This window comes from candidate division KSB1 bacterium (assembly GCA_024655945.1).
Lineage (GTDB): Bacteria > Zhuqueibacterota > Zhuqueibacteria > JANLFK01 > Oleimicrobiaceae > Oleimicrobium.
In genome coordinates this window covers 1-57,671 of the sequence record JANLFK010000013.1, presented here as the reverse complement: position 1 = coordinate 57,671, position 57,671 = coordinate 1, and the positions used below count along the sequence as shown (strand labels likewise).

Genomic DNA, 57,671 nt, shown 5'->3' with positions numbered 1-57,671 from the left:
GGCGCGCTGGTTGAACGAGATGGGCCTGGGCGAATCCGAGAAGATCGATGAATGCAACTGGGCTCCCCGCATGGATGTGGTTGAGACGGAAAGTGAGTGGATTGTCTCGCTGGACCTGCCGGGCGTGAAGAAGGAAGACGTCAAGGTCAACTACCACGACGGTCTGATCGTCATCAGCGGCGAGAAGAAAAAGGAGACGGTGCAGACGCCGTACCTGAGCGAGCGCGTCTACGGCCGTTTCTGCCGCAGCCTGCACGTGCCGTCCACCATCGACCCGGCGCGCATCGAGGCACAGCTGCGTGATGGCGTGCTCAAGGTCATCCTGCACAAGAGCGAGGCGGCCAAGCCGAAGTCCATCGAAGTGGTTGCCGACTGAGCAGAAGAGTTGCGCACAGAGGGGTCCCGCTGGGCCGCACGGTGGGCAGGGGCCCCTCACTGTTTTCTGGAAAAAGGAACTCGAAGCACGAAGCGACAGTCAAATGAGCACCAGTGGCCAAGAAATCCCAAACCTTGCTGACCCTAACCGAGAGGAGGTAACGCGGCGATGTTCTATTCACCCTACGATTGGCTCCTGCTACCTGCGATGGCGCTGGCCTTGTACGCCCAGTACAAGGTGCGCTCTACCTACCAACGTTTCAGCCAAATCCGCGCCGCCGCCGGCCTTACGGGCGCACAGGTGGCAAACCGACTGCTTCGAGCGAGCAATATTAACGATGTGACGGTGGAAGAGACGAGCGGCACCCTTTCGGACCACTACGATCCGGTGAGAAAGGTTCTCCGGCTCTCTTCGGGTGTCTACGCCTCTGATTCGATAGCGGCTTTGGGGGTGGCAGCCCATGAGACAGGACACGCTGAGCAGCACGCCACCGGGTACCTACCCTTGCGTCTCCGCCACAGCATCGTGGCCTTGGCGAACTTTGGCTCCTCGCTGGCGATTCCGCTCTTCTTGGTGGGTCTGCTGCTGAGCATCCCCAGTTTGATGACTCTGGGAATCCTGTTCTTTGCCGGGGCGGTGCTTTTCCAGGTGGTGACCCTGCCGGTAGAGTTCGATGCCAGCAGGCGGGCCTTAGCGCGTCTGCAGTCGGCTGGCTTCCTGAGCGAAAGCGAGGTGGGAGGGGCGCGGAAGGTGTTGAGCGCCGCAGCGCTCACCTACATCGCTGCCACCGCGGTGGCCCTGGTGCAGCTGCTCCGCTTGATCATGCTGCGCAGCTCGCGGGACTGAGCTTGGGGTTGTGCGGGCTGCACCATGGGGTGCAGCCACGTCTCCTTCAGCCTCTCCGCTGGCCTTAGTCGGTTGCGATCGGTCCAGAGGGCGCAGGCGTAGCGTTTTTCCTTCGAGTCTGCCTTCAAGTCTGTCACCTGTCTGTCAGGCGAAGGCGGCGACCTGCCACTTCTGTCATGCTCCCCTTGCAGGACAGAGAAATCCGCATGGTGACCTAAGGCTTTGAAAGTGCCAAGCTTGCCGCGGCGATCTGCTTGTTGGCACGCTTGTTGCAGCTACGTGGGGCGAACATGTGCGGGGGTTCAAGATAGAGGGAATCAAGCAAAAGCAGGAGGTGAGAGGTCATGGCAATCGTCAGATGGCGTCCGTGGCGTGACCTGTATCGGCTCCAGGAGGACATGGATCGCTTCATCGATGACTTCTTCCATGGGTTCCCGGGCCGTGAGGTCGAGACCGGCATGTGGAGTCCCAGCGTGGACATTTGCGAGACCGAGGATGCGGTGATTGTGACCGCCGAAGTTCCCGGCATGAAGAAGGATGACATCAAGATCTCCATCCAGGACAACGTGCTGATGCTCAAGGGGGAGAAGCATCAGGAGAAGGAGGCGAAGCAGGAGAACTACCATCGGCTGGAGCGTGTGTACGGGAGCTTCCGTCGGTCCTTCAGCCTGCCGGCCTCGGTGGACGCTTCGAAGGTGAAGGCCTCCTACAAGGACGGTGTGCTCAGGATCGAGCTGCCGAAGAAGGAGGAGGCGCGGCCCAAGGAAATCCCGATCAGCGTCCAGTGATCCTGAGTGCGACAACAGCGGCTGTCCTTCTGGACCGATGCGGCGTTCCCGCCGCGTGAATGAGGGCTTCGTGAGTACCCCACCTCAAATGGGGTACTCACGTTTTGTATAGATGGCGAAATGCGAAAGACTGGTTATGCGAGAAAATGACGAACAGATGGTGCCGAGCGCAGAAGAGGCCCGCATCTCCGTAGACGCCGGGGCCCAGGGCAGCGGCGAGGAGGCGCGTGAGGAGATCATCCCTGTGCAGATTGTCGGCGGCGAAAGCGAGCACCCTGCGGAACAGAAGCTGGCGGAGAGCGCTGCCACTTACCTTGATCAACTGCGTCGTACCCAGGCGGACTTTGTCAACTACAAACGGCGTGTGGAACGTGAGCGCGCCGATTTCGCCGCTGCGGGCCGGCGCGAGGTGCTCAGGGCCCTATTGCCGGTGTTGGACGATTTCGACAATCTGCTCGCTTACCACGGACAGGAGCAAGGCGGTGCAGCAACTGGCCTGCGTCAGGTTGCCGAGAAGCTGCGGCGCGTTCTTACCGACAGCGGCCTGCAGCGTTTCGGCGAGGTCGGAGAGCGTTTCGATCCCGAGCTGCATGAGGCCGTGGCGACCGAGCCATGTTCGCCAGAGTTGGATGGGCTGCTTCTGGAAGTGTGGCAGCCTGGCTACAGGGTAGATGGCCAGGTGCTGCGGGCCGCCAAGGTCAAGGTCGGGCGAGCGGGGCGCGAAGGTGAGCTGTGACTATGCCCAAGCGGGATTACTACGAAATACTCGGAGTGAGCGAGAACGCTACCGCCGATGAGATCAAGAAGGCCTATCGGCGGCTGGCCAAGCAGTATCATCCCGATGCGAATCCCGGCAACAAGGCGGCCGAAGAAAAGTTCAAGGAGATTTCTGAGGCGCACGCCGTGCTGAGCGATCCGAAGAAGCGTGCGCAATATGACCAGATGCGGCGTTTGGGGGCGTTCGATGCTGATGGTGCGCGCAGGTTTCAGGGCGCAGGCTTTGACTTTTCCGACCTGGCCAGCATTTTTGGCGGTGGCCGCCGCACCGGGGCGCGTCGCTTCTCCTTCGAGGATTTTGGGGGATTCGGTGGCCTGGGCGATCTGCTCAGCCAATTCTTCGACCACAGTGACCTGTTCAGAGGGCGCGAGAGAGAGGAGGCCGCCGGCGACATCCAGGTGGAACTGGAAGTGGCGCCAGAGGTGGCACAGCAGGGTGGCAAGCAGAGTTTCACCGTAGACAAAGACGAGAGGTGTTCCCATTGTGAAGGCCGCGGCGGGGAGGATCCCACAACTTGCCCCAACTGCGGCGGGACCGGACACGTCATTTCCAGTCAAGGGTTCTTTTCCGTAAGCCGGCCGTGCCCCAGATGCTTGGGGCGTGGAGTGGTGTTCAAGAAGGTGTGTCGCGCATGTGCTGGTCGCGGGGTGCAGAGGGTTCGCAAGACCTATGCGGTGCGCATTCCGCCTGGCGCCCATGATGGCCTGAAGCTCCGCCTGCGCGGCCAAGGCGAACCGAGCGGACCCCGGGCTGCGCCAGGTGACCTCTTGGTGGTACTCCGCGTGCGGGGCAAGGGCTTCTTTGATGTGCGTGGTGCCGACGTCTACTGCGACGTGTACATCGACCGGAGGCATGCCGAGCAGGGCACGCGCCTGCGCGTGCGCACCATCGATGGCCGCAAGGTGGAACTGAGAATCCCCCCTGGCACGCAGGACGGAGCAGTGTTCCGCCTGACCGGTCTTGGGCTGAAGACCGATGGACGCCAAGGGAACCAATACGTGAGGGTGAAGGTCAAAGACTAAGCGTGCCCGACCAAACAGGCCTGGGGCGCACCAGAGCGTGCATTGCGAAACAACCGAGGAAAAGGCTATGACGCGGAAGACCAGGGGAGTGCTGATTGGCGGCATCGTGCTTGGCGTCGTTGTGGGACTGCTGGTGGCGGCCAACTTCGATTGGACCAAGCATGGTCTGGCCGAGGAGAAGGCCCTGCAGCCAGCCACAACCGCCATTGGCCAGGCACAGCCGCTCAATTTGGACAGGCGCGCGCTGGCCGAGGCCATCAACGACCTGTACGTGGATATTGTCGACAGGGTAAGCCCGGCGGTGGTCACCATCATCAGCGAGAGCAAGGTGAGGCGCCGCAGCCCGTTTGCCGAGTTCTTCGGGGATGAGTTCTTCCGGCGCTTCTTCGACTTCCCCGAGCAGCAGGAGGAGTTAGCGCAGGTTTTGGGCTCGGGCGTGGTAGTGCGGCCGGAAGGGTACGTGCTCACCAACCACCACGTAGTGGCTGAGGCCGTCCAGGTGAAGGTTTTGCTGGGCAAGGACGAGTACAAGGCGAAAGTCGTCGGCAGCGACGCGAAGACCGACGTGGCGGTGCTGCAGATTCAGGACGGGAAAAAGTTCGCCACAGCGCCGTTTGGCGACTCTGACAAGCTGCGCATCGGTGAGGAAGTGCTGGCCTTTGGCACACCGTTCAGCCCACAGCTGGAATGCTCCGTCAGCAAGGGCATTGTCAGCGCCAAGGGGCGAGCGAACCTCCCCATCCAGGGGAGCGAGATCAGGTACTTCAACTTTATTCAAACCGATGCGGCCATCAACCCCGGCAATAGCGGTGGGCCGCTGGTGAACCTCTATGGCGAGTTGGTGGGCATCAACACCGCCATCGTCGGGCAGGCCAATGTGGGTATCGGCTTCGCCATCCCCATCAACACCGCGAAATGGGTCATGGAACAGCTCATCGAGAAAGGCGAGGTGACCCGTGGCTGGTTGGGCGTGATCATTCAGCCGGTGGATGCTGCCATGGCCAAGGCGCTGAAGATGGACTCCCCGCGCGGCGTGGTGGTGTCCGAGGTGAGCCAGGGGAGCCCCGCGGAGAAAGCGGGCATCAAAGAGGGCGACATCATCCTTGCGGTCGATGGCACACCAGTGGACAACCCGGACCAGCTCTCCACGCGCATTGCATCTACTGCCCCGGGCACGCGGGTTACTCTGACCATCAACCGCAAGGGGAATACTCGCCAAGTGTCGGTCAAGTTGGGCACGCTGCCCGAAGAAGGCAGCGTCAAGGTGGGCGGGGCGAGGAAATCTTCCACCAGGCTGGGGTTCAGCGTCCAGGACCTGACTGACGAGCTGGCGGCGCGCTATGGGCTCAAGGGCCAAGAGGGCGTGCTGGTCACCGCGGTGGAGCGCGGCAGCATCGCAGCGCGCAGTGGGCTGCGCCCTGGCCAGCTGATCAAAGAGGCCAACCAGGTGCCCGTGCGCAACGTGCGCGAGCTTCAGGAGGAGCTGGACAAGTTGAGCCCAGGCGACGTCCTCCTGCTGCGCATCTACTACCAGAACCGGCACCTGTTCATTTCCATACCGGTGCCAGAAGAGTGAACGATTGACACCCATCCGGGCAGAGGAAGGGCCGAGGAAACGGAGGGAGCGAGCAGATGCCGACCTACGAGTATCGCTGCGCACAGTGTGAGTATCAGTTTGAGGTCTTTCAGTCCATCAAGGACGAGCCTGTGAAGACGTGCCCACGGTGCGGTGGCAGGGTCCGCCGCCTGATAGGCGGGGGAAATGGCCTGATCTTCAAAGGCAGTGGTTTTTACATCACCGACTACCGCAACAAAGGGCAGAAGTCCGGCGGCAAGAACGATTCAGGCAAGGGCGGGGGTTCGAGCACTGACAGCTCCGACTGCCCCCTGCCCTGAGAACTCTGCCAGGGTAGACTGTCATCGTGACAGATTGGCAAGGAATAGGGGGCGCATCGCGGCGCACGAGCTGGTGGCTAACTCTTGCAATTTCAAGGAGCGGCAGAGACGCCAGGGGCTATCACTAGCTGTGGCACAACATTTGAATGTTCCTCCCTCGATGGCGCAAGCCTCGTGGTGAGGGAACATCACAAAATGGGCAAAAGGAGGTTTGACTCATGGGAAAGATAATCGGCATTGATTTGGGGACGACCAACTCCTGCGTGGCGGTGATGGAAGGCGGCGAGCCGGTGGTTATTCCCAACCAGGAAGGGTCGCGCACCACGCCGTCGGAGGTCGCCTTCACCAAGACCGGCGAACGATTGGTGGGGCAGGTCGCCAAGCGTCAGGCGATAACCAACCCGGAAAACACCGTCTATTCCATCAAGCGCTTCATGGGCCGGCGCTATGACGAGGTCCTGGATGAAAGCCAGCAGGTGCCGTACAAGGTCGTCCGTGGCAAGAACGACGTCGCCCGTGTCAAGATCGGCGACAAGGAGTACTCGCCGCAAGAGATCTCCGCTATGATTCTGCAGAAGATGAAGCAGACTGCTGAGGACTATTTAGGCGAGAAGGTCACCGAGGCGGTGATCACGGTGCCCGCCTACTTCAACGACAGCCAGCGCAACGCCACCAAAGAGGCGGGCGAGATTGCGGGCCTCAAGGTGCGGCGCATCATCAACGAGCCCACTGCGGCCTCGTTAGCGTACGGCCTGGACAAGAAGAAGGACGAGAAGATCGCCGTGTTCGACCTGGGCGGCGGCACCTTCGACATTTCCATTCTGGAGATCGGCGACGGCGTCTTCGAAGTCAAGGCGACCAATGGCGACACCCATTTGGGCGGCGATGACTTTGATCAGCGCATCATCGATTGGATTGTGAGCGAGTTCAAGAAGCAGGAAGGGGTGGATCTGTCCAAGGACCCCATGGCCTTGCAGCGCCTCAAGGAAGCGGCAGAAAAGGCCAAGTGTGAGCTCTCCACAGTGACGCAGACCGACATCAACTTGCCGTTCATTACGGCGACGGACACAGGGCCCAAGCATCTGAACATGACCCTGACACGGGCCAAGTTCGAGCAGCTGTGTGAGGACCTTTTCCAGAGGACCATTGAGCCGTGCCGCATTGCCTTGAAGGATGCAGGTCTGACGCCCGCCGACATCGACGAGGTGGTGCTGGTGGGTGGCGCCACGCGCATGCCTAAGGTACAGCAGATTGTGCGCGAGCTCTTTGGCAAGGAGCCCCACAAGGGCGTGAACCCGGACGAGGTCGTCGCCGTAGGCGCGGCCATTCAGGGCGGGGTGTTGGCCGGTGAGGTCTCCGACGTGCTGCTCCTGGACGTGACGCCGCTGTCCCTTGGTATCGAGACGCTGGGTGGGGTGTTCACCAAGCTCATCGAGAAGAACACCACCATCCCCACGCGGAAGACGGAGATCTTCTCGACGGCTGCCGACGGGCAGACCTCGGTGGAGATTCACGTGCTGCAGGGCGAGCGGCCCATGGCGATCGACAATCGTACGCTCGGCCGCTTCCACCTAGATGGTATTCCCCCTGCGCCGCGCGGCGTGCCCCAAATCGAGGTCACCTTCGACATCGACGCCAATGGCATCCTCAATGTCAGCGCGCGCGACAAGGCAACCGGCAAGGAGCAGTCCATCCGCATCGAGGCTTCTACCGGTCTGACCAAGGAAGAGGTGGAGAAGATGGTGCGCGACGCGCAGCAGCATGCAGCAGAGGATAGGAAGCGTCGCGAATTAGTGGACGCCCGCAACATGGCCGATAACGTCGTCTACCAGACGGAAAAGAACCTCAAGGAGCTGGGCGACAAGATCGACAGCGACAGCAAGAGCCGTCTGGAGGGCGCCATGTCGCGGGTCAAAGACGCCATAAGGGGCGACAACGTGCAAGAAATCAAGTCGGCGGTTGACGGCCTGAACCAAGTCTGGGCCGACGTCTCCTCCAAGCTCTACGAGCGGACCACCGCTCAGCAACGGGCTTCTGCCCAGGGCGGGGAGCAGGCGCAAGAGGCCGACTATGAAGTTGTGGATGATGACAAGAAGAGCAAGTGATGATGGCGATGTGCATGTGAGCTTGCGTGATTGTGGGATGGATGCGAGGGCGAGGAGGTTGACTTCTCGCCTTTTTCGCAACTGCATTCTGAGGAGGGTGAAGATAGATGATTTTGTTTGACAAGTTGACCATCAAGACGCAGGAGGCGATTCAGCGGGCGCAGCGCTTGGCAAGCGAGCGCGGCCACCAGCAGATTGAGCCCGAACATCTGCTCTACGCGCTTGTGGAGCCGGCGGATGGCATTGTGCCGGCCATTCTCAAGAAGCTTGGTACCAGTCCGAGCGCCGTCTTGGACAAGCTGACCAGCGAGCTCGACCGCCTCCCGCGCGTCAGCGGCGGCGTGGGGCAAATCTACATCTCGCCGCGTGCCAACGAGTTGCTGGAAAAGTCGCTGAAAGAGGCTACTCAGCTCCGCGATGAATACGTCAGCGTGGAGCACCTGCTGCTGGCCGCCAGCGAGGACAAGGGTCCGGCCGGCCGCATCCTGCGCGAGGAGGGCGTCGGCAGAGACGCAATCCTGCAGGCGCTGCGTACGGTGCGTGGCAGCCAGCGCGTCACCGACCAGACCCCGGAGGACAAGTACCAGGCGTTGCAACGCTATGGCCGCGACCTCAATGACCTGGCGCGGCGCGGCAAGCTCGACCCGGTGATCGGCCGCGACGAGGAGATAAGGCGAGTGCTCCAGGTCCTGTCGCGCCGCACAAAGAACAACCCGGTGCTTATCGGCGAGCCCGGCGTGGGCAAGACGGCCATCGTCGAGGGGCTGGCGCAGCGCATCGTGGAGGGCGATGTGCCGGAAAACCTAAAGTCCAAACGGATCATCGCCCTTGACCTCGGTGCTCTGGTGGCTGGCACCAAATTCCGTGGCGAGTTCGAGGAGCGCCTCAAGGCGGTGCTGCGCGAAATCCAGGAGGCCGAAGGGGAAATCATCCTGTTTATCGACGAGCTGCACACCCTCGTCGGCGCAGGGGGCGCCGAGGGCGCTGTGGACGCCTCCAACATGCTGAAGCCAGCCCTGGCGCGTGGTGAACTGCGCTGTGTCGGGGCTACTACGCTTGACGAGTACCAGAAGTACATCGAGAAAGACGCTGCTCTGGAACGTCGCTTCCAGCCGGTGTATGTGGATGAGCCCAGCGTGGAGGACACCATCTCCATCCTGAGGGGCCTCAAGGAAAAATACGAGGTGCACCACGGCGTGCGCATCCAGGATGCGGCGCTCATCGCGGCGGCCACGCTCTCGGACCGCTACATCAGCGACCGCTTCCTGCCGGACAAGGCCATTGACCTCATCGATGAGGCTGCCTCCAAGCTGCGCATCGAAATTGACAGCATGCCCGAAGAGCTGGATGAAGTGGAGCGCAAGATCAAACAACTGGAAATCGAACGGGAAGCGCTGAAGAAGGAGAGCGATGAGGCCTCGCGCAAGCGGCTGGAGGCGGTGAACAGCGAGTTGGCCAATTTGGACGAGCAGCGCAAGGAGCTCCGTGCCCATTGGGAGCTGGAAAAGGGCACGATAAGCCGCATCCGCGAAATAAAGGAGGCCATTGACCAGGCAAAGACCGACATGGCCAAGGCCGAGCGCGAGGGCAATTTGGCCAGGGCCGCCGAACTGAAATATGGTCGGCTCACCGAACTGCAGAAGCAGCTCAATGAGCAAAACGCGCGCCTTGCTGAGTTGCAGCGCGAGCGCAAGATGCTCAAAGAAGAGGTGGACGAAGAGGACGTCGCGGAGGTGGTGTCCAAGTGGACCGGCATTCCGGTCAGCCGCATGCTGGAGAGCGAGCGTCAGAAGCTGCTGAAGATGGAGGAGCGCATTCACGAGCGCCTGGTAGACCAGCACGAAGCGGTGGAGGCGGTCGCCAATGCCATTCGCCGCGCCCGCGCCGGCCTGCAGGACGAGCATCGCCCGATAGGCTCTTTCATCTTCCTCGGCTCCACGGGTGTGGGCAAGACAGAACTGGCGCGCGCTCTGGCTGAGTTCCTCTTCGACGACGAACGGGCCATGGTGCGCATCGACATGTCCGAGTACATGGAGCGCCATTCCGTGTCGCGACTGATCGGTGCGCCGCCTGGCTACGTGGGATACGAGGAAGGAGGCCAGCTCACCGAGGCGGTCCGTCGCCGTCCGTACTCGGTTGTTCTTCTGGACGAGGTGGAAAAGGCCCATCCGGAGGTCTTCAACATCCTGCTGCAGGTGGTGGACGACGGGCGTCTGACCGACAACAAAGGGCGCACGGTGAATTTCCGGAATACCATTCTGATTATGACCTCCAACATCGGCGCTTCGCTCATCATGGAGTGCACGCGTCAGATCACCGACGAGAATCGCGCGGCTATCCACGCCGAGCTGAAGGAGGAAATCATGAAGCTGCTGCGGCAGACGCTACGCCCGGAGTTCCTCAACCGCATCGACGAGATCATCCTCTTCCAGTCGCTGTCGCGTGCCGACATCAGGAAGATTGTGCAGCTCCAGTTCCGGCATGTGCAGAAGCTGCTGGCTGTGCATGGCATCAACGCCGCGCTCACCCCGGCGGCTGCCGAGTACCTTGCCGAGCGGGGTTATGACCCTGCCTTCGGTGCACGACCACTGAAGAGGGTGATACAGCGCGAGCTGGTCAATCCCCTGTCGGCCAAAATTCTGGAGGGTGCCTTTGCGCAAGGCGACACGGTGGTCATCGACTGCAACGAGAAAGTGCTTGATTTTCGGGTGCAGAATCGATAAATTTTGCGCGGGTTTTGCCCGGTTCTTGGCAAGCCCGCGCTATTGTTTTCACCGCTTTGGGGCGTTCTCATCGGTAGGTTTGCGAATACGAGACAGGGAGGGCAGACATGAGGCGTTCGTGGCTGTTGGCGATTTCTCTTCTGGTGGTCGTCCTGCTGTTCGGCTGCGGCCCGCGGCAGACCGCCGAGCAGCTTTACTCACAAGGCGAAAACTTTGAGCTCAAGGGGAGCCAGCTTGACGAGCAGGGCAAGGCGGCCGAGAGCCTCAACATGTATAAAGAGGCGGCGAAGAGTTATGAGAAGCTCATTGCCAGGTACCCCAAGGCGGAAAAGAGCCCAGAGGCCCTGTACCGGCTGGGCACCCTGTACTTCAATAACCTGAAGGACGCCGAAAAGTCCATCGATGCCTACCGTCGGCTCATCGAGAAGTACCCCACCTGCCAGTGGGTGCCCCAGTCGCTCTTCATGATAGGCTATCGTTACGCCAACGACGTCAAGGACCTCGACAAGGCGTGCGAGGCGTACAATCGCTTCCTCGAGCAGTACCCCGATCATGAGCTCGCCCTTTCGGTCAAATGGGAGTTGGAGAACTTGGGCAAGGACCTGAGTGAGATCAAGTTCTTGGAGGACGTCGGCCAGGAGTCGACGCCGGCGGTGAGCAAGTAGCTTCTGCGCCGTTTCCTTTCTGGGCGGTGCATTGTCAGCCGATGTGCCTTTTCCCCTAACAGGGGAAGGATCGCGTCGGCTTTTTATTGCCTGTGCGGCAGCGGAACTTTTGCTCCCGCGCGGCGGTATATACCATCGAGTTTTGCGCGCAGCACAACAGTGGAGAGGTATGCGAAGAATCGGTGTTGGCCTGTTCGCCCTGACCTTAGGCGCAACCTTGGCAGCTGCTCAGCCCGTCGACCTGGGCGGTGTCAAGGCCAGTGCTAAGCTGAGCGACACGCGGGTGCCTCTGAATCGCACGGTGACCGTCACGGTCAGCGTGGAGTGGTCGGGTAACTTGGATGAGTACCACATCGAGGACGTCTCGCCGGTGGTGTCCAATTTGGAGCTGGTGGGCACTGCCAGCGCCAATCGGGTGGGGGAGGTGGATGGCCGGCCCTACGCCGTGCGCCAATACGAGTTTACCTATCGCCCGCAGAGCCTGGGCATGGCCTACGTGGAGGCGATGGTGGTCAACTACCAGGAGGCGAGCAGCGGCGAGCGGAGGAGCGTGGTGACGCCTCGCCTGGAGGTGCGGGTGGTGGATCCGGTGCCGGAATCTGGCCGGCGGCGGCTCCCGGTGCTGTGGGTGGTTGTGGGAGTAGTGCTCGGAGCTGTCGCTGGCCTTTCTTTTTGGGCTGTCAAAGAGCGACAGGCCCAGCGACACCGCCAAGAACAGGCCCAGCAGGTGGTGCCGCTGGAAGAACAGTACCTGCAAGAGCTGCCGCAGGCCGTCGACCTCAGGGCCCCTGCGCTGGATGCCAAGGAGAGTTCGGCACGCCTGTCCCGCTTGCTCCGCCGCTACCTGAGCGAGAAGTACAGTGTGCGCGCCCTGGAAGCCACCACCGACGAGGTGATCGCCAGCCTCAAGGCGGCAGGTGCGGAAGAACGCCTGGTGGAGGAGACTTCTGAAATTCTCCGCCAGTGCGATGTCCTCAAGTTTGCCGGCCCCAGTGCGGGGGATCCCGCGACGGTGCAACGCCTTTACACGCTTGTCGAGGACATTTTGCAACGAAATCTGCGCGCCCCTTCGCCCGCCCAGGGCAGCGCATGAACCTATCCCCCAAGCCGATGCGGACTGACATGGAAAGACACCCGGAGGAAAGCTGATGCACGTCGACATCGAAGCGATACATCGCAAGATCCAGCAGGAGAGCAAGTTTGTTGAAGACATTACGGCCGAGATCGGCAAGGTCATCGTCGGCCAGAAATACATGATCGAGAGGCTCCTCATTGGGCTGCTGTCCAACGGCCATGTGCTTCTGGAGGGCGTGCCGGGCTTGGCCAAGACCATGGCGGTGAAGACCCTTTCGGCCAGCATCAACACCAAATTCCAGCGCATCCAATTCACACCTGACCTGTTGCCTGCCGACCTGATTGGCACGTTGATCTACGATCAGCGGACCGGCAAGTTCAACACCAAGAAGGGCCCCATCTTCGCCAACTTGCTGCTTGCCGACGAAATCAACCGCTCGCCTGCCAAGGTGCAGTCGGCTCTCTTGGAGGCGATGCAGGAGCGACAGGTCACGATCGGCGAACAGACCTTCAAGCTGGACGACCCGTTTTTAGTGCTGGCCACGCAGAACCCCATCGAGCAGGAGGGTACCTACCCGCTGCCTGAGGCGCAGGTGGATCGCTTCATGCTGAAGCTCTCCATCGGCTACCCTGACAAGAACGAAGAGCTGGAGATCATGCGCCGCATGACCAAGGACGAAGTGCCACAGGCAAGCGCGGTCGTCTCGCCAGAGGATATCATCAAGGCGCGTGCCGTAGTGCGGGAAGTGTACATCGACGAGAAAGTGGAGCGCTACATCATCGACATCGTCTTTGCCAGCCGCACCCCCAAAGAGTACGGCTTGGACGAGCTGGAGGACCTCATTGCCTACGGCGCTTCGCCGCGTGCTTCCATCTACCTGTCGCTTGCGGCGAAAGCCCATGCTTTCCTGCGCCATCGCGGCTACGTGACGCCGGAGGACGTGCGCAGCATCGGCATGGATGTTTTGCGTCATCGCATCATCCTCACCTACGAGGCCGAAGCCGAGGAGGTCACCACCGAAGATGTGGTGCGCAAGATCCTCAACAAGATCGAAGTGCCGTGATGCGCAGGAGCGCGGAGATGGGCTGCGAAGAGAGCGATGATCCCCAAGGAGATTTTGAAAAAAGTCAAGGCCATCGAGATACAGACCCGTGGCCTTGTCAACGACGTCTTCTCCGGCGAGTACCACTCGGTATTTAAGGGCCGGGGCATGGACTTTTCAGAGGTGCGGGACTACCAGATCGGTGACGATATTCGCACCATCGATTGGAACGTCACTGCCCGCATGGGCCACCCGTATGTCAAGGTCTTCGAAGAAGAGCGCGAGCTCACGGTGGTGCTGCTGGTGGACGCCAGCTCCTCCGGCAACTTTGGCAGTGTGGAGCGCATGAAGGGCGAGATCGCCACCGAAATCTGCGCTCTCCTGGCGTTTTCCGCGATTCGCAACAACGACAAAGTCGGGCTCATCATCTTCACCGACCGCATCGAAAAGTTCGTGCCGCCGAAGAAGGGCAAGACGCACGTACTGCGTGTGGTGCGCGAATTGCTCTACCACCGCCCACAGGGGACGGGCACGGATATCGCCGGCGCGCTGGAGTACCTCAGCCGCGTGATTACTCGGCGCAGCGTGGTGTTTCTCGTGTCGGATTTCATCAGCAGCGGCTATGAGAAGGCCCTGCGCGTGGCCAACAAGAAACACGACCTGGTGGCGTTGACCATCACCGACCCGCGCGAGGTGTCGTTGCCCGACGTCGGTTTCATCGAGCTGGAGGACGCCGAAAGTGGTGAGGTCGTGCTGGTGGATACCTCCAGCGCCGAGGTGCGCGAGATGTTCCGGCAGCGGGCATTCACCGATGCGGAGGAGCGGGCGCGCATGTTGCGCACCATGAACGTCGACCACGTCGACATTCGCACTGACCAGTCATACGTCGAGCCTCTTATTCGCTTTTTCCGCATGCGCGCCAAGCGTTTCCGTTGACCAGGAATGCACTTCGACGAGGTTTGTGCATGAAGCGTACGCTTTTTCTTGCCACAGGCTTGGTTGTTGCGTTGTTGACTGGGCTGGTCGTGGGGTGCGGCAAGAAGTCCGCCCCCAGTGCCAACGCGGAGCTGGTCAGGGAATTTGCCAATGTGCTCTACAACCAGCAACTCTTCAAGCAGGCAGTGCAGGAGTATGAGCGCTACCTTGCCGAGTTCGCCAAGAATGACCGGGAGAGGGCCAACATCACCTACATCATTGGCGACATCTACTTCGACCGCCTCAAGGACTATGAGAATGCGCTGGCCTGCTATCTCCGCGTCAAGCACCTGTATCCGAATTCTCCCTTAGTGAGCGAGGCCAACAAGAAGATCGTCGCCTGCCTGGAGCGCATGCAGCGCTCGGTCGATGCGCAGCGCGCACTGGAGGAAAGCAGCGCCCTGGACAAGAGCCAGGTGCGCACCAGTCGCCCCGGCGAGGTTCTGGCAAGGATCGGCTCCCGTACCATTACCCAAGGGGATTTGGACTTTGAGATCAGCCAGCTGCCGCCGTACATGCAGGCGGAATTCAACACCCCGGAGAAGAAGATGGAGTTCCTCAAGAATTTAGTCGCTACTGAGCTCTTGTACGACACGGCGAAGCGACAAGGCTTGGAGAATGACAAAGAAGTGATTGAGGGCGCTTTCCAGGCCAAGCGCTCGCTCATGGTCAACAAACTGTTGCAGCAGGAGATCGCCCAAAAGATCGAGATAGACGAGTCCGCCTTGAAGCTCTACTTCCAGGCCTACAAGGACCGCTATGCGGTGAAGGACAAGGACGGCAAGGTCATCGAGGAGAAGCTCTTTACAGACGTTCGGGACCAGGTGGCGCGGGATTACTACCGGGAGAAGTTTCAGGAGAAGTACGAGGAGTTGCTTAGCAGGGTGATGGCTGCCGAGCAGGCGCAGATCTACGACAGCAAGGTGCGCTGAGTCAGGCGCAGCGAAGGTCACGGTGATGATTTCTCTCGGGCATAAAGTGCGGAAGCTATTGGCCGCCGGCGTGGTGGCTGGTGCGGCTCTTCTGGCGCCGGCGCAGGCGGCCATCACGGTGGAGTCGAAGGTCGACCGCGCCACCATCTACATCGGCGACCGCATCGTGTACACGGTGGCTGTGAAGCGGACTGCCGACGTGGTGGTGGAAATGCCGAGCCTGGGTGCAAACTTGGGCATGTTCGAAATCCGCGACTATGCCGTGCAAGAGCCCAGCAAGCAAGGGGACCTCATCACCGAGCAGACGGAGTATGTGATTTCCACGTTTGAGACTGGCGACTTCGAGATACCGCCGCTCACCATTCGCTACTACACGAGCGCGGACACCACCAGGCGGGAACTGTGCACCGAGCCGATAAAGATTACCGTGCTGAGCCTGAATCCTGACCAAGCCGGGGACATACGCGACATCAAACCGCCGCTGGAGATACCGCGAGACTGGCGCAGGCTCCTCCGCCATGTGGGGATCGGGGCGCTGGCTCTGCTTCTGCTGGCGGCGGCAGTGTTGGCCTTCATTCGCTACCGGAAAGGCAAAGGACTGCTCCCCAGGAGAGAAAAGCCCCCGCGACCTGCCCACGAGGTTGCTCTGGAGGAGCTTGATGCGCTTGTCGGGTCTGGCCTGTTGGAAAGAGGTGAGACGAAGCAGTTCTACAGCGCCCTTTCCGAGATCGTGCGACGCTACATCGAGGGGCGGTTCTATGTTGCAGCTCTGGAGATGACCACCGGCGAGGTGCTGCAGGCGATGGCGGAAGCCGCCGTGGGCAGCGCGGAGCGCGAGCTCCTGCGCGAATTGCTCGAGTTGAGCGACCTGGTGAAATTTGCCAAGTATCTCCCCAGTGTTCAGGAGAACGAGCGCGCCGTGCAGTTGGCTTACGACTTTGTGCAGCGCACGAAGTTAGTCGTGGCCGAGGTGGCCGCAGAGGCCGAAGCCATGGCCAACCAGGAAGTGGAGTTAGTTGGCGCGGCGGCAGGCCCGGAAGCAGAGGCGCAGCGGGACCAGGAGGGCGGGTAGATGGTGCGCTTTGCCAACCCGGAATTTCTCGCCCTACTGGCCGTCGTGCCGCTGCTGGTTCTGTGGTACCTCAAGCGGCAGCGCCGTGCCTCGGGCACCATAAAGTATTCCCAGGTGGGGACCCTCAAGCAAGTGGGGGCGGCACGCACCTCCCCGTGGCGGCACTCGCTGTTCGTGGCGCGCCTGTTGGCCATCGTCATGGCCATCGTCGCGTTTGCCCGGCCGCAGTCAGGGCGCACGGCGCAGGAGGTGACCACCGAGGGCGTAGACATCGTCATGGCCCTGGACATCTCCACCAGCATGCTGGCTGAGGACTTTAAGCCGAAGAATCGCGTCGAGGCCGCCAAGGAAGTGGCCGCGCAGTTCATTCGTGGTCGCAAGAGCGACCGCATCGGCCTGGTGGTGTTCGCCGGCAAGAGCTTCACGCAGTGCCCGCTGACTATGGATTACGGTGTGCTGCTGACCTTCATGAGCCAGATCGAGCCGGGCATGATCGAAGATGGCACCGCCATTGGCATGGGGCTGGCGAATGCCGTTAACAGGCTCCGGCAAAGTACCGCCAAGAGCAAGGTCATCATCCTGCTCACGGATGGAAGAAACAATCGCGGCGAGGTCGACCCCATCACCGCGGCACGCATTGCCCGGGCTTTCAAGGTACGCGTCTACACCATCGGCGTCGGTACACGGGGGGAGGCGCTGTACCCGGTACAAGACCCATTTTTCGGCAAGAGATATGTGCGCATGCCGGTGGAAATTGACGAGGACTTGCTCAAGGAGATCGCGAGGATCACCGGCGGCCGATATTTTCGGGCGACCGACACAGCCACCTTGGCCCGCATCTATCAGGAGATCGATGAGTTAGAGAAGACGAAGATCGAAGTCAAGGAGTATACGACCTACAAGGAGCTCTTCGTGCGCTTCTTGGGGGTAGCTTTCGCCGCGCTGATGGTTGAAGTAGTACTGGCGCACACGCGGTTCCGCAAGATCCCATAGGGACCTGAGCCATATGCTGCGGTTTGCCAACGAACACTTGCTGTACCTGTTGCTGCTGGTCCCCCTGCTGGTGGCTTTCTACGCGCTGGCCTTTCGCTGGAAGCGCCGAGCGATGGAGCGGTTTGGGCATCTGCCCTTGCTGCAGAAGCTTGCGGCCAACACCAGCAGGCGGCGCCAGGTATTGAAAGCGGCGTTGCTCGTGCTTGCCGTCAGCCTGATGATTTTGGCGCTGGCCCGCCCGCAGATCGGCACCAAGCTTGAGGAAGTCAAACGCAGCGGCGTCGACATCGTTGTCGCGCTCGACGTGTCGCTCTCCATGCAGGCCGAGGATGTAAAGCCTAACCGGCTCGCCAAGGCAAAGAGGGAGATCCAGCAGTTTATTGATCGCTTGCAAGGTGATAGGATCGGCTTGGTCGCCTTTGCCGGTGAGGCATTCCTGCAGTGCCCGCTGACCCTGGATTACGCGGGGGCAGAGATGTTTCTGGACATCATGGATCCCAGCCTCATCCCGACGCCGGGCACCGCCATCGGCGAGGCCATCGCCGTGGCGATGCGAGCCTTCGAGCAGAAAGAACGCAAGCACAAGGTGCTGGTGCTGGTCACCGATGGCGAGGACCACGGCTCCAACCCTGTGGAAGTGGCCAAGCAGGCCGCCCGCGAGGGAATTGTCATTTACACCATTGGCATCGGCTCGGTGGAAGGGGTGCCCATCCCCGTGTATGACCAGCGCGGCCAGCTGGTGGACTACAAGAAGGACAGAAGTGGGCAACGCGTCACTAGCAAACTGGATGAGATCACCCTACAGAAGATCGCCCAGGAGACAGGTGGTGCCTACTACCGCGCCACGGGTGGCGCCATGGAGCTCGACAAAATCTACGAGCGGATTGCCGGCATGGAGAAGAAAGAACTGGCCTCCTTGCGCTTTTCCCAGTTCGAAGACCGCTTTCAGTACATCCTCTTCGTCGTGTTGCTGCTGCTGATTGTGGAACCGCTCATCCCGGAACGACGTACACTTAGGCGAGAATGGCACGGGCGCTTTGAATAGTGGCGAGAACGGCTTATGCTGAATCGGTTGACGACAATTGTGCTTGTCCTCATGCTCCCTGCCATCGCGTGTGCCCAGGCGGGGCGCAAACGGGTGTTGGAAGGCAATCGCCTCTATGCCCAGGAGAAGTATGAGGCAGCTGCCGACAAGTATCGGGATGCCCTCAACCAGGACCCGCTTTCGCCCGTGATTCACTTCAACCTTGGCAACACTAGCTACAAGCGCCAGAACTACGAGGAGGCGCTCAAAGAGTACGACCAGTCCTTGAACAGTCCGGAAGTCGCCACGCAGGCAAAGGCCTACTACAACGTGGGCAACACCCTATTTCAAATGGGGAAGCTGCCGGAAAGCATCCTTGCCTACCAGAAGGCCCTGCAACTGGACCCTGACGATGTGGACGCCAAGTATAACCTCGAGTATGTGCGCGCCCTCCTGAAGAACAACGCCCAGAAGCAGCCAGCCGGTCAGCAGCAACAGCAACAGCAGCAACCAGAACAGCAGCAACAGGCGCAGCAGCAGGCGGGCGACCAAGGTGAGCAAGAGCAGCAGCGCCAGGAACAGGAGCAATCCGGCCAGGAAAAAGAACAGGAGCAGGCCAGGCAGCAGAAGGACCAGCAGGAGATGTCCAAGGAGGATGCGGCGCGCATCCTCGATGCGCTCAATCAGAGCGAAAAGGACGCCCAGGAGAGCCGCAAGGTAGCATCCCAGGGCAGTAGGCGTGTGCTGAAGGACTGGTAGCATGAGCAAGACTCTTTCCACAACCGTCACTGCGTGGAAGCGCTGCAATTACAGCAGCGTGGCCGCTGTGCTCCTGCTCCTTTGCGGCCTTGGCCCGCTATGGGGTGCCGACCTGACGGTCACCATGAGCGTGGACGCCAAGGTGGTGGCGGTCAATCAGCCCTTTACTCTGATCGTTGAGTACCAGGGGGCAAATGCCAACGATGCTGCTCCCCCTGAGCTGCCTGACTTGAGCGCCTTTGCCACTTATCTCGGCTCCAGTGGCACCTCGTCGAGCTTTCAGTTCATTAACGGCCGCATGTCGGTCAGCAAGAGCTTTTCCTTCCGCTACCTTGCGGTCAAGGAGGGGCAGTTCGAGATCCCTGCGGTGCAGGTCAATTACAAGGGGGAGGTTTTCAAGGCACAGCCGGTGACGTTGCAAGTGGTGGCGGGCCCTGCCCCTGCGCAACAGCCGGCCCCCGCAGGCCGCCCGCCGGAACAGTTGGGCAGCGACTCCGACATCGAGGGCAATCTCTTCCTCAAGGCCATTGTCGATCGGCGGCGCGTGTACCAGAACCAACCTGTGGTGGTCACCTTTCGTATCTACACGCGGGTGGAGGTGACCAACTACGCCATCACCAAGTTGCCCGCGACTTCTGGGTTTTGGGCCGAGGAGCTCCCTTTGCCGCAGCGACCGGTGCAGGGTCAGGAGGTGGTGGGTGGTCGCCAGTTCGTGATCGCCGACCTGAGGAAGATGATCCTTTTCCCCACATCTCCTGGCAAGGTGACCATCGATCCTATGGGCATCGAATGCGAGGTGCGGGAGCCGCGCTCGCGCCGGCCCCGGGACTTTTTCGATAGCTTTTTCGATGACCCTTTTTTCGCGCGCGTGGTACGCAAGGCCGTCTACTCGCAGCCGGTGACGGTGGAGGTGCTGCCTCTTCCGGAGGCGGGCAAGCCCGCTGACTTTTCTGGTGCCGTGGGGAGTTTCCACATCTCTGCAGGGCTGGACAAAGCCGAAGTGGAGACCAACGAGGCGGTGACGCTCACGGTGAGGATCAGCGGCACAGGTAACATCATGATGGTCAAGGAACCCGTGGTTGCCATCTCCTCTGACCTGGAGCAGTACAAGCCAAAGGTAAGCGAGGAGATCAACCGCGGCAGCGAGGCGATTTCCGGGGCGAAGACTTTCGAGTACGTGCTGGTGCCCCGTTTCCCCGGCGAGCATCACATCAAGCCGGTACGTTTCTCCTTCTTCGATCCGGCCGCTGGCTCCTACCGCACGCTGACCACGCCGGAGCTGGTGCTGCGGGTGCGCAAGGGGGCCCGCGAAGTGGCGGCCATGGCCGGCCCGATGACCAAGGAGGAAGTGCGCCTGGTGGGCCAGGACATTCGCTTTATCAAGTCGGACATTCGACTCTACCCATGTGGAGGCAGACCTTTCGGCGCGGGCCTCTTCTGGGGTGTGACCATTTTCCCCTTGGTACTGCTGGCAGGTGCCGTGGTCTACCGACGCCACCTTGACCGGTTGGCTGGCGACGTGGCCTACGCGCGCAACAGGCGCGCCAATCGCCTGGCAATGCGCCGTCTGCACAAGGCCAAGGGGTTGATCAGCACCAAGACCGAGAAGGAATTCTACGCCGAGGTTGCACGCAGCCTGCTCGGCTATGTTGCCGACAAGCTCAACACCTCTGCCGCCGGCCTGATCAGCGAGAAAGCCGAACGCCAGCTCCTCCAACGCAATGTGCCACACGAGCAGGTAGAGGCTCTGATGAGCTGCCTGCGGGAGTGCGACTACCGCCGTTTTGCACCCACCACTGCCACTGTGGAGGACATGAGACAGTTCTACAAACGGGCTCGGGCGGCAATCGTCGGTCTGGAAGAGGCCTTGTGAACTATGCGTAAGTACTGGTTGATAGCCTTTCTTGTCGTGTGCTTGCCTGTCGCGCTCGTGCTTGCCCAAGGGCGTAGTGCAGCCGAGAGCGTGGTTCGCGAAGGAAATTCGCTGTACGAACGGGGAGACTACCAGGGCGCGGTGGCCAAGTACCAGCAGGCGTTAGCTTCAGGTTTCGAAAGCGGGGCCCTTTACTTCAACCTGGGGAACGCCTACTACCGCCTGGGCGATATCGGCAGGGCGATTCTCAACTACGAAAGGGCCAGGCGGCTCCTGCCTGAGGACGAGGAGGTGCGATTCAACCTGGAGTTGGCTAACCTCAAGACGGTTGACCACATCGTGGTGCCTCCCAAGTTCATACTCTTCCGCTTCGTGGAAAGCTTCAAGGACTGGCTGGCTTTTGGTACGCTTTTTCGAGTGGTGATGGGACTCTATCTCATTGTGGTCGCCTTGGTCATAGGCCTGGTCTTGGACAGGCCGGGCAGGGTCCATCGCCCGCTCAGGGCCGGACTTTGGCTCTTTGGCTTCCTGCTTGTCCTCTTTGCCGTCACATTGGCCGCACGCCTTCACGAAGCGACCCGCTTGGCAGAGGCCGTCGTCTTGGAGGAGAAGGTCGCGGCCCTCAGTGGACCCGGCGAGGAGGCTGCAGAACAGTTTTTCCTCCATGCCGGCGCCAAGGTGCGCATCGAGGAAGTGAGCGGCTCCTGGTGCCGGATTCGCCTGCCTGATGGCAAGGTGGGCTGGCTCCCTGCAGCTGCCATGGAGCGCATCTGAAACAGAGCCCCGGCGCGGGGCTTTGTCGTTTTGGGCAAGGTGGGAAGGACGGGCTCCCCTTGCTCCGCGAGGATCGACAAGATGGCAACTTCCACCGCACATGAGGTCTTCAAAGCCGGGTACCGGGTGCGGCTGGAGCGCGCTGCGGTGATTGCTCTGCTCCTCCTCATCTTTTTTTTTCAGCTCTCGCCGCGGTTCGAAGTCGGAAGAAGGCCAGTTGCTCTGCTGCCCGTCCAGGTGCAGGTGGAAGAGGTGCCGGTGACGCGCCAAGTTGGGGCGCTCGCTCCACCTCCGCGTCCGGCGGTACCGGTGCCTGTGGACGACCCGGCTCTGCCCCTGGACGAAACCATTGACCTAACGGAGATTTCTTTCCAGGCTGCCTCGTCCTCGCTGCTGGGCGGGGCGCCCGAAAGTAGCGCCTCGTCAGTCACACCGCCGCGGCCGATCGCCGAGGTCTTTCCGGAGTACCCGAAGGCTGCCCGGCAGAAAGGGGCCCAGGGGGTGGTCAAAGTCAGCCTCCTGGTGAAGCCTGACGGTTCGGTCGCCGAGGCGGTGGTTGTCCTGAACACGACGGGGAGCGAGGAGTGCGCCCTGGCTGCCCTAAGGGCGGCGCGCGCCACCCGCTTCGTCCCCGGCGAGGAACGTGGCGTGCCGGTGGCAACCTGGACGACCAGGGAGTATGGCTTCCATTTCTGAGGCCCTCGCCTCTGCTAACAAGCTGGCCAGGCCTGCTAAGAAAGTTGGCATCTCGGCATGAATATGCAAAGCCGTGGGGAGTTGGTTGTGCATGGCGACAGGGCATCTCACAAATCCTCAAGGAGTTGGCGCCCCGCTGGCGCCAGCCAGTGCTGGCACAGCCTTTGCAAATTACAGGTTGACAACCGCCGTTGGTTTTCGTATATTTGAAAGCGGGCAAGAAAGGGTAGCCGCGAGCTCGTATGGAGAGCAAGAGAGGAGCGAGCGCTGCCCAAGGCCGCGACGGAAGATTGTGCTTGTGGGAGCAGGGCTGCGGAGGCGTGACGAGCTGACTTAAGGTTCGGATGCAGAAAGGGTGCGGAAAGATGCCCTGCGCTCTGAGCAATTGAGGAGGCGATACTGATGGCAACGACAAGAAGCCGTGCGCTGGTTGCCACGTTAGCAGTCATGGGGCTGTTCCTCGTGGCAGGGTGCTACACCCAGATTGCCAAAGTGAGGGTGGAGAGCGAGGCCACCTCCTACGACGAATACGAGGAGCGCTATGTCGAGCAAGACACCTCAGCTGCGACTACTGCCGACTCGACTGTCTACCATCGGGTGGACGTCTATCACCACGGGCTGTACGGGCGCCCTTACATCGTCTATGATCCCTGGTGGTACTGGTGGGACCCCTACTACAACTACCCGTGGCGCTTCTACTTTGGCTGGCGGGTGCACTCCTACTGGGACCCGTGGTACAGTTGGTATCCTTACTGGGGAGATCCGTGGTATTGGACGCCGTTCTCGTACTACGGCGGGTGGGCCTACTATGGGCCTGGTTGGGGATGGTACTACTACCCGCGCTATCCGCGCTATTGGTATTGGGAGGAGACCTATGCCCGGCGACCGTTCCAACGCAGGACGATGGTGGCGGGTGGAGGTGTGGGAGCGCAGCCGACTGCCCCGCCAATGACGGCTGTGTCCGGAACGCGGACCCGTTCGCCCCACGAAGGGGTGGGCGCCGGGCAGGAGTTGGCGCGGCCGGCGAGCGACACGCGTCGCACCGTAGAGCGGCGCGGCGACGCGGTCCCCACCAGGAGGGTGGTGCGCGACGAGCGGAACCCCAATGCGACTGACCAGGGTCGGCGGATTGCGCGGGACGATGCCACACCGGCGCGACAGGCGAAACGCGACTCGGACATCGCCCGGCGCGTGCCCAGGAGTGCACCTCCGGCAAGCGCCCCTGCTAAGCCTGAGGAGACCAAGTCGGCGCCGCGTGAACACCAGCGGACCGCCACCAGTCCGCCACCGGCAGGGTCGACGCCGCAGCCAAGCTACAGTCCGCCAGCAAGCTATTCACCACCGCCCTCTTCGCACTCTGGGTCGTCGGCGGGCAGCAGCAGTGGTGGAAGCAGGCAGTCTTCGGGGAGCAGCCGCACCCGCTCCCGGAGTTAGTGCATGCCTCCGTGTGCGAACGGACAGCGCATGGTGAAAAATCGGAGCAGGAGATGATGAAGATAGACGCGCGCAGCAGGATGTTGCTCCTCATCTGCTTCTTAGGCGGCGTTGCCGGGAGCGCAGGCGGGCAGACCTTCGAGAACACCGTGTTCCAAATTGGCGAGCCCTTGTGCGTGAGTGCGCGAGCTGCAGGGATGGGCGGTGCCTACCAGGCGGTGGCGGAAGACCACTCTGCGACCTACTGGAACCCGGCCGGCCTGGCCCAGATCAGACGCATGGAGTTTTTCGGCACCCTCTCCCACATGGTGGCCAAGGACCAGGCCAGCGCCTATGGGTACCAGACGACGTCGGAAGCCAGCTTCACTAAGCTGGGCGCCATAGGCCTGGTTATCCCGGTGCCGACCTACAGGGGCAGCCTGGTGTTTGCCGGCGGCTACAATCGGGTGCAGAGCTTTGACGGCCAGTTCGACTTTGCCTGGCAGCTGGCCACGCCGGAAGGGGCAGTGCGGCAGAGCTGGAACGAGCTCGAGGGTGGCGGCTTGAACAACTGGGTCTTGAGCGGCGCGGTGGACATGTCTCCGAACCTATCGCTCGGCGCCTCACTCAACTTCTGGACCGGGCGGGACGATTACCAGCTCAGTTTCCGCGAGGACGACCACCTGAACCTCTATACGTTCGATGTGTTTGAGAAGAACGACAACATCGACACCCGCTTCAGCGGCACCAATTTCCGGCTTGGCGGCCTGTACCGCGTGGGCAACATCCTGCGGGTGGCTGCCACGATGAGCACTCCGCTCACCCTTACCGGCAAGGAAGACTGGGGCTACGTGGATACCGAGACCTTTGACAACGGCTCGCGCGATGTGTCCCAGCGCTCAGGCACCTTCGAGTACAAGGTTTCCTCGCCGTTTGCCTTCGGTTTTGGGGCAGCTGCCACCGTGGCCTGGCTGGCCGTAGCAGGCGAGGTGACGTATCAGGACTGGTCGCAGGTGCGCTTCAAGACTGACCCGCCAGTGGCGGGCTGGACGAAGGGCGAGGCGAACTTGGCCATCCAGCGGACCTATCGGGCCACCACCCAAGTGCGGCTCGGGGGAGAGCTGACCATCCCCGGGGTTGGCACCCAGGTGCGTGCCGGCTATGCCATCCTGCCCTCCCCCTTCAAGGGGGCCCCTGCTACCCATGACCGAGAGTACCTGACGCTTGGCGTGGGTTTTCTCCTGGACAAGCAGGTCAAGTTTGACCTGGCGTGGGTGCGAGGCAAGTGGGAGCAGACCACCGGTTCGCTCTCTGAAGACCTGGCGCGCGTCGATGAGCAAGTGACCACGACCACAGTGTTTGCGTCCGTCGGGGTTCGGTTCTGAGGTTGTTTCGCGCGCGGCTTCGGTGGAGTCAACTGAGGCCGCGCCTTTTTGTACCCGAGGTGGGGTAGATAGACAAGTGCTTCCGCGGCACGGGTCGGCGCCGCGGCAAAGCACCATCCGTGAGCGTCTGGCAAGACGCGGGCCCATGCTCGCGCCTTCTGCTTTCTGGCCCCATGTTGCGGCGGGCAAGAGGGATGTGGCCGGCTCCTTAGAGATGGACCAATGACCCAGCAGCGCTACGACTTTGACTACAAATACTCCGGCTACCTGCAGCAGTTCATCGATGCGCTGTCCAAGACGCAGGACCCGCGCGAGATGCTGGAGCAGGGATTCGACGTGCTGGCCTCCATCACGCGGTACAAGTTCATCCTCTTTCTGGAACGGCGCGGCTCCGCTTTGGAGTGCGCCGACGGGAGTCCTCGGCCGCGCGGGTTCCGGGCCCCCGGCTCCACCGAGGTGGGCCGCGAGCTGGTGGCGCTGGTCACGTCCGAGTTGGCTGCCCACCCGGACGAGCGCTTTGTCCGTCTCAACGCCATCCACGCAACTCCCTACAAGAATCTCGCAGAGCACCCAGGACTCGGCTCAGGATTGGCCGTGCGGCTGCAGAGAGCCGAGGGGGGAGGCGACTACGGCGTGCTTTTCTTTGGCTGCGCCGACGACCGCATCCTCAACACTTTTGAGCTCGATCTCATCGAGAGTTTAGCCAATCTCGTGGAGGAGCTCTTTTCCCGCACCAAAGTGGAGCGGGAGATTGTCTGGGGACGTTCGGCAGCCATGGCCGCAGTGCGCGACATGGTGGAGAAAGTGGCGCAGTCGGAGGCCAACGTGTTGATCCGAGGCGAGTCGGGCACCGGCAAGGAGCTCATTGCCTGGCTCATCCACGAGCGCAGTCGCCGCCGGGGCAAGGTCTTTGTGGATGTCAACTGTGCCGCGCTGCCAGAGACCCTCTTGGAGAGCGAGCTCTTCGGCCACGAGAAGGGTTCCTTCACCGGGGCCATCAGCCAGAAGATCGGCAAGTTCGAGCTGGCCAATGGGGGCACGCTCTTCCTTGACGAAATCGGCGACACCTCGTTGGCCATGCAGGTGAAGATGCTGCGCGTACTGCAGGAAGGGGAATTCACGCGCGTCGGCGGCAATGAGAAGGTCAAGGCCGATATCCGCGTGATCAGCGCCACCAACCAGAGCCTGGAAGAGCTCATCGAGAAGGGGCAGTTCCGGCGGGACCTGTTCTATCGGCTGAATGTGATTCCCATCTACATTCCACCGCTACGGGAGAGGCCAGAGGACATCCCGGACCTCTTGGAGCACATCCTCAATCGTTTCAGCGCGCGCCTCGGAATCCGCTACAGTTTCACCCCGAAGGCGATTGCCCGCCTGCAGAGCTACCCCTGGGTGGGCAACGTGCGCGAGTTGGAGAACCTGTTGGAGCGCACCATCACCCTCGCCTCCAGCACGGTGATCGATGAGAAGGACCTGCGCTTGGAGCCGGTGCGGGGCAAAGGGCTGGGCGCGCTTGATTTTCGTGGCGAAACGCGGCCGTTGCGCGAGGTGGTGGCCGAGGTGCGGCAGGCCTATTGCAGAGCCGCGCTGGAACTCTTCGCCGGCAACAAGTCCAAGGCAGCCGCAGCCTTGGGCATCAGCAGGATGATCTTCAACAAGTACCTGCAGGGGGTGGATATCGATGCCTGAGGACATTTTCACCGCGCGCCTCAAGGAGCGCGACATGATCGACAAGCTCAACGACATCTGCGAAGAGGACACCGCTACCACGCGCTGTTCCACGGCAGTATGGGACAACGAGGCGCATCAGATCACGGAGCGGCATTTTTGCCACCGCATCTGCAAGTACTACCTTTTCAACAATGCGGAGATCCGCCACCGCTTCTGCGACGTGGACGACCTGAAGTACGCGCGCAAGGTCATCGAGACCTCCAAACCGCAGCGCTACGTCTGCTGGTCTGGGTTTACCTGCTTCATGGTGCCAATCGTGGTCTACGAGCGCGTGGTGGGACTCATCTCCATTGGCGAATTCCTCACCGTCGACCGTCCCAGGTTGTCGGATCGCTTTTTCGAGGTTGTCGAGCAATACGGTCTGCCGCGAGAGGAGATTGACGAGGACATCCGCAAGAACGTCCCGATCTTCACCGAAGAGAACATCAAGGGTCTGATCGCCTCCACGGAGTTTTTGGCGCGGGTGATTGCCGACATCCTGATGGGCGAAATCAGCTTGAGCTTTGACCTGCTGGTGCGGAAATACACCAGGCTCGCAGAACAGGATTGGTTGCGCTTCTCGGCGGACGAGTTGAGCAGCTTTCTCATTCTCAAGAACATCATCAAGCTGCAGAACCTCTTTCTGCGGTATGCCTTGCGCAAAATCGCCGAGGAGAAGAAAATCGGCCTGCACAAGACGCTGATGCCGTACCAGGTCATCGTCACCGCCGCCGAGAACCTGCGGGCGAACCGCGATCGGGAAAAATCCTATCGGCAGATTATCTCGGCCATCAGGCAGGTGGAGGAGTACACACTGCAGTCCATGCGGGGCCTGGCACTGAGCGACACGCAGTGGCTGGCTCTCACCGAAAAGCGCGAGGTGGATCTGCGCAAGTTGTTGCGGAACGTTGTGCAGGCCAAGAAGCCGCTTATCGACCACAAGAGGATCGCCGTGGACGTACGGGTGCGCACCGGAGGCGCCTCGTTGTGGGGGCGTCCGGACGATCTGGATTTTCTGTTCAGCACCTTGTTGGAGAACGCCATCTATGCGGTGGAAGACGGCGCCGGCCGCATCCGTCTAAGCGCGACGCAGGCCAATGGCGGCATCGTGGTGACCTGCGCCGACAACGGCTGTGGCATCAGGCCCGAGGAACTGCCGAGGATTTTCGAGCAGGGATATCGTGGCAAGCGCTTCACCAAGGTGCACCCGGCCGGCGCCGGCCTGGGCTTGTCGTTGGCGCAGCACATCGTGCATGCCCACGGCGGCCACATGAACGTGGAGAGCGCGCCCGGGAAAGGAACCACCTTCACGGTGGTCTTCCCTTCCTACGCGCTGGGAGGAGCATCGAGCAATGACTAAGGTACTGTACGCTGAGGACGTGGAATTCCTGCGTCAGGGCATCTGCGCGGACCTGCGCGAGGCAGGCTTCGAGGTGGCCTCCTGTCCGCTGGACCGACAAGAGGCGCTGCGGAACGTAGAGGCGCAGCAGCCCGACGTGCTCTTGTTGGACGTCATGAGCGAGATGAACATCCACGAGGGGCTCTCCATCGCCGCGCACCTGCGCGAGCATCCACTGCGCAAACAGGGACGCATGAAGGTGCTGCTGCTCACCATCTTTCGCCAGGATGACGAGGCCATCCGCGCAGCATTGGCACAGGGCCTGGCCGACGGCATCGTGACCAAGCCCACCACCAGCGAGCGGATCGTGCGCGAGATCACCCGGGTGATGAGGAACTGAGACCGCCGCAATGCTCAAACCGCCTCCGCAACTGGCAAACATCAGCTGGCTTTCCGACCGTTCCAAGATCTATGCCAACTGGGCAGGAGCAGAACGGATCCGGACGGACGTGCTGGGCATCGAGAACCGCTATCGCAAGTGGCAGCACCTCTACGAGGATGACCCCAAAGCCAGCATGCGCGCGCTGCGCCTGGCGGTCAACAACTCCCGCGCCCGGCTCGCGGAGTTCGTGGGCTGCCCCGACCCTGCGCATCTTCTCTTTTCCACGGGCTCAGAGGCCGCCCTGAAAGAAGTGCTCTTTGCTCACCAGATCATCCCATGGGGTTCGCGCATTCTGGTGACCGACTGCGAGTTTTACGGGATCTACAGCAAGATCGCGCCGCCCCGCTATCATGCAGACGTGGCGCCCGTTGCCGCCAAGACCAAGGCCCAGGAGATTGTCGATGAACTGCTGACCCGACTTCGCCCGGATACCAAATTGGTGCTGGTCAGCCATGTGTGTTACAACACAGGCGTGGCGCTACCCGTCGCCGAGATTTGTCGCCAACTGAAGGCGGCCCAGCCCGAGGTGTTCGTCCTTGTCGACGGCGCCCAGGCCGTGGGGCACATTGCGGTGGGCGTTGCCGCGCTGGGGTGCGACTTTTACGCTGGGGACGCGCACAAGTGGCTTGTCGGCCCCGACCAGACCGGCTTCCTCTATGTGCGCTCGGCGGCGCACCTGGCAATCATCGCGCGCGACGCCTCTTCCCCCTTTGCCGTTCACCCGCGCCTCAACCACGACAAGGGCTCGCGCAGCGGGGCGGTGGCCACCTCTCTGGCGGCCCTGGGCGACAGCCTCGAGCCGTTCATGGACAAAGAGGCACTTTCGCGTGCCCAAGCGTATGCCTTTGCCTTGGCAGAGCAGTTTCGCTCACGGTGTGTGCACGAGCTCGGAGACTTCCTCCGCGTCTACCCGGACTCCCAATGTGACGGGCGCACGGCGATTGTCTCCCTGGTTCTCCCAGGCGCCGGTGCTGGCCGCCAAACGCTGGAACGGCTGCACGACGACCTCCTGGCAGAGGGGATCCACTGTGCCCTGATCGGGCATTCCCCGGCCGCCTATGCCGATCAGATCAAGACTCCGGCCATGTTGCGCTTCTCATTCTCGGTGGGGAACACCGAAGCCGAGGTGGAGGCGATCGTGCAGAAGTTGGGGCTGCTTGCCCGACGATCGTTGATGGCGTCGTCGGTGCGGGCCTAAGATGTGCGAACAGAAAAGAACTGCAGCAAGGATGGATATGCAAAGGACACATCTCTTGGCGCTGACGGTCTGTACGCTCTGTGCAATGCTGGTGTTGGCTTCTTGTGGCAAGAATTCCACCTCCCCGAAGGAAGAGCAGCAGAGCAGCCCCAATGTGGTGGGCACGCTCTCCTTGCCGGCAGAGGCTAATGGCAAATCCTTCGCGGTGGTCGTGGATAGCGATACCAGCAACGCCAACGGCTTCGTGAAGGTGGCAACCGGTACCTGCGGTCCAGGCACCAAAGTCTCCTACGAGATGAAAGATGTGCCAGCAGGGACATTCTTTGTCTATGCCGTTGTTTGGGTGGTCAGTACCCCGCTGACGCCGCCGAAGAGCGGCGACTACGTCGGCTTCTACGGCACGCAGGGCACCATCCCAGCGGCGCCCAATGCCACGGTACCCGCCACCGGCCAGATGACCTTTGACATCACCTTAGTTGTCCTGCCCTGAACGCCTCGTTGGGCAAGGCTGCACTGGGCCTCCTTTTCCTTGCCCCAGGGTTCTGCAAGTTGAGGTAGAAAACCACTTGCATCTTTCTCGTGGCGGTGCTATATTGGGCCACGCCTCTGTGCGTTGCGCAATTCGCCCGGCAAAGGGGCATTCGCGTGGGATGTGGCATGGCGAGCGCGGCCTGTCTTTAGGGTTAGCCCGTCGACTGACGGAGCATTCCCGAGAACTGCTGGGGAGAAAGCGAGGTGACGAATGGGCCTGTCGAAGGCATTGGTCTTGAAGTTGGTCGTGGGAATCGGGGTCTGCCTCCTGGCGGTGGTGTTAGGAAGCGTATTCACCAGCAGTGGGGTCCGCACCTGGTATCCCACCCTCAACAAGCCGCCCTTCACGCCTCCGGGCTGGCTGTTCGGTCCGGTGTGGACGGTGCTGTACATTCTCATGGGTGTCGCAGTGGCGCTGGTGTGGCAGAGGAGCTCTGGCGTCAACGCTGCCCTGACAGTGTTCAGCGTGCAGCTCGTCCTCAATGTGCTGTGGTCACTGTTCTTTTTCGGCCTGCGCTTGCCAGCCCTCGCGTTGGTCGACATTGCTCTCCTTTGGGGGGCTATTGTCGCCACGCTCGTCCTGTTTTGGCGGACGCAACCGGCTGCCGGAGCGCTCCTCGTCCCGTACCTGCTTTGGGTGAGCTTTGCCACCATGCTGAACGCCTCCATCGTGTGGCTGAATAGGTGATGACCTGCCGCGCCGAGCAATGAGCACGGAGGTAAAGCCAGTTGTGGTGGTCAGCAAGTGCCTCGGCTTCGAGGCCTGTCGCTACAATGGCGTGACCATCACCAGCGAGGTGGTGGCCAAACTGGCGCCTTTTGTGCGCTTTGTGCCGGTCTGCCCGGAGGTGGAGATCGGCCTCGGAGTGCCCCGCGAGCCGATACGCGTGGTGCAAAGCAGGAAGGGGCGTCGCCTGCTGCAGCCGGCTACCGGTGCGGACGTGACCGAGAAGATGGTTGCCTTTGCTGCGGCCTTTCTTGCCTCGCACCTCGACGCGCACGGTTTCATTCTGAAAGGCCGCTCGCCATCCTGTGGCATCAAGGACGTCAAAATCTTCGCCGCGGCCGAAGACCCCATCCCGGTCGCGAAGAGGAGTGGTTTCTTCGGGGCCGCGGTGCTTGAGCAGTTTGGCCACCTCCCGATTGAGGATGAGGGCCGTTTGAGCAACTTCCGCCTTCGCGAGCATTTTCTCACGCACCTATTCGTCACGGCTCGTTTTGACCAGGTCAAGGCGAGCGGCACAATGGGCGCGTTGGTGGAGTTTCACAGCCGGCACAAGCTCTTGCTCATGGGTTACAGCCAGAAGCACCTCAAGGAGATGGGCAGAATTGTGGCCAACCCGGAACTGAAGCCGGTAGCCCAACTGCTCGATGAGTATGAGCGACACCTACACGCCGCATTTGCCCGTCCTGCGCGCTCTTCAGCAGTGATCAATGTGCTCATGCACGCCCTGGGCTACTTTTCGCCGCAGCTTGGGGCCAAAGAGAAAGCCTTCTTTCTCGAGACGCTGCTCAAGTTTCGGGAGGGGCGGGTTCCGCTCAGCGTCCCGGTGGCGGTGGTGAAGTCCTGGATCGCGCGCTTTGGGCAGCCATATCTGGAAGCGCAACTGTTTTTCGACCCTTATCCTGAGGCGCTGGTGGAGATTTCTGACTCCGGCAAAGGGCGTGAGCTTTGAGGATGTTCGTTGGCCATCGTGGCATTTTGGGACCCAGCGCTGGCGCGTGGTGGGCATGTTTCTCCGCGGGAGGCAGCCATGTGCTCTGCTGAGCCGCGCCAGCCCCAGCAAGGCGCATCTCGCAAGCCGTGCTCCAAGGTCATCCTCGAAGATACGTGGCTTACCTTCAAGACGGAGATTGCCTTTCCCCTCAACGAACATCCCCGCATCGTCGGCCCGCGCAGGTACCGCTACCACTCGCCACTCATCTCCGCTGAGTGGTGTGCCTTCAGCAACTACCCCTGGGGCAGAGGGCTCATCAACTTTGCGCCGGCTGAGGAGGCCCTTGCCACGGAGACCTACCGCACCTGGGCCCGCCTCTTCGAGCTTCTGCGTTTCTACTCGTGCATCGTGGACCGATTCCACATCTCCGCACAGGTCTATCAGTGGCGGGTGCTGGGAAGGCAACTCGACGTTGGCTGGCTTGAGGAGCGGTTGCTGCCTCTGGGCTTTCGTCTGGTGCTGTGCACCCGAGCGCCGGACTCGTTTGGCGCAGCCCGGGAGAAGCGGTTGGCAGTGTCAGGCAACCCCGCGCAGTACGACGATCTTGGCCTTTTCGCTGCGGAACAGGCGCTTTTCCGCGAGTTCACGCGGCGGTCGCACCTGCCCAGCATGGAAGTGGAGGTGAGCCATGACGGTGTGAACAGGGCAGTTGAGCAGATCGCACATTGGTTTGAAACGACAGGAGGGCTCTACATTTGAAGACTCCGATGCTGGGGACTCTTGCCGGCCGATGGTGCCAGGTTACCGGCACCGTGGTCGCTCTTGTGGTGCTCGCCACCTCCGCTGGGCACGCCGGGGGCCGTTACGCACGCGAGTTGAGCGTAGGCCCGGTGTGGGCCAGCCACTGGAGCCCGCGAGAAAAACCGCCCGGCACCGAAGTGATCGTGGATTGGCGTTCCGGACTCTGTCTCTCGCTCAGCGGCACCGCACGCTTGGCGCGATTCGCGACGGCAGAGCTCGGGCTGACCTACGCCGAAAAGGGCGCGCAGCACACCGTGCGCACGCGCTCCTTCCCTTTTGGCGACATGCTGCTCACCTACGACTTTCGCTACATTGAGTTGCCCGCTACCGTCCGCACCTACTGGCTGACACTTGGAGCCGTGCGTTTTTACACCTACGGCGGGGGCTATGTGGGCCTCGCTCTTGGCAAGAAGTACAAATTCTACAATGCAGCGAAAGGCTCGGCAAGCCGCAAACTGAATGCAGTGGAACAGGGCGACGTGGGTTTCGTCTCGGGCTTCGGTTGGGAGGTGAACTTGGGAAGGCTCTCGTTGCTGGCCAAGTACCGCTACAGCATGGGCCTTGTGGACCTGACGCTGGACACCGACCCTGTGTACATTCCGGAGTTCCGGGGAGTTGATTTCCCGATCATCGAGCTGCGCAATTTCACCCACGCCTTTCTGGTTGGCATGCGTTGGAGTGTGAGGTAAGGGCGGTGATTCACCCGGAGCGCATCAGGGCACTGAATGGCAAGCCGGTGAGGAAGGGCAAATACGTCCTCTACTGGATGCAGGCTAGCCAGCGGGCCGAATACAACCACGCCCTCGAGTACGCCATACAACGCGCCAATGAGCTCGGCCTGCCGATAGTGACCTTCTTCGGGCTTACGGGGTCTTTCCCCGAGGCAAACGCGCGCCACTACGCCTTCATGCTCCAAGGCCTTGCCGAGGTGGAGAGCGCGCTTCGCGAGAGAGGCATTTCCTTCCTCGTGCGGCACGGTCCCCCGGAAAAAGAGGTGGTGCGGGTTGCAAATGAGGCGGCGCTGGTGGTGGTCGACTGCGGTTACCTCCGCCTCCAGCGTCAGTGGCGACAGCTGGCGGCGGCGCGCCTGCCGTGTCTGCTCGGGCAGGTGGAAACGGACGTGGTCGTGCCGATTGAGGTGGCTTCTGATAAGGAGGAGTACTCGGCGGCGACCTTGCGGCGCAAGCTCGCCCAACACCTGGAGTACTTCCTCAAGCCTCTGGCTGCGCGCGAGCCGCGTGTTCCGTCCTCAGGCATCGATTTGGAAGGTCTGTCGCTGGCCGATATAGGGGCCCTGTGGACATTGTTGGCCGTGGATCGCTCGGTCCCACCGAGTCCTCTGTTCCGGGGCGGCACCGGAGAGGCGAAACGTCGCCTGCGGGCGTTCATCGCGCAGAAGCTGGATCGCTTTGCCGAGCTCCGCAACGACCCCAGCGTGGACTACCTTTCCCACATGAGCCCGTACCTGCACTTTGGGCAGATTTCGCCACTCTACATTGCCTTGCAGGTGCAGGCCACGGGGAGCCCGGGCGTACCCGCCTACCTGGAGGAGCTCATCGTGCGGCGTGAGCTGAGCATGAACTTTGTCTATTTCAATCCTCACTATGACTCCTTCGCCGGGCTGCCTGCCTGGGCCCAGAAGACGCTGCAAAAGCACCTTGCGGACGCCAGGCCCTATTCGTACTCCTTGGCGGAGCTGGAGCAGGCACAGACGCACGATCCCTGCTGGAATGCCGCCCAGCAGGAGATGGTGCTTACCGGCAAGATGCACGGCTACATGCGCATGTACTGGGGGAAAAAGATTCTGGAATGGAGCCCTACGCCGGCTGAAGCGTTCTCTCGTTGTCTTCACCTGAACAACAAATACGAAATAGACGGTCGTGACCCCAATGGCTTTGCCGGGGTCGCCTGGTGCTTCGGCAAGCACGACCGTCCCTGGGGCGAACGGCCAGTCTTTGGCAACGTGCGCTCCATGACTGAGGCGGGCTTGCGGCGCAAGTTCGATGTGGAACGATATGTGCGCGCCGTCCAACGCCACCAGCAGGCGAAGCCAGACGAGCCCGTCTGAGGAAAGGGGAAGCGGCGAGAGCCAAGAGGGGGAGCATGGCAAAGCGAGCGGCAATGAGGACGGTGCGTGGGGACAATGGCCTCGCCCCGAGAACAGGCTGGAGGTCAGCAGATGAAGTACGTGCGTCTTGGCGCGCGGGGTCCTGTGGTCTCGACCATAGGCTTCGGCGCGTGGGCAATTGGGGGCACAAACTGGGGGCCAACAGACGACCAGGTCTCCAAGCGCGCCCTGCATGAGGCGATCGAGCGCGGCGTCACGCTCATCGACACTGCCGACGTCTACGGCTTTGGCCACTCGGAGGAATTGATCGCCGACGTGCTGGCCGAAAGGGGAAAAGGCGAGGTAGTGGTGGCCACAAAGGTCGGCAACGATTTCTACCACGCCACCGCCGCGGACGATCAGGGCTATGGCCCGATTCGCCAGACCTACTCGCGGGACTACCTGGTCTGGGCTGCCGAGCAGTCGCTGCGCCGTTTGCGATTGGAGGCCATCGACATCCTGCAGCTCCACAGCCCCGACCTTGACAAGCTGACCCGTGATGAGCCGTGGCTGGCCCTCGAACAGCTGAAGCGTGAAGGCAAGATCCGCTACGCCGGGTTCAGTGTGCAGTCGTTCAAAGAGACCGAGCAGGCCTTTCTGCTGGACGAGCACCACGACGTTCTGGATTGCATCCAGGTGCGTTACAACCTCCTTGAGCGGGAAGCGGAGAGAGTACTGCTGCCCAAAGCGGCGCGCTACGGTCTTGGGGTGATCGTCCGCATACCCCTGCTATTTGGCTTTCTCACCGGCAAGTTCACCCGCCAGACCCGGTTTGGTCCTGACGACCACAGACGCATGAACCTTTCGCCCGAGAGGCTTGAGGAGTATTTCCGGCGTTTGGACAGATGCCGGTTCCTATTTGAGCGCTACGTGGAGTACACGCCGGCACAGGTGAGCTTGGCTTTCTGCCTTTCTCATCCGGCATGTCACGTGGCCATACCCGGGGCCAAGACGCCGGAGCAGGTGGCGGAAAACTGCGCCGCCTCCGACCTGGCGCCGCTGGCGCTGGAGGGCCTGCCGCCGCTCGAGGCGCTCTGAGCTGGGACGCGCTCTGCCTTCCCAGGGTGGGCTGGCCGCATGGCGCAGCTTTTCCCTTGACTTTTCGGAAGGTATTTGGTACATTTACACCGGTTAATGGCGACTTCCACCAGGAGTCGACGGGATCCTGGCGCGGCAAGTGGGTATAGGAGGAGGGTCCTGAGCCATGCGAAAGTTAGCGGTGCTCGTGAGTGGGGTGGTGTTGGTGGGGAGCTTCGGGGCATCGTACGCGCAGCAGAAGCCTGCCATCCCTCGGGTGGGTTCTAACCGCCTGTTGAGCCCCATACTCATCGACCAACCCACGGCGCAGATCCTTGACCGGGGGAGTTTCATGGTTGGCGTACGCGCGTACCCGGAAGGTGGTCTGCTGGGGAGTGTCTCCGTAGGTCTCACCCATCGCTTCAATTTTGGCGCTACCTTTGGCGGCACCAATATCATAGGTGCTGGCAAGGTGAACTGGAACCCAAACCCTGGCGTCCATTTCGCCTATCGCATTTTCGAAGAGAGCTATGCGATGCCGGATATCGTCATTGGCTACGACTCGCAAGGCTACGGGCCCTATCACGAAGACTTGGAGCGCTATACGGTCAAGTCCCGGGGCTTCTACGCCGTCGCCAGCAAGAACTATGGCCTCCCCCTGGTTCTCGGTGGGCACGTTGGTGTCTGTTATAGCCTCGAGAACAAGGATGGTGACAAGGATTTCGACGCGTTCATGGGGGTCGATCTTAAGCTCAACGAAGAGCTGACGCTGGTGGCGGACTATGACATGGGCATGAATGACAACAACAGCCTGGCCATCGGGAGCGGGAAGGGGTACCTCAACTTGGGCCTGCGCTGGATTTTCGCCCAACGCTTGTATGTCGAGTTCGCGTTCAAAAACATCCTCGACAATCGCGAGGACATGAAGTACGCCAATCGCGAGCTGAAGATTATGTACCTGGAGTACTTTTAGGCGTGATGAGCCCGCTGCGGCGGGAAGAGAGGATGAGAGTGTCAGCACGTTGGCGCGCAATTGCATTTGCTACCCTGGTGTCTGCCGTCGCCGGAAGTGGCTGCTACACAAAGCTGGCGCATCGCCCTGTTGAAGTGGGCGGCGAGGGGATGACCACCTACCGGGTTGATTATCGCGACGACTGCTCCAGTTGCCACGGGGGGAATCCTTACCAGCAGACGGCCTTTGGACCCGCCTTCTACCACGACCCAGACCTCTACGCCTGGCAGTGGTACTACGCGGTCCCCTGGTGGGCAGATGCGCCGTATGCAGGCGGTGGGGAGAATGCCGTTGCGCCGCAGTCGGAGGCGCGCGACTTTTCGCGGCGGCAGGTGGCACCCCCCGAGGCCACCTACGCTCCAGCCACCGTGGGTGGACAATCCGGCATGGCGCCGCCCATAGGGAAGACAAGCGCCGACAGTGGTCAGACCCCAGCTGCAGCCCCTGTCCCTGACCCGCGCAGGGATTTTACCCGGCGGGAGGGCGAGCAGGCGGGTGAGCGTCAACGGCAGCCCAACAGTGCTGGCCAGCAACAGACGGACCCGACAAAGACAAAGAAGCAAGAGTAGAACCACCGCCCGTTGCAGGGAGGAGGCAACGGGAGGCCTAAGGGGGGCAACGGCGGCTCAGGCGTAGCGGGTCGCCTGTTGTTTGTGAGAAGAGAGCGTACCCGAACAAGGGCAAAACAGGGACGGTCTGGCATGGGAAGGCTGAAACGTGTGTTGCTCGGTTTGCTCATCGTGCTTGTGGTAGGGGTGTTCAGCGCACTCCTCTTCGGCTATCTTACCCTGCGGCGAGCGCTCCCTCAGACAAGCGGCACATTAGAGTTAGCGGGCCTGCACGCGCCAGTGGACGTCCTGCGCGACGCTCAGGGCGTGCCGCACATTTTTGCGCGCGATGAACACGACCTGCTCATGGCCCAGGGCTTTGTGACGGCCCAGGACAGGCTGTGGCAAATGGACCTCATGCGGCGCGCTGCACGCGGGCAATTGGCCGAGCTCTTTGGCACCCAGGTGCTGGAGCACGACCGTCTGATGCGCACCATAGGCATCGGACGCACCGCTGCGGCACTGTACCAGCGCTTGCCAGAAGAATCCAGAGCCGCGTTGGATGCTTACGCCGAAGGGGTGAACGCCTTTCTCGGGTCAGGAAGACACCGGCTGCCGGTGGAATGCCTGGTCTTGCGATACGCCCCCTCCCGCTGGCGAGGCGAGGACTGCGTTGCCATCATTCGCTTTGTCTCGTGGGCGCTCTGCATGTCCTGGGCAGTGGACCTAACCTACGGCGCCCTGGCAGGCAAGGTAGACCCGCAGCGGCTGAGCGAGATTCTCCCAGTGGGCCCCTACGGTGGACCACGCGTCACCGACATTGGCGACCGGGAAGATTACCGGCTATGCCTTGACGCGCTGCACGCATTGACGAAGGCGCGCGCCCAAGTGGGCTTGGCCGAGGGGGCGCTGGGCAGCAACAATTGGGCGCTCTCAGGGAGCAAGACCACCACCGGCAAGCCCGTCCTGTGCAACGACCCTCACCTCATGCTCAGCGTACCCGCCTTTTGGTACGAGGTCCACCTTTGCGGCGGCGGCATCGATGCCTGCGGAATGTCCATCCCCGGCCTGCCAGGCATGTCCATCGGCCGCAACCGTCGCATCGCCTGGGGCATTACCAACGGCATGATTGACGACGCCGACTTTTTCGTGGAACGCGTGGATACTGCCGATGCATACCGCTACCTGCGCGACGGGCAGTGGCTGACGATGAGCACAGTGGCCGAGACGATCGCGGTCAAGGGTGCTGCGCCGGTGGTCCACGAAGTACACCTGACTGTGCATGGGCCGGTAATCAACGACGTCCACGCGTTGGCAGGAAAGGTGGGAAAGGCAATCGCCCTTCGCTGGGTGGGGCACGACTACAGCGACGAGATCGCTGCCTTGCGCATGGTTATCCGGGCGAACAGTTGGTCGGAGGTGCTGGCAGGCTTGCAGTCCTCCGGCACGCCCGCGCAGAACTTTGTCTACGCCGATGCAGACGGCAACATTGGTTACCTCCTGGGCGGCACTGTCCCTTCCCGTGGCGGCGCCGACGGCGTCCTTCCGCGCCCGGGTTGGGAAGCCAAGAACGACTGGCAGGGGCGCTTGCCCTTCGAGCGTCATCCGCGCCTCTTCAATCCAGCCAAGGGCTTCGTGGCCACAGCCAACAACGAGATCTGGGACCAGGCGAGTCTTGGTTACCTCTCGGCCTACTGGGAACCGCCAGACCGCATCACGCGCATCACCCAAACGATCGAGGGGAAGCCGCAACTGTCACGCGAGGACTGCGAGCGCCTGCAGATGGACCGTCTGTCGCTCCGCGCAAAGGCGGTGGTTCCTCTGTTTCTGCGCGCGTATGAGAGGGCAGCGCTCCCGGACACAGGTTTGCTGCACCAGGCCTACCTCATGCTCCGTGGCTGGGACTGCGTCGAGGAGCCCCAGAGTCTGGCCTGCACGGTTTTTCACGCTGCCCACCGCCACCTGTTGCACAATATCTTTGCCGACGAAATGGGGGAGGAGCTCTTCACCGCGTTTGTTGCCTTTCCAGGAGTGGCTTTCCGCGTGACCGACCAGGTCATTGCGCGTGGAAACTCCCCATGGTTCGACGACATCTCCACCCCGGAAAAGAGCGAATCGCTAGACGACCTCCTTGTCCGGAGCCTGGTCGATGGCGTTGCCGAGCTGCGGGGCGAAAGAGGCCCGGAGCTGAGCCGCTGGCAGTGGGGCGAGGTGCATGCCATTACCATCCACCATGCCTTCTCGCAAGCGCCAGTTCTGGGGAAGTACTTCGACATCGGCCCCTTCCCGATAGGCGGCTCGACGACCACGGTGTGCAACATCGGCTATCCCTTGGGCGAACCGTACCATCCGCACTGGGGCGTGTCCATGCGCATGGTGGTGGACTTTGCGGAGGGGGGTGTCGTCCGCTTTGTGCTTCCCACTGGGCAGTCAGGGCACCGCATGAGCAAGCACTACGCCGACCAGACGCGCGCCTGGTTGCAGGGGAGGTACCACGTGACCACGATGGACCGGCAAGCCCTGCACCGGGCGCCGCACAAGCTGCTTGTGCTACGCCCCAGGCAGGAAAGGAGGTCATGATGGCCCATGCGTTGATCAAGGACCTGCGCCCCGGCGACCAGGTTCTTGATTTTTTCGTCGTCCGTAAGAAAGAGCTCCGCTTGAAGCGGGGGACGAACGAATCGTACCTCGCCCTGCAGTTAGGAGGCCAGTCGGGGCGCATTTCGGCCACGGTGTGGGACGATGCCGAGGCCACCTACGCCAAAATTGCCATTGGGCAGGTCATCAAGGCCAAAGGAACAGTGGTGGACTACTGCGGCAAGCCCCATGTGAACGTGGAAAAGATCCGGCCGGCGCGCGAGGAGGAAGTGGAGGCCGCCGAGGCCTTTGTCCCAGTCTGTCCCAAGGACGTCGCGCAGCTCTGGGAACGTCTGGATCGATTGGTGGCAAGCGTGGGCAACGAGCACCTGGGCAGGCTGTTGCGGGCGCTGTTTGGCGACCAGGACTTTCGACGCGCCTTTGGCCAGGCGCCTGCCGGCAAGCTCTGGCACCACAACTATCGCGGCGGCCTGTTGGAACACACTGTGGCCGTGGCTGAGACGTGCGATGCCGTGCACCAGCGCTACGCGCGCGTGGATCGCGACCTCCTGGTGACCGGAGCGCTCTTGCACGATGTGGGCAAGGTGCGCGAACTGAAAGTGACCGGCTTCATCGACTACTCCGACGAGGGGCGGCTTGTCGGGCACATCGTCCTGGGTGCGCAGATGGTGAGGGAGAAGATTCAGACCCTCCCCGATTTCCCCGAGGAGTTGGCCATGCGCCTGGTCCATCTGGTTCTTGCGCATCAGGGCAAAGGCGAGTACGGGTCGCCGGTGGTGCCTATGACCATAGAGGCCATCATCCTCTACTACGCCGACGAGTTGGACTCCAAGGCCAACGCCTTCGAGCGCATCATGGGTCGCGACAGAGAGGCGGGCAAGAGGTGGAGCCGATACGTGGAACTCATGGATCGCTTTCTCTATCTGGGTGACGAAGGGGAGTCTGCAGGCGAGCAAAAGTCTTGATTTCTTCGGGGGAGTTTCATATATTTGCGCAGCAAATGTGAGGATCCGGTGTAGCTCAATTGGCAGAGCGGGTGGCTGTTAACCACTAGGTTGTAGGTTCGAGTCCTACCACCGGAGCGAAGGAAGAGGCCTCAGTGCGCGCACTTGAGGCCGTTGCTCTTTTGGCCCCTCTATGAGCGACCTCCTCGGGGCTCCTTCCCCTGCTGGACACGTCAGCGGCCGGGGCGGCGTGGGTATGTCGGGTAGCCTTGCTCGACCCCTGAACTGCGATGGGGAGCTGGCAGCAGGCCAGCTGATGCGGCCAACAATGCGTCAAGACGAGCGTTTGCCGTGGCTGCTCCGCGAAGGGCGAGCGATGTACACCGCCGAATCCCGGGCCGGGCACAGAGGTGGCGAGAGGAGGTGGCACCCCAGGGCGTCACATCATTGTCCCCGCCTGATTGCTTTTCTCAGGGCAGTCCCACAACAGGGGCGCGGCACCGCTTCTGCGAAGGATCAACGCCCGCAGGTTTTCTCCTCTCCAAGGATAGACTTTCCGGCGTGAGGTGTGACAGTGGCGGCCCCAGGTGGCGGGTGCGGCCGTGCTTGATGGTGAGCGCTTCGGGCGACGCGTCCTGAAGTGGCGGTCGGCACAGACCATGACGCGGGAGGATCCCCCCCGTGAAGAGCAAAGGGGGACGGGCAGTCAGTGCTCGACAAGTGCCGGGGCGTGCTAACCACGAGCAGCCGGGGAGGCCAGAGACCTCTCCCCCCGGGGGGAACTTTCGTCGTGACGACATTGCGCCGGCCGAAGTGCCTGTCCTGGCTGCTTTGGCCCCGCGACTGCTTCACCGTGTTTGTCGAAGGTCCAGGGCATTGGCGAGCCACGGACAGCAGCAAGCAATGATGCATCAACCCAGGAAGTAGCGGGTAGCATCTCCTTGGGCGAGAGGCGCAGTTTTGGCCCAGGCCGCCTCCTTTACGGTAAGTGGGTAGGCGACGGGCCGCGCGAGTGCAGTAACGCCTGACCAGCTAAGGAGGTGTACGATGACATGCAAGGGAGAACAAGTGGCGCTCATTGCCCTGCTGTGCCTGACCATCGGGCATGGCGGGCTGGCTTTAGCCTCTGCTGCCAGCGATGGCTGGGTCTGCCTGGGCCCTGAATTGGCGACCGTCTACGCCTTGGCGATCGACCCCCAGAGGCCGACTACCCTCTACGCCGGGACCTGGAAGTACGGCGTATACAAGAGCACAGACGCTGGCGCGCATTGGAGCCAGATCAACGGCGACCTGGTCTATCTCTATTCCAACAAAGTGCGCGCGCCGGCCGTTGACCCGCAGACGCCGGCCACGGTGTTTCTGGGGACCTATGGTGTCGGGGTATTCAAGAGCACAAACGGGGGCGCGTACCGGAACCAGGCCAACAACGGCCTCACCAATAGCAAAATCCTTTGTCTCACCATTGCCCCGCAGACGCCCACCACTGTCTACGCCGGCACAAATGGCGGGGGATATTCAAGACCACCGACGGGAGCGCGTACTGGAACGCGGCCAACACCGGTGTGACCAACCTCTACGTATCCGCGCCGGCGATAGAGGCTCCGACTCTGTGTGCGGAGACCGAGGGTGGCGGCGTCTGGAAGCGACCCCTGTCGGAGATGATCCGGGTGCCAGGCGCAGATCCCTCTGGAGCAGTGGTGGGCCTCTTTACTCTTGAGCAGAACCATCCAAACCCGTTCAATTCAGCGACGGTTATCTCCTTTAGTCTTCCCGCCAAGTCGTTTGTATCGCTGAAAGTATTTGATGCTTTGGGAAGAGAAACAGCAACATTGGCTTCAGAAGGGTTGTCTGCAGGAACGTACAGGCGGCAATGGCATGCTGTAAACCTTCCAAGCGGCGTTTACCTTTGTCGCTTGGAAGCTGGTACATTCGCTGCAACAAAGAAACTCATTTTGCCGAGATAACGGGCCTGCACGAAGGGCGCCGTTTCGGCCCGCAGGCGGGCAACTGCAGCCAACAGGCGTGGTTAGGACGCTCACATGTGTTGAGGGGAAATGCGGGTTCGCCCCGGGCCGTTTGCCGCGGAAAGAATTGATTTATTGATAGGCGGCAAAGCGCACGGCGTCAACGCGCAGCACGTTGTACGCCGCGCGTGGGGATGGTGGGATAAATTAACAGGCTCCTCACGCGCATTTGCGCAGGAAGGTGGGCATTTTCAGGCCCGCGGGACAGTGGAGGAACAGGGCAGAAAGGAGCGATGGGCAGCGCTACTCGCTTGCCGTGATGGTTATGGCTCTGCCACTGGCATTCATGGAGCTTCCAGGTGCATGAAGAGGTAATCTCCGCAAGGTGTTCGCGGCCGAGCGAATGCGGTTGGTTAACCGCCCGGAGGTCTGAGCTGATCTCTGCATGGTCCCGCAAGAACGGTGTCGACACGTGTGCATTTCTTTCGATCGCAAGTCCGTGCACCCCCCGGCGAACCGCGCGGCGCCAAGGGCAAGGTGCAGGTGCCGCTGTCCTGAGTCTCCTTGTGTAGTGGCGGCTCCATTGGCGTTCCGCGACTGGAGTCCATAACTTGAAGACATTGGGAAGCCGAGGACCCCCAGCAGAGCTAACGGCGTGTGCCGTAGGATAGCCGGCACCAACGGGAGGATCGTCACTAAGCCCCCTAAGGGACGGTCTCTACCCCTCAAGGGGAGTGCTACCGATTGCTACTACATGACCAAAAACCTAACAAAAACGTGCGTTCATGGGAGGAACAGATGAAAAACATTTTCCGACCTGCCCGCTGCGGGGAATTCCTCTTGGCGGCCTCTTGCCTGTGCGCCGCCGGCGTTTCCTTGCACGCCCAATGGGTCCAGACCAGCGGTCCCTACGGCGGCGTTGTTTCTGCTCTTGCGGTCTCCCCCAAGGGGGCAGGCGGCACGAATCTCTTTGCCGGGACTCCGGGTGGCGGCGTCTGGAGACGACCGTTGTCGGAGATGATTACGTCAGTGCCCGCCGAAGACAGGTCCACCGACTTGCCGACGCAGTTCAGTCTTGCGCAGAACTATCCGAACCCGTTCAACCCGGCGACGACCATCGAATTCTCTCTGCCGCACGCAGGTCTTGTCAGGCTGGTGGTGTGCGATGTGTTGGGCAGGGAGGTTGCGGTGCTGGTCTCTGCGCGCCTCTCTGCGGGGCGGCACAAGGTGGAATGGGATGCAGGGGCGGTGCCGGCTGGGGTGTATTTGTGCCGGCTGACCACCGAGGGACTGGCAGCGGTGAAAAAGATGACCGTGCTCGAGTAGGGCTGCCGAGCAGCAATTGGGTGACGAGGCGCGGGAGGGGGCCAGAGCCGCTCCGGAAGAGCCGAGCCGGCCCTTCGCGCTGGGGGCAGCCACGGCGGGGAACTGCGGCAGGCCCTTGCTCTCTGGAGCCCCTGCGGGTTCTCAGGCTTCCTCCCAGAGGCCGCAGTGCACCCCTACGTGGTCTATCCCCTCCCCTTTTTCCGCTGTGTGCCCCCGCGTTCCCAGATGATTATGATTACCTCCAAAAAGCACCGTGCAGGAGACCGCCAAGCAGAAACGCACGCAGCAGACAGGAGCAGGCGACCATGGCAACCTGTACACACCGCTGGCAGATGGCCCACGTCCGCTTCGGGCTGATCGCTTTCGAGAAGTGCTTCCATTGTGGCATGATCAGAACCTACTTCTCCGCAGAGGACGCCCTGCCTCTGGGCGAGGAGTATCGGGAAGAGGATCACTTCTGGAGTCGGGTGGAGACGGCGCAGTCGTTTCGCTTCGACCTGCAGTGCTCCCTCTGCGGGCAGGTGGAAGGGTTTTCCGAATTGATGGGGTTGATGCACTGCACCGCCTGCATGGAAGACTGTCCGGTGGAGCAGCAGCGGAGGGCTCTGGAGCAAGAGCGGACGTGGCTGGTGGTGGCCTTCGGCTTCCTGCCGCAAGCATTGCACAGGCCGCCTGCCGAGCAGAAACTGTCCATCCTCACCGATTACTTCAACCAGCGGCGTGACGTGACACGCTCGCGCAAAGTCGTGCCGTTTACCCTCATCCCCGACCTTTCTCGTTGTGGCGGTGAGTTCCTCCACGACGTGGGCATGCTTTCCCAGGAACCACCTGGGGAACGCAAGCCACTTTTTTCTTAGGCGAAGCGACGGGACGGCCAGCTACAAGGAGAACCTGCATGACTACCAAGGACTTGATGGAGAAGCTCGATTTGCGTGCCATGAGCACCTTTGCCCACCGCGAGGTCAAGGGGGTGATCATCTCCGACATGGTGAGTGATGTCATGGCCTCGGCACGTCAGGGCGACCTCTGGCTCACGGTGCAGACGCACAAGAGCATCGTTCCGGCCGCCAATCTGGTCGACGTAGCTGCAGTAGTGGTGACCAGCGGCAAAGAGGTGCCACAAGAGACCATTGACTTAGCCAGCAAGTTCGGCATTCCCATCCTGTGGACGTCGATGTCGACTTTCGCCCTGGCGGGCAGGCTCCATGACCTTGGCCTGCGGAGCCTGTAGCACCTCCAGCGGCGGTTGGCCCTGGGTGGTTTCGCGCACGAGAGGCCCATGCTGCAGCTCAAGCAGGTCAAGGAGGCTCTGGGGGCGACGGTGCTGGTCGGGGCTGAGCGACTGGATGTGCCAGTGCAGCACGTGTACGCATCCGACCTGATGAGCGACGTGCTGGCCTTTGGGCAGCCGGACTCCCTCCTCCTGACCGGCCTGGCCACGCAACAGGCCGTCGTCTCGGCGCTGATGGCAGAGCTCGTAGGGGTGGTGTTCCTGCGGGGCAAGAAGCCCAAAGGCGGGTGCGAGCAATTTGCAGGGGCGCACGGCCTGGTCTTGCTGGGCACGGATTTGGACATGTACGAGGCCTGCGTGCGCATCGACTCGCTGCGGCGAGAGAAAGCGCCGGCGCACAGGCTGCCAGCTGCCGAAAGAGCGCCTCAGACCCCCTATCTGACGCACTCCTTCACCGTGCAGGGGGGCGATTTCGTCAACGCTGGACTGGTGTCCACCGAGGTCAAGTCGCTGCTCAAGACGATCGGGTTTGATCCCATGCTCGTGCGCCGAGTGGCCATCGCCACCTACGAGGGCGAAATGAACGTGGTGATGCACGCAGAGCGGGGAACGGTCGAGCTGATGGTTGACCCCCGCGTGGTTGTCATCACCATCACGGACCAGGGCAAGGGTATTGAGGATATCGAGTTAGCAATGCAGGAGGGCTTTTCCACTGCCACCGAGGAGATGCGCGCCATGGGGTTCGGTTCTGGCATGGGGTTGCCCAACATGAAGCGCAACGCCGATGACTTGGCCATCGAGAGCCAGGTGGGCAAGGGCACTACCGTGCGCATGAAGTTCTTGGTGTAACTGCGGAATGGCGATGCAGTACTACCACGCACACAGAGTGGCGCAGGAGAAGTGCCGGGGACACATGGCCTGCATGAGGCGTTGTCCCATTCAGGCCATCAGGGTGAGACGCGGGCAAGCGGTCATCTCGGAGGAATTGTGTGTGGACTGCGGGCTGTGCCTGTCGGTGTGTCCCGAAGGCGCGGTGGTGCCCATTGCCGAATCAGGTCACTGAGATATCCCGCTTTGCCTACTCAGTGGTCGTGCCATCGCCGGTACTGTACGCCCAGTTCGGCCCGGACATTCACCCCTACCTGGTGCACCTGGCGCTGCGCGAGTTGGGTTTCGACGAGGTGGTGGATGTCAGCGCTTCCACCGCCGCCTTGGCTGCTACTTTGGCGCGCTACCTGGAAACCTACCAGGGGCGGCGCCCCCTGATTTCCTCCCATTGCCCGTCGACACTGCGCCTGATTCAGGTGAAGTACCCCGACCTGGTGGAACTGATCGTGCCGTTGGATGTGCCGCGTGAGGTGACGGCCCGGGAACTGCGCAAAACCCTACCGGCGCGACTGGGCCTCCCGCCAGAGAAGGTGGGCATCATCTACATTGCGCCCTGTCCGGCAAAGATCGTCTCCATCAAGCAACCAGCGGAAAAGGAAAAGTCCTACTTTGACGGTGCAGTCGCCATCCGCGATGTCTACCCCGTGCTCTTGCCGCACGTGGTGGCCGCCAAGAAGCGCTTTGCGGCACAGGACGTGCCCGAGGGGTTCACTTTCGACCCGGGATGGGCCACTGCAGGGGCGTTAACCTGCTTTGCTACCTCGGGCAATTGGTTGGCGGTCTCGGGTATCGATCAGGTCATGCGCATCTTTGATGACATCGAGAATTCAAAGCTGCGCAACGTGGATTTTGTGGAAGCCTTAGCCTGCATGATGGGGTGCATCGGCGGCCCCTTTGTGGTGGAAAACCCTTACGTTGCGCGGGCCAATATCGAGCGGCAGCGGCAGCGCCACGCCCAGCAGTGCGCGGTGGATATGGCAGAAATCGAGCAGAAACTCAAGGAGCGATACCATTTCTTCGAGCACCCCATTCTGCCGAGGCCGACGCGCTACTTCGACACCGATCTGGAAACATCCATCAAGCGGCTCAAGGAGAGGGAGCGGGTGTATCAGAAGCTGCGGCAAATTGACTGCGGCTGTTGCGGCGCCCCCACATGCCTGGCCTTTGCCGAGGACTTTGTCCGTGGGGAAGTGGAGTTGACCGACCGCATCTTCCTAAGCCAACGCGACGTGCGACTGCCCAGCTGAGGAGGGAATGTGCGAACAGAGGATGACATCTTTGTCGGGTGCACAGGGGAGGAAGGCGAGCTGATCCCCATCTTGCAGCGCGTGCAGCAGAGGGATGGCTATATTTCCGAGGAGAGCGTGCGCAAGATTGCGCGCTTCTTGAAGGTGTCCGAGAATCAAGTCTACGGTGTCGCTTCGTTCTACTCCCAATTCCGCTTTGTGCCCCCTGGTCGTCATTCAATTCGCGTCTGCTTAGGGACGGCCTGCCATGTGCGTGGCGGGCAGATCCTCTTAGAAGCGGTGCAAAGGGAGGTGGGCATCGCCCCGGGACAGACATCGGCCGACGGGCGGTTTGACTTGCAACGTGTGGCGTGCCTGGGGTGCTGTGCCCTGGCCCCGGTGGTGGAGGTGAATGAGGACATCCACAGCCGAGTGACGGTGATTCGTCTCAAGGAGATGCTGAGTGCCTACCAGTAGGTTTGATGAGTTGCACGACAGGGCCGCCGAGAGGTGGCAGGCCCTGCAGCAGAGCCAAGTGCCTGTCATCTACACCGGCATGGCCTCGCGTGGGCGGGCGGCGGGCGCAGGCGAGGTGTTGGCTGCCGTGCAGCAGACGCTGGCCGAGGAGAACCTCCAGGCGCGCATCGTGCAAACTGGCTGTATCGGGCCGTGCTATCTGGAGCCGTTGTTGGACATTGCCCTCCCAGGCCAACCGCGCATCAGCTTCGCCAACGTGACGCCCGAGCAGGCCCGGCGCATCGTTAGTAAGAGCCTGCGACAGGGAGAAGTACCCCTCACGCAAGCGGTCGGCCACTTTGGCGACGGCGAAGGCCAGTTATCCTCCGCACTACCCCGCTTTTTCGACCTGCCCATGCTCAGGCCGCAGGTGAGGGTGGTACTGAAGAACTGCGGCTTCATTGACCCCGAGGACGTGCACCACTACGTAGCGAACGATGGCTATGCCGGGTTGATGCGCGCCTTTGCCATGGGCCCGGAGGCGGTGGTCGAGGAAGTCAAGGAGGCAGGGCTGCGTGGCCGTGGCGGCGCCGGCTTTCCTACGTACCGGAAGTGAGAAATCTGCCGCAATGCGCCCGGCAAGGTGAAGTACCTCATCTGTAACGCCGACGAGGGGGACCCAGGTGCTTTCATGAATCGCTCGCTCTTGGAGAGCGACCCACACGCGGTGCTGGAAGGGATGGTGATTGCCGCCTTTGCCATGGGGGCTACGCAGGGATACATCTACATTCGCGCCGAGTACCCTTTGGCCGTGCAACGCCTGAAGCACGCCCTGGCCCAGATGCGGGCCTGCGGTTTCTTGGGGCACGACATTCAGGGCTCAGGCTTTAGCTTTGACATCACCAGCAAAGAGGGCGCAGGAGCATTCGTGTGCGGCGAGGAAACCGCGCTCATCGCCTCCATTGAAGGGAAGCGGGGCATGCCGCGGTCGCGGCCACCCTATCCCGCGGTGAGCGGCCTTTACGGCAACCCGACCATCATCAACAATGTGGAGACGCTGGGCACGCTGCCGCACATTCTGCGGAACGGGGCGCGCTGGTACCGGCAGTTCGGCACCGAGGGGAACTATGGCACCAAGACCTTCTCGCTGGTGGGTAAGGTGCGGCGCACTGGCCTCATCGAAGTGCCGTTGGGCACGACTTTGCGCCGCATCATTTTCGATATTGGTGGCGGCACGCGCAAGCCCTTCAAGGCAGTGCAGACCGGTGGGCCTTCGGGCGGGTGCCTTTCGGCGGAGTTTCTGGACACGCCCATAAATTACGAGTCGTTAGCCGCAGCAGGTTCTATCATGGGCTCCGGCGGACTGATTGTCATGGATGAGGACACCTGCGTGGTCGATGTGGCGCGCTACTTTTTGGATGTTACCCAGAAAGAATCGTGCGGCAAGTGTTCCCCTTGCCGGGTCGGGTCGCGTCATCTGGTGGAAATCCTGGAGCGCATCGTGTCGGGGCGCGGCGAGCCGGAGGACCTGACGCGCCTGGAGACCCTGGGCGAAACTGTCAGGCGCGGCTCACTGTGCGGGCTGGGACAGACAGCCCCTAACCCGGTGCTTACCACGCTGCGCTACTTCCGGCCCGAATACCTCGCCCACGTCAGCGAGAAGTACTGTCCGGCCACCGTCTGTCGCGAGCTCATTGAATACCGGGTCATCCCCGAAAAGTGCACCGGCTGTCAGCGCTGTGTGAGCGTCTGTCCCACTGGGGCCATCACAGGCCCGCGCGCCGAACCGCACAACCTCGATCCGAGCAAGTGCATCAAGTGTCGTGCCTGCTATGAAATCTGCCGCTTCGACGCCATAGCAGGCGACGCCATCGTCATCAGATCGCGACGGAAAGCAAGCGATGAGCAAACGCAAGAGCAGGAACAGCATTAGCATTCGCATCGACAACCAGCCCCTGCGCGTGGCGGCCGGATCGACCATCCTGCAGGCAGCGCAGCAGCATGGCATCTACATCCCCACGCTGTGCGCGCACAAGGACTTGGCGCCGTTCGGGGTGTGCCGTCTGTGCGTGGTGGAGGTGGAGGGCATGCGCGGCTTTCCTACGGCCTGCACCACCCCGGCCGAAGACGGCATGGTCGTGCGCACGCATACCGTGCAGTTGCAGCAAATGCGCAGCGAAATTCTGCGCCTCATCCTCAGCGAACACCCCGCAAGCTGCTTGGTATGCGACGAGGAGCAGGAGTGCCGCGAGTACATGCACACCATCCGCAAGGTGGGGGTCACCACCGGCTGCCGCTTCTGTCCCAATGACAACCGCTGCGAGCTCCAGGAGGTCGTTCGCTACCTGGGCGTGAAAGAGATCGGCTACCCGGTGTACTACCGAGGTCTGCGGGTGGAGAAAGAAGACCCTTTCTACGATCGGGACTACAACCTGTGCATTCTGTGCGGCCGCTGCATAAGAGTGTGTCAGGACGTTCGCTTGGCCAACACCCTTTCGTTCAAGCAGAGGGGCAGGTACACGGTGATCGGGCCCGCTTTCCAGCGCAGCCACTTAGAGGCAGGCTGCGAATTTTGCGGCGCATGTGTGGAGGTCTGCCCCACTGGGGCATTGGCAGAAAAGACAAGAAAGTGGGAAGGGAAGCCGGAGCGCACCGTAGGCAGCACGTGCGGACTCTGTGGCATAGGGTGTCGCATCCAGCTGGAAGTGAAGGGTGGTGAAGTCATTGGCAGCCTGCCCGCCGATGATCCCTTGGTCAATGCCGGCCACCTTTGCGTCAAGGGGCGCTTCTGCATCACTGAATTGATGAACACGCCGGAGCGTGCCCGCCTCCCGGCAGTGCGCAAGGGAGGGGCATATGTGGAGGTGGCGTGGGAGCAAGCACTGGCCGAAGCGGCAGGACAAGTGGCTGCCTGCCGGCCTGAAGAGTTTGCCATGCTCGTGTCGGCGGACTGCACTACCGAGGACCTCTACGTGGCCTACAAATTGGCCGCGCAGGTGGTCGGTTCGCCGCACGTGTTCACCTCGGCGAGCCTTTACTATGGCAAGGTGTTGCCGTCGTATTTGCGACTTCATGCCCTGTCTGTCCCCGTGACGGAGCTGCGGCGGGCGGACGTGGTGCTCTGCGTGATGGCGGACACACGCTTCGGCATGTCGGTGGTGGGAGTGGAACTGCGGCGCGCGCAGCGCCGAGGTGCACGCCTGCTGACACTTAGCCCCAGAGACCACAATCTGGCCCTGGTGGCGGACCTCTGGTTGCGCCCCGAGCCTGGAAAGGAGGGAGAGCTCCTCCGGGAAATGACCGCACAGGTCACGAGCAGCGTGGCCGGCTCGAGGGTGGCGAGCGGCGACGAGGTACAGACCGCGGCCCGCCTCCTGCGCAAAGCGCGCCGGCTAGTGATCCTCCTGGGGCCGGATTTCATGCGCCAGCCCCTTGCCACGGAGATTGCGAGCGCTGTGGAGGAACTGGCCCGGGCCTGTGGCGCAGGCGTCCTGCCTTTGCCTGTCCACGCCAATTTCCTTGGAGCGATGCTGGTGCAGAGGTTGCTCAGTCGACCAGAAGCGCCCTCGGGCAATGTGCCGCTGTTCGGTGCGACGAAAAGGCCGTGCGTCCTCTATCTCGTCGGCGAGCACCTTCCTGGGGCGCAGCGGTGGGCAGACTATGTCATCTACCAGCACTGTTACCTGCCTCCTGAGCAGAGCCGGGTGGACGTAGTGCTGCCGGCGGCGGCGTTCACCGAAGTGGAGGGGTCACTGATCAACGGTGACGGCAGGCTGCGCGTAGTGAGCAGAGCGGCTCCCCCACCCGGCCAGGCAATGCCCGACTGGATGATCCTGGCGTGCCCGGCCAGGCAGATGGGCAAGTCGGGATTCGACTATGACAATGTGCAGCAGGTGCAACGGGAGATACAGGTGCGCTGGGCGCAGAGCGGACTTGCTCTGCCGGCGCGAAGGCCGCAGCGATGGCCGTGGGACGAAACCGTCACGCCGTCAGTGGCGGTGACGGCAGAAGCTGCCACGGCAGAGGAGGATTCCCTCCTGGCCTACGCCTATCTTAGCGCCCACACCCATCGGGGCTTTCCGCTGGCAGCATTTGTGGAGGGGGCAAGGGCCATACTCGGGGAAGGTGCCGCGGTGTTCAACCCTGCAGATGCTGCCGCACTCGGCATCGAGGATGGGGCGGAAGTGGAGCTTAGTGGCAACGGCCTGCAGTGGCGGGGCAAAGCCGAAGTGCGCCCGCAGCAGTTGCGTGGGATCGCCGCGGTGGAACTGGCAGGGGCCTCCATGCCTCTTGGGCTTTCTGGTCCGGTCACGGTGAGGGTGATCTATGGCTGAATTGCGCGCAACCCAGATGCTTGTCCCCAATATGCACCTACTGACGGTTTTTGCTCCGGAGGTCGCGTGCGGCATGCGGCCTGGACAGTTCGTCATCGTGCGGGCCGAGGAGGAAGGCGAGCCCATTCCACTTTCGGTCGCCGATTGGGATGAAGAGCAGGGGACCCTCAGCATTGTGTTCATGAACGTCGGAGGTACCACCAACGCCCTTGCTGGCCTGCCTGCGGGGAACACACTGCCCAGTGTGGTGGGGCCCCTGGGCAAGCCCACGGAAATCGACCGCTTCGGGACCGTGCTCGGTGTGGCGGGTTGTTTTGGCCTCGGCAGCATCTTTCCCATCGCGCGAGCACTGCACCAGGCCGGCAACAGGGTGATCGTCGTGCTGGAGGCGCGCAGCAGCTTTCTCCTCTTCTGGGAGGAGCGCCTGCGCTCTGTGGCCGATGCACTGCACATCATCACCCGCGACGGCAGCAAGGGGCTGCGCGGCCATGTGGGCAGGTTGACCGAGATTATTGCCGCCTCACAGCCGGTACACCGCATCCTGGTCAACGGGTGTACCTTTCTTCTCAAGCGGGTTGCGGATGTCAGCAAGCCTTTTGCCATCAAGACCATGGTCAGCCTCAATCCCATCATGATCGACGGCACCGGCATGTGTGGCGTCTGCCGGGTGACCGTGGGGGACAGTACGTAGTTTGCGTGTGGGGATGGCCCGGACTTCGGGCACCAGGTAGATTGGCGCGAGCTTTTGCAACGCCGCAAACAGTACGTGCGCGAGGAGACGCTTGCGTTTCGCAGCAGCAGAGGCGAAGAACACGGCATCTGTCAGGGACACACCCATGCCTGAGCCTAACAAGAAAAAGCTCGATCTCCATCGTCGCGAGATGCCCAAACGGTCACCCGAGGTGCGCAGGCGCAACTTTAACGAAGTGGCGCTGGGCTACCCGGTGGAGACGGCGGTAGAGGAAGCGCTGCGCTGCCTCAATTGCCCTAAGCCGTCTTGCATTAGCGGCTGCCCCGTGGAGATCGATATCCCGCGCTTCATCCAGTGCATCGCCGCCAAGGATTTTGCCGCGGGCATTAGGGTCATCAAGGAGAAGAACTGTCTGCCGGCGGTGTGCGGGAGAGTGTGCCCGCAGGAAGAACAGTGCGAGGCGGCATGCCTGCTGAAGAAGCGCGGGGGCCAGATTGCCATCGGTAGGTTGGAGCGTTTCCTTGCGGACTGGGAGGCCGCCCAGGGGGAACGGGAGATCCCCCCTGTTCCGTCGCCCACGGGCAGGAAGGTGGCTGTAGTCGGCGGGGGGCCGGCCGGGCTCACGGTGGCAGGTGACCTCATCAGGTTGGGGCACGCCGTGACCATTTTCGAGGCACTGCACAAGATGGGCGGGGTACTGGTCTACGGCATCCCGGAGTTCCGCCTCCCCAAGGCCATCGTCCACCGCGAGGTGGACTACCTGCGGCGCCTGGGCGTACACATCGTGACCGACTTTGTGGTTGGCAAAACGCGCACCGTCGACAGCCTTTTGGAAGAGTACGATGCCGTCTTCATCGGTTCCGGGGCCGGCCTGCCTTGGTTCATGAAGATCCCGGGAGAGAACCTCAACGGTGTGTACTCGGCCAACGAGTATCTGACGCGCATGAACCTGATGAAGGGTTTCCTCTTCCCCAAGTTTCGCACGCCGATCAAGGAGCACAAGCGGGTGGGGGTCATCGGGGGAGGGAATGTGGCCATGGATTGCGCCCGCACCGCCCTGCGGTTAGGGGCCGAGGTGCGCATCGTCTACCGGCGCCCGCGCGAGGAACTGCCGGCACGCGCCGAAGAGATCGAAAACGCCGAGGAGGAAGGGGTCATTTTCGATTTCCTCACCTTGCCGGTGCGCTACCTCGGCGACGGCAACGGGTGGGTCAATGAGATGGAATGCCTGCGCATGAAGCTGGGCGAACCGGATGCCTCAGGTCGCCGCCGACCCATCCCCATCGAGGGCTCTGAATACCGGCTGCCGGTGGATGCGGTGGTCTGCGCCATTGGCAACAGCCCCAACCCCCTGATTGCCGCCACTACCCCAGGCTTGGAAGTGGGCAAGAACGGCAACATCGTGGTGGACGAAGAAACGGGCAAAACCTCGCGCGAGCGCGTCTGGGCTGGGGGCGATGTGGTCACCGGCGCCGCCACCGTGATCTTGGCCATGGGGGCCGGGCGCAAGGCCGCCCGCTCAATTCATGAGTACCTCTGCTCGTTGTAACTTGCCGGGGGACGCCCGTCCTCGCCCGCCTAACGCAGCAGGCCGCTCACCAGCATGATGACCCCGCTGGCAAAGACGCCGGTGAGAAAGGCCAGATAGGCCAGCTGCACAAAGCGATACTTCTTCCGCGCCAAGAAACGCCCCAGCGTGTACAGCTCCCGCAGCTGCATCTCATAAGAGCGTGAGGGATCGTTCATCATCACTTCCATGGCCTTCACGTACTCGCCGTAGTCCAACTGCAGATAGTCGCTGAAAAAGAGCAAGTTGAAATTGGGGTCGCGCACATCGGGTTTGCCCCTGCGTCGGATGAGCAGGGAGACCTTGGGCATCACGGTGTACACCGCAAAGACCATGGTCAGCAGACAGAAGAAAATGAGGATCAAGGCCGCCGCCCGGCTGCGGGGGGTCTCCACATAGCGCACCGATAGGGTGAGAACCACCGAGGACAGCGTCATCAAGATGTTGGCCTTAAGGTCGGCCATGGAACTCAAGGCGACATGGTGCTCGCGCGTCTGTTTGAGCATGTGGTCCAGATGCGGACCCGGCTGCTGGATGTTCATACCTCCCTCCTTGCACTGCTTCTGTGCGCAAACGTGCCGGCGGTGCACCAAGCTGCGAATCGGTCGAGCAAGTTTAACAAAACCGGGGTAAAAAGGCAAGCAGAAAGAGGAGTGCAGGTGCTGGGCCCTGCGCCGAGGGCGAAGCTTGGTGCCTCGCCCTCGTGCCACAGTTCATTTGTCGCCGTGTCAGTTCAGAACGGAAAATCCAGACCCATGCCTAAGGCGAGGGTCTCGGTCACCTTCGGCAGCACCTGCTTCTCCGGGGCCTCGGTTTTCTCGGTGAAGAGCTTCAAGGCCACCGAGGTGAGCGACGACCGCACCCCTATGCGCAACCACGACGGCTGCGTGCCCAGGGCCAGCCACCGCGCCAAGGGGAGGCGCACTGCTACCCCAGCGCCCAGGTGGCTGATCACGCGGAAAGGCGCGAAGAAGTTGTGCTCCGTCTGCACGGCATCGGCCCGCTGCAGCACCCCGGCGTTGAGTCGCACTGGCAACCACGGCAGCGGCACGTCCAAATAGACACCCACATAGGCGGAGCTGAGGTCCGGAAAGTCTTGTGCCATCTCCATGCCACCGAACACGCCGAGGACGAAAAGGTGCAGGCCAGCGGCAATAGAGTGTGAGCCACGCAGGCGTAGCTCGCCCTCGTCGCGGTACACCACACTGTCCTTCTCGAAGTTAGCCAACAGCAGACTCGCCTGCCCGGTGAGCTGCGGGCGATTGGCCCAACTCAGGCTGACTTGTGGCAGGCGCACATCCGCAGGCGGTCCGATGGTGCGCACTGTCCTTAGCTCATAACTGCCATGCAGGGTGGTGGGAAACCCGCGGGTGTACGTGGCCCCCAGCGAAAGGGGACCAAGAGCGAGGTTGGCACCCACAGAGGCGGCGAAGCGGTCTCCTCTAAGGTCGAGCTTGTAGCCGCCGCAGATTGGGTCGTCCTCCAGGCTGAAATAGCCTTGGAGCGTGCCCCACCAGGGTTGGTTGGTCAGCGGGTCAATTCCCCCGGGCGTGCCGGTGACTACACCCTCCCCCGAGATGTGGCTACGGAACTGCATGGGACGGCCGCTGGTGCTCAAACGGTAGTAGGTCAGGCCCACCCCCAGCGTCAAGGGGCGAAGCGTATAGGAAACGGCGGCCGCCACAGGGAGGACCGACAGGGAGAGCTCGCCCGGCCCACCGGCAAAAGAAGCCTCGACCCTCGTGGTGACGTCCCAACTCACAGGGATCTCCTCCACGGGCAGGTCGGGGACCATCTGGCGGGGGATGGGCGTTTGTACCTGAAAGTGGGTCTGGAGAACAAAGTCGCCACCGGCGCGCATGGCCACACCTCCGCGCCGCGGCTGAAACAGGGCGACACCGAACCGCCAGCGCCGATATTGTTGCGCTATGCCCAGTCCTGCCAACCCGCCCATCTCCTTCAGCTTCAAGCCTGCCTCGACGTCAATGGCACCGTAGGCAAGAGAGCTGTCGCTCACGCGGAAGGTGAAGTTCCCTTCCGAGCTTTCGGGCAAGCCGAAGGCCACCGCCGCCTGCGTGCCCTTCACGCTGTACAAGGCCGCCGGGTTTGCGCTAATCCCCAATGCCCCCTGGCCGCGAGCCGGGTTCAGATACCCAGGATTGAGGAACATCAAGCACGCTTCGGGGACGGTCCCCTGGTAGGAGCCGTTGGCATACTGCGCAGAAGCCTCCGTGTGCAGGAAGGTCAGCGCCAGCAACAGAGTAGCCGCCAGCCCAAAGCACCTTGTCGAACATCTTCCGCGTCTTTGCATGGCCTCCCTCGGACAAGTTTGAGGTGGACCTCATTGTTTGGACAGTCTAGGGGCCTTCTGAAGGTGCAATGAAGACCTACCGTCCGTGACCATTTTAGTCCTTTTTATGCTCAAAAGCCATTTTTCGCAGAAACCGCGAAAAAACAGCTTCACCATTTGCCCTACAATCGCCGATCTCGACTCGGTCCATATCAAACCCTTGGCTCCAGTAAGATCTCAGGCGCTGCCGGCAACCCAAAATAAACTTCCTGCGGTGTCCGGTAACCCAAAGCCTCATGCGGCCGTTCCGAGTTATAAAACCGAAAATAGGCTGAAAGATGCTCCTGGGCTTCCGGGACAGTGCGATACTCATGAAGATAGACTTCCTCATATTTCACCGTCCGCCAGAGACGCTCAACAAAAATGTTGTCATAAACCCGGCCCCGTCCATCCATGCTGACTCGAATCCCTGCCTCTTCCAAAAGCCCGGTGAACTCCAGGCTCGTAAACTGGGAGCCCTGGTCCGTATTGAAAACCTCCGGCTTCGAAACCCGAAGGGCTCGCCGTAAGGCCTCCAGACA

51 protein-coding genes, 1 tRNA gene and 1 pseudogene (1 of these 53 running past the window's edge) are annotated in these 57,671 nt (G+C 61.7%); 50 read left to right on the top strand and 3 right to left on the bottom strand.

What is annotated here, in order from left to right:
- The 50 genes and pseudogenes from NUW13_13810 to gltA all read left to right on the top strand — a co-directional run.
- Positions 1 to 376, top strand: partial view of an Hsp20/alpha crystallin family protein gene (locus tag NUW13_13810; GenBank protein MCR4440092.1) — the 3' portion only. The gene continues 59 nt to the left of window position 1, outside the view; 376 of the gene's 435 nt are visible here — the last part of the coding sequence; its start codon lies off the left edge, out of view; the stop codon is at positions 374 to 376.
- Between the two features lie 168 nt (positions 377 to 544).
- Positions 545 to 1,222 (top strand): zinc metallopeptidase, encoded by a 678-nt coding sequence (locus tag NUW13_13805; GenBank protein ID MCR4440091.1) that lies wholly within the window; start codon positions 545 to 547, stop codon positions 1,220 to 1,222.
- Positions 1,223 to 1,566: 344 nt separating this feature from the next.
- Positions 1,567 to 2,010, top strand: coding sequence for an Hsp20/alpha crystallin family protein (locus NUW13_13800; protein ID MCR4440090.1), 444 nt, complete (start codon positions 1,567 to 1,569; stop codon positions 2,008 to 2,010).
- 136 nt (positions 2,011 to 2,146) lie between these two features.
- On the top strand, positions 2,147 to 2,746 hold the full coding sequence (locus tag NUW13_13795; GenBank protein ID MCR4440089.1) for a nucleotide exchange factor GrpE: 600 nt from the start codon (positions 2,147 to 2,149) through the stop codon (positions 2,744 to 2,746).
- 2 nt (positions 2,747 to 2,748) lie between these two features.
- Entirely contained in the window at positions 2,749 to 3,810 is a 1,062-nt protein-coding gene (locus tag NUW13_13790; GenBank protein ID MCR4440088.1) for a J domain-containing protein, read from the top strand.
- Positions 3,811 to 3,877: 67 nt separating this feature from the next.
- Entirely contained in the window at positions 3,878 to 5,386 is a 1,509-nt protein-coding gene (locus tag NUW13_13785; GenBank protein MCR4440087.1) for a DegQ family serine endoprotease, read from the top strand.
- Between the two features lie 56 nt (positions 5,387 to 5,442).
- Entirely contained in the window at positions 5,443 to 5,706 is a 264-nt protein-coding gene (locus tag NUW13_13780; GenBank protein ID MCR4440086.1) for a zinc ribbon domain-containing protein, read from the top strand.
- A gap of 218 nt (positions 5,707 to 5,924) precedes the next feature.
- Positions 5,925 to 7,811, top strand: a complete 1,887-nt coding sequence (gene dnaK, locus NUW13_13775) for a molecular chaperone DnaK (GenBank protein ID MCR4440085.1) — start codon at positions 5,925 to 5,927, stop codon at positions 7,809 to 7,811.
- 107 nt (positions 7,812 to 7,918) lie between these two features.
- Positions 7,919 to 10,534, top strand: a complete 2,616-nt coding sequence (gene clpB, locus NUW13_13770) for an ATP-dependent chaperone ClpB (GenBank protein MCR4440084.1) — start codon at positions 7,919 to 7,921, stop codon at positions 10,532 to 10,534.
- 107 nt (positions 10,535 to 10,641) lie between these two features.
- Positions 10,642 to 11,199, top strand: coding sequence for a tetratricopeptide repeat protein (locus tag NUW13_13765; protein MCR4440083.1), 558 nt, complete (start codon positions 10,642 to 10,644; stop codon positions 11,197 to 11,199).
- 169 nt (positions 11,200 to 11,368) lie between these two features.
- Entirely contained in the window at positions 11,369 to 12,292 is a 924-nt protein-coding gene (locus NUW13_13760; GenBank protein MCR4440082.1) for a hypothetical protein, read from the top strand.
- Positions 12,293 to 12,347: 55 nt separating this feature from the next.
- A complete protein-coding gene (locus tag NUW13_13755) occupies positions 12,348 to 13,337 on the top strand; it encodes an AAA family ATPase (GenBank protein MCR4440081.1) in 990 nt (329 codons plus the stop codon).
- A 36-nt stretch (positions 13,338 to 13,373) separates the two neighbouring features.
- The gene (locus NUW13_13750) at positions 13,374 to 14,252 is read left to right on the top strand and encodes a DUF58 domain-containing protein (protein ID MCR4440080.1); all 879 of its coding nucleotides are present in this window, start codon (positions 13,374 to 13,376) and stop codon (positions 14,250 to 14,252) included.
- A 29-nt stretch (positions 14,253 to 14,281) separates the two neighbouring features.
- Positions 14,282 to 15,223 (top strand): hypothetical protein, encoded by a 942-nt coding sequence (locus NUW13_13745; protein ID MCR4440079.1) that lies wholly within the window; start codon positions 14,282 to 14,284, stop codon positions 15,221 to 15,223.
- A 25-nt stretch (positions 15,224 to 15,248) separates the two neighbouring features.
- Positions 15,249 to 16,295, top strand: coding sequence for a BatD family protein (locus NUW13_13740; GenBank protein ID MCR4440078.1), 1,047 nt, complete (start codon positions 15,249 to 15,251; stop codon positions 16,293 to 16,295).
- Positions 16,296 to 17,288, top strand: coding sequence for a VWA domain-containing protein (locus NUW13_13735; GenBank protein MCR4440077.1), 993 nt, complete (start codon positions 16,296 to 16,298; stop codon positions 17,286 to 17,288). It abuts the gene before it with no gap.
- Positions 17,289 to 17,301: 13 nt separating this feature from the next.
- Entirely contained in the window at positions 17,302 to 18,333 is a 1,032-nt protein-coding gene (locus tag NUW13_13730; GenBank protein ID MCR4440076.1) for a VWA domain-containing protein, read from the top strand.
- Between the two features lie 15 nt (positions 18,334 to 18,348).
- Positions 18,349 to 19,071, top strand: a complete 723-nt coding sequence (locus NUW13_13725; protein ID MCR4440075.1) for a tetratricopeptide repeat protein — start codon at positions 18,349 to 18,351, stop codon at positions 19,069 to 19,071.
- Between the two features lies 1 nt (position 19,072).
- Positions 19,073 to 20,944 (top strand): BatD family protein, encoded by a 1,872-nt coding sequence (locus tag NUW13_13720; protein MCR4440074.1) that lies wholly within the window; start codon positions 19,073 to 19,075, stop codon positions 20,942 to 20,944.
- Between the two features lie 3 nt (positions 20,945 to 20,947).
- Complete coding sequence (locus NUW13_13715; GenBank protein MCR4440073.1) at positions 20,948 to 21,718, top strand: tetratricopeptide repeat protein; 771 nt, start codon at positions 20,948 to 20,950, stop codon at positions 21,716 to 21,718.
- An 81-nt stretch (positions 21,719 to 21,799) separates the two neighbouring features.
- Positions 21,800 to 22,414, top strand: a complete 615-nt coding sequence (locus NUW13_13710) for an energy transducer TonB (protein ID MCR4440072.1) — start codon at positions 21,800 to 21,802, stop codon at positions 22,412 to 22,414.
- A 402-nt stretch (positions 22,415 to 22,816) separates the two neighbouring features.
- On the top strand, positions 22,817 to 23,848 hold the full coding sequence (locus NUW13_13705; GenBank protein ID MCR4440071.1) for a hypothetical protein: 1,032 nt from the start codon (positions 22,817 to 22,819) through the stop codon (positions 23,846 to 23,848).
- A 53-nt stretch (positions 23,849 to 23,901) separates the two neighbouring features.
- A complete protein-coding gene (locus tag NUW13_13700) occupies positions 23,902 to 25,212 on the top strand; it encodes an outer membrane protein transport protein (GenBank protein ID MCR4440070.1) in 1,311 nt (436 codons plus the stop codon).
- 222 nt (positions 25,213 to 25,434) lie between these two features.
- Positions 25,435 to 26,901 (top strand): sigma-54 dependent transcriptional regulator, encoded by a 1,467-nt coding sequence (locus tag NUW13_13695; GenBank protein MCR4440069.1) that lies wholly within the window; start codon positions 25,435 to 25,437, stop codon positions 26,899 to 26,901.
- Complete coding sequence (locus tag NUW13_13690; protein ID MCR4440068.1) at positions 26,894 to 28,282, top strand: ATP-binding protein; 1,389 nt, start codon at positions 26,894 to 26,896, stop codon at positions 28,280 to 28,282. The genes NUW13_13695 and NUW13_13690 overlap by 8 nt, the downstream gene beginning before the upstream one ends.
- Positions 28,275 to 28,661 carry a response regulator gene (locus NUW13_13685; GenBank protein ID MCR4440067.1) on the top strand — a complete coding sequence of 129 codons (387 nt, stop codon included), beginning with the start codon at positions 28,275 to 28,277 and terminating at the stop codon, positions 28,659 to 28,661. Before NUW13_13690 ends, NUW13_13685 begins: the two co-directional genes overlap by 8 nt.
- 10 nt (positions 28,662 to 28,671) lie before the next feature.
- The gene (locus NUW13_13680; protein ID MCR4440066.1) at positions 28,672 to 29,901 is read left to right on the top strand and encodes an aminotransferase class V-fold PLP-dependent enzyme; all 1,230 of its coding nucleotides are present in this window, start codon (positions 28,672 to 28,674) and stop codon (positions 29,899 to 29,901) included.
- A 37-nt stretch (positions 29,902 to 29,938) separates the two neighbouring features.
- The gene (locus NUW13_13675; GenBank protein ID MCR4440065.1) at positions 29,939 to 30,391 is read left to right on the top strand and encodes a hypothetical protein; all 453 of its coding nucleotides are present in this window, start codon (positions 29,939 to 29,941) and stop codon (positions 30,389 to 30,391) included.
- A 252-nt stretch (positions 30,392 to 30,643) separates the two neighbouring features.
- Entirely contained in the window at positions 30,644 to 31,120 is a 477-nt protein-coding gene (locus NUW13_13670) for a tryptophan-rich sensory protein (GenBank protein ID MCR4440064.1), read from the top strand.
- A 19-nt stretch (positions 31,121 to 31,139) separates the two neighbouring features.
- Positions 31,140 to 32,108 carry a DUF523 and DUF1722 domain-containing protein gene (locus NUW13_13665; protein ID MCR4440063.1) on the top strand — a complete coding sequence of 323 codons (969 nt, stop codon included), beginning with the start codon at positions 31,140 to 31,142 and terminating at the stop codon, positions 32,106 to 32,108.
- 78 nt (positions 32,109 to 32,186) lie between these two features.
- On the top strand, positions 32,187 to 32,849 hold the full coding sequence (locus NUW13_13660) for a hypothetical protein (GenBank protein MCR4440062.1): 663 nt from the start codon (positions 32,187 to 32,189) through the stop codon (positions 32,847 to 32,849).
- Positions 32,846 to 33,580 carry a PorT family protein gene (locus NUW13_13655; GenBank protein MCR4440061.1) on the top strand — a complete coding sequence of 245 codons (735 nt, stop codon included), beginning with the start codon at positions 32,846 to 32,848 and terminating at the stop codon, positions 33,578 to 33,580. Before NUW13_13660 ends, NUW13_13655 begins: the two co-directional genes overlap by 4 nt.
- A gap of 5 nt (positions 33,581 to 33,585) precedes the next feature.
- Positions 33,586 to 34,959, top strand: a complete 1,374-nt coding sequence (locus NUW13_13650) for a deoxyribodipyrimidine photo-lyase (protein MCR4440060.1) — start codon at positions 33,586 to 33,588, stop codon at positions 34,957 to 34,959.
- Between the two features lie 111 nt (positions 34,960 to 35,070).
- The gene (locus NUW13_13645; GenBank protein MCR4440059.1) at positions 35,071 to 36,036 is read left to right on the top strand and encodes an aldo/keto reductase; all 966 of its coding nucleotides are present in this window, start codon (positions 35,071 to 35,073) and stop codon (positions 36,034 to 36,036) included.
- Between the two features lie 166 nt (positions 36,037 to 36,202).
- Positions 36,203 to 36,988, top strand: coding sequence for a hypothetical protein (locus tag NUW13_13640; GenBank protein MCR4440058.1), 786 nt, complete (start codon positions 36,203 to 36,205; stop codon positions 36,986 to 36,988).
- 32 nt (positions 36,989 to 37,020) lie between these two features.
- Positions 37,021 to 37,596, top strand: a complete 576-nt coding sequence (locus NUW13_13635; protein MCR4440057.1) for a hypothetical protein — start codon at positions 37,021 to 37,023, stop codon at positions 37,594 to 37,596.
- Positions 37,597 to 37,728: 132 nt separating this feature from the next.
- Entirely contained in the window at positions 37,729 to 40,155 is a 2,427-nt protein-coding gene (locus NUW13_13630) for a penicillin acylase family protein (protein MCR4440056.1), read from the top strand.
- Entirely contained in the window at positions 40,152 to 41,138 is a 987-nt protein-coding gene (locus NUW13_13625) for an HD domain-containing protein (GenBank protein MCR4440055.1), read from the top strand. The genes NUW13_13630 and NUW13_13625 overlap by 4 nt, the downstream gene beginning before the upstream one ends.
- 44 nt (positions 41,139 to 41,182) lie before the next feature.
- Positions 41,183 to 41,255 (top strand) — tRNA-Asn (locus tag NUW13_13620).
- A gap of 909 nt (positions 41,256 to 42,164) precedes the next feature.
- Positions 42,165 to 42,683 (top strand): hypothetical protein, encoded by a 519-nt coding sequence (locus NUW13_13615; GenBank protein MCR4440054.1) that lies wholly within the window; start codon positions 42,165 to 42,167, stop codon positions 42,681 to 42,683.
- A 1,196-nt stretch (positions 42,684 to 43,879) separates the two neighbouring features.
- Positions 43,880 to 44,407 (top strand): T9SS type A sorting domain-containing protein, encoded by a 528-nt coding sequence (locus NUW13_13610; protein MCR4440053.1) that lies wholly within the window; start codon positions 43,880 to 43,882, stop codon positions 44,405 to 44,407.
- 305 nt (positions 44,408 to 44,712) lie between these two features.
- Positions 44,713 to 45,264 carry a hypothetical protein gene (locus tag NUW13_13605; GenBank protein MCR4440052.1) on the top strand — a complete coding sequence of 184 codons (552 nt, stop codon included), beginning with the start codon at positions 44,713 to 44,715 and terminating at the stop codon, positions 45,262 to 45,264.
- A gap of 38 nt (positions 45,265 to 45,302) precedes the next feature.
- Positions 45,303 to 45,638, top strand: a complete 336-nt coding sequence (locus NUW13_13600; protein ID MCR4440051.1) for a DRTGG domain-containing protein — start codon at positions 45,303 to 45,305, stop codon at positions 45,636 to 45,638.
- Between the two features lie 438 nt (positions 45,639 to 46,076).
- Positions 46,077 to 46,487 (top strand): ATP-binding protein, encoded by a 411-nt coding sequence (locus NUW13_13595; protein MCR4440050.1) that lies wholly within the window; start codon positions 46,077 to 46,079, stop codon positions 46,485 to 46,487.
- Positions 46,488 to 46,681: 194 nt separating this feature from the next.
- The gene (locus tag NUW13_13590) at positions 46,682 to 47,773 is read left to right on the top strand and encodes a hypothetical protein (protein ID MCR4440049.1); all 1,092 of its coding nucleotides are present in this window, start codon (positions 46,682 to 46,684) and stop codon (positions 47,771 to 47,773) included.
- A 9-nt stretch (positions 47,774 to 47,782) separates the two neighbouring features.
- On the top strand, positions 47,783 to 48,229 hold the full coding sequence (nuoE, locus tag NUW13_13585) for an NADH-quinone oxidoreductase subunit NuoE (protein ID MCR4440048.1): 447 nt from the start codon (positions 47,783 to 47,785) through the stop codon (positions 48,227 to 48,229).
- A gap of 394 nt (positions 48,230 to 48,623) precedes the next feature.
- Positions 48,624 to 50,141, top strand: a pseudogene (locus NUW13_13580) (4Fe-4S binding protein).
- Positions 50,110 to 52,542, top strand: a complete 2,433-nt coding sequence (locus NUW13_13575; protein MCR4440047.1) for a 2Fe-2S iron-sulfur cluster-binding protein — start codon at positions 50,110 to 50,112, stop codon at positions 52,540 to 52,542. The pseudogene NUW13_13580 and the gene NUW13_13575 overlap by 32 nt, the downstream one beginning before the upstream one ends.
- Positions 52,535 to 53,233: a sulfide/dihydroorotate dehydrogenase-like FAD/NAD-binding protein gene (locus NUW13_13570; protein MCR4440046.1), complete on the top strand. Its 699-nt coding sequence runs from the start codon at positions 52,535 to 52,537 to the stop codon at positions 53,231 to 53,233. The genes NUW13_13575 and NUW13_13570 overlap by 8 nt, the downstream gene beginning before the upstream one ends.
- Positions 53,234 to 53,378: 145 nt before the next feature.
- Positions 53,379 to 54,782: an NADPH-dependent glutamate synthase gene (gltA, locus tag NUW13_13565; protein MCR4440045.1), complete on the top strand. Its 1,404-nt coding sequence runs from the start codon at positions 53,379 to 53,381 to the stop codon at positions 54,780 to 54,782.
- 29 nt (positions 54,783 to 54,811) lie between these two features.
- Here gltA and NUW13_13560 read toward each other — a convergent pair whose 3' ends face one another.
- The 3 genes from NUW13_13560 to NUW13_13550 all read right to left on the bottom strand — a co-directional run.
- Positions 54,812 to 55,342: a DUF5706 domain-containing protein gene (locus tag NUW13_13560; GenBank protein MCR4440044.1), complete on the bottom strand. Its 531-nt coding sequence runs from the start codon at positions 55,340 to 55,342 to the stop codon at positions 54,812 to 54,814.
- A 191-nt stretch (positions 55,343 to 55,533) separates the two neighbouring features.
- Positions 55,534 to 57,111: a hypothetical protein gene (locus tag NUW13_13555; protein ID MCR4440043.1), complete on the bottom strand. Its 1,578-nt coding sequence runs from the start codon at positions 57,109 to 57,111 to the stop codon at positions 55,534 to 55,536.
- Between the two features lie 191 nt (positions 57,112 to 57,302).
- Positions 57,303 to 57,671 (bottom strand): integrase core domain-containing protein (locus tag NUW13_13550; protein ID MCR4440042.1); only part of this gene is annotated, 369 nt, incomplete at its 5' end.

Coding starts and splice junctions, on each gene's coding strand:
- NUW13_13805 (MCR4440091.1), top strand. CDS start 545: ATGTTCTATTCACCCTACGATTGGCTCCTGCTACCTGCGATGGCGCTG.
- NUW13_13800 (MCR4440090.1), top strand. CDS start 1,567: ATGGCAATCGTCAGATGGCGTCCGTGGCGTGACCTGTATCGGCTCCAG.
- NUW13_13795 (MCR4440089.1), top strand. CDS start 2,147: ATGCGAGAAAATGACGAACAGATGGTGCCGAGCGCAGAAGAGGCCCGC.
- NUW13_13790 (MCR4440088.1), top strand. CDS start 2,749: ATGCCCAAGCGGGATTACTACGAAATACTCGGAGTGAGCGAGAACGCT.
- NUW13_13785 (MCR4440087.1), top strand. CDS start 3,878: ATGACGCGGAAGACCAGGGGAGTGCTGATTGGCGGCATCGTGCTTGGC.
- NUW13_13780 (MCR4440086.1), top strand. CDS start 5,443: ATGCCGACCTACGAGTATCGCTGCGCACAGTGTGAGTATCAGTTTGAG.
- dnaK (MCR4440085.1), top strand. CDS start 5,925: ATGGGAAAGATAATCGGCATTGATTTGGGGACGACCAACTCCTGCGTG.
- clpB (MCR4440084.1), top strand. CDS start 7,919: ATGATTTTGTTTGACAAGTTGACCATCAAGACGCAGGAGGCGATTCAG.
- NUW13_13765 (MCR4440083.1), top strand. CDS start 10,642: ATGAGGCGTTCGTGGCTGTTGGCGATTTCTCTTCTGGTGGTCGTCCTG.
- NUW13_13760 (MCR4440082.1), top strand. CDS start 11,369: ATGCGAAGAATCGGTGTTGGCCTGTTCGCCCTGACCTTAGGCGCAACC.
- NUW13_13755 (MCR4440081.1), top strand. CDS start 12,348: ATGCACGTCGACATCGAAGCGATACATCGCAAGATCCAGCAGGAGAGC.
- NUW13_13750 (MCR4440080.1), top strand. CDS start 13,374: ATGATCCCCAAGGAGATTTTGAAAAAAGTCAAGGCCATCGAGATACAG.
- NUW13_13745 (MCR4440079.1), top strand. CDS start 14,282: ATGAAGCGTACGCTTTTTCTTGCCACAGGCTTGGTTGTTGCGTTGTTG.
- NUW13_13740 (MCR4440078.1), top strand. CDS start 15,249: ATGATTTCTCTCGGGCATAAAGTGCGGAAGCTATTGGCCGCCGGCGTG.
- NUW13_13735 (MCR4440077.1), top strand. CDS start 16,296: ATGGTGCGCTTTGCCAACCCGGAATTTCTCGCCCTACTGGCCGTCGTG.
- NUW13_13730 (MCR4440076.1), top strand. CDS start 17,302: ATGCTGCGGTTTGCCAACGAACACTTGCTGTACCTGTTGCTGCTGGTC.
- NUW13_13725 (MCR4440075.1), top strand. CDS start 18,349: ATGCTGAATCGGTTGACGACAATTGTGCTTGTCCTCATGCTCCCTGCC.
- NUW13_13720 (MCR4440074.1), top strand. CDS start 19,073: ATGAGCAAGACTCTTTCCACAACCGTCACTGCGTGGAAGCGCTGCAAT.
- NUW13_13715 (MCR4440073.1), top strand. CDS start 20,948: ATGCGTAAGTACTGGTTGATAGCCTTTCTTGTCGTGTGCTTGCCTGTC.
- NUW13_13710 (MCR4440072.1), top strand. CDS start 21,800: ATGGCAACTTCCACCGCACATGAGGTCTTCAAAGCCGGGTACCGGGTG.
- NUW13_13705 (MCR4440071.1), top strand. CDS start 22,817: ATGGCAACGACAAGAAGCCGTGCGCTGGTTGCCACGTTAGCAGTCATG.
- NUW13_13700 (MCR4440070.1), top strand. CDS start 23,902: ATGATGAAGATAGACGCGCGCAGCAGGATGTTGCTCCTCATCTGCTTC.
- NUW13_13695 (MCR4440069.1), top strand. CDS start 25,435: ATGACCCAGCAGCGCTACGACTTTGACTACAAATACTCCGGCTACCTG.
- NUW13_13690 (MCR4440068.1), top strand. CDS start 26,894: ATGCCTGAGGACATTTTCACCGCGCGCCTCAAGGAGCGCGACATGATC.
- NUW13_13685 (MCR4440067.1), top strand. CDS start 28,275: ATGACTAAGGTACTGTACGCTGAGGACGTGGAATTCCTGCGTCAGGGC.
- NUW13_13680 (MCR4440066.1), top strand. CDS start 28,672: ATGCTCAAACCGCCTCCGCAACTGGCAAACATCAGCTGGCTTTCCGAC.
- NUW13_13675 (MCR4440065.1), top strand. CDS start 29,939: ATGCAAAGGACACATCTCTTGGCGCTGACGGTCTGTACGCTCTGTGCA.
- NUW13_13670 (MCR4440064.1), top strand. CDS start 30,644: ATGGGCCTGTCGAAGGCATTGGTCTTGAAGTTGGTCGTGGGAATCGGG.
- NUW13_13665 (MCR4440063.1), top strand. CDS start 31,140: ATGAGCACGGAGGTAAAGCCAGTTGTGGTGGTCAGCAAGTGCCTCGGC.
- NUW13_13660 (MCR4440062.1), top strand. CDS start 32,187: ATGTGCTCTGCTGAGCCGCGCCAGCCCCAGCAAGGCGCATCTCGCAAG.
- NUW13_13645 (MCR4440059.1), top strand. CDS start 35,071: ATGAAGTACGTGCGTCTTGGCGCGCGGGGTCCTGTGGTCTCGACCATA.
- NUW13_13640 (MCR4440058.1), top strand. CDS start 36,203: ATGCGAAAGTTAGCGGTGCTCGTGAGTGGGGTGGTGTTGGTGGGGAGC.
- NUW13_13635 (MCR4440057.1), top strand. CDS start 37,021: ATGAGAGTGTCAGCACGTTGGCGCGCAATTGCATTTGCTACCCTGGTG.
- NUW13_13630 (MCR4440056.1), top strand. CDS start 37,729: ATGGGAAGGCTGAAACGTGTGTTGCTCGGTTTGCTCATCGTGCTTGTG.
- NUW13_13625 (MCR4440055.1), top strand. CDS start 40,152: ATGATGGCCCATGCGTTGATCAAGGACCTGCGCCCCGGCGACCAGGTT.
- NUW13_13615 (MCR4440054.1), top strand. CDS start 42,165: ATGACATGCAAGGGAGAACAAGTGGCGCTCATTGCCCTGCTGTGCCTG.
- NUW13_13610 (MCR4440053.1), top strand. CDS start 43,880: ATGAAAAACATTTTCCGACCTGCCCGCTGCGGGGAATTCCTCTTGGCG.
- NUW13_13605 (MCR4440052.1), top strand. CDS start 44,713: ATGGCAACCTGTACACACCGCTGGCAGATGGCCCACGTCCGCTTCGGG.
- NUW13_13600 (MCR4440051.1), top strand. CDS start 45,303: ATGACTACCAAGGACTTGATGGAGAAGCTCGATTTGCGTGCCATGAGC.
- NUW13_13575 (MCR4440047.1), top strand. CDS start 50,110: ATGAGCAAACGCAAGAGCAGGAACAGCATTAGCATTCGCATCGACAAC.
- NUW13_13570 (MCR4440046.1), top strand. CDS start 52,535: ATGGCTGAATTGCGCGCAACCCAGATGCTTGTCCCCAATATGCACCTA.
- gltA (MCR4440045.1), top strand. CDS start 53,379: ATGCCTGAGCCTAACAAGAAAAAGCTCGATCTCCATCGTCGCGAGATG.
- NUW13_13560 (MCR4440044.1), bottom strand. CDS start 55,342: ATGAACATCCAGCAGCCGGGTCCGCATCTGGACCACATGCTCAAACAG.
- NUW13_13555 (MCR4440043.1), bottom strand. CDS start 57,111: ATGCAAAGACGCGGAAGATGTTCGACAAGGTGCTTTGGGCTGGCGGCT.